Source organism: Pseudomonas sp. LBUM1649, from assembly GCF_059716155.1.
The window spans coordinates 2,106,082-2,159,369 of record NZ_CP166807.1 but is presented as its reverse complement, the minus strand read 5'-3'; the positions used below and the strand labels follow the sequence as shown (position 1 = coordinate 2,159,369).

General features: G+C 58.2%; 69 protein-coding genes and 4 pseudogenes (2 of these 73 only partly in view). 34 read left to right on the top strand and 39 right to left on the bottom strand.

The window, feature by feature from the left end; genetic code table 11:
* The 29 genes from ACA058_RS10035 to ACA058_RS09895 form a co-directional block, all read right to left on the bottom strand.
* A protein-coding gene (locus tag ACA058_RS10035; RefSeq protein WP_497638935.1) for a phage tail assembly chaperone family protein, TAC crosses the window boundary here: on the bottom strand, positions 1-262 show its 5' portion. It extends 200 nt beyond the left edge of the window; 262 of the gene's 462 nt are visible here — the first part of the coding sequence; its start codon is at positions 260-262; its stop codon lies off the left edge, out of view.
* An 8-nt stretch (positions 263-270) separates the two neighbouring features.
* Positions 271-792 (bottom strand): phage tail tube protein, encoded by a 522-nt coding sequence (locus tag ACA058_RS10030; protein ID WP_497638934.1) that lies wholly within the window; start codon positions 790-792, stop codon positions 271-273.
* 62 nt (positions 793-854) lie between these two features.
* Complete coding sequence (locus ACA058_RS10025) at positions 855-1,223, bottom strand: DUF3168 domain-containing protein (RefSeq protein WP_497638933.1); 369 nt, start codon at positions 1,221-1,223, stop codon at positions 855-857.
* Entirely contained in the window at positions 1,223-1,756 is a 534-nt protein-coding gene (locus ACA058_RS10020) for an HK97-gp10 family putative phage morphogenesis protein (protein ID WP_497638932.1), read from the bottom strand. The genes ACA058_RS10025 and ACA058_RS10020 overlap by 1 nt, the downstream gene beginning before the upstream one ends.
* Entirely contained in the window at positions 1,749-2,087 is a 339-nt protein-coding gene (locus ACA058_RS10015) for a phage head closure protein (protein WP_497638931.1), read from the bottom strand. The genes ACA058_RS10020 and ACA058_RS10015 overlap by 8 nt, the downstream gene beginning before the upstream one ends.
* Positions 2,084-2,416 carry a head-tail connector protein gene (locus ACA058_RS10010; protein WP_497638930.1) on the bottom strand — a complete coding sequence of 111 codons (333 nt, stop codon included), beginning with the start codon at positions 2,414-2,416 and terminating at the stop codon, positions 2,084-2,086. The genes ACA058_RS10015 and ACA058_RS10010 overlap by 4 nt, the downstream gene beginning before the upstream one ends.
* A complete protein-coding gene (locus ACA058_RS10005) occupies positions 2,413-2,682 on the bottom strand; it encodes a hypothetical protein (protein ID WP_497638929.1) in 270 nt (89 codons plus the stop codon). The genes ACA058_RS10010 and ACA058_RS10005 overlap by 4 nt, the downstream gene beginning before the upstream one ends.
* Positions 2,683-2,719: 37 nt before the next feature.
* Positions 2,720-3,886: a phage major capsid protein gene (locus ACA058_RS10000; protein WP_497638927.1), complete on the bottom strand. Its 1,167-nt coding sequence runs from the start codon at positions 3,884-3,886 to the stop codon at positions 2,720-2,722.
* A 2-nt stretch (positions 3,887-3,888) separates the two neighbouring features.
* Positions 3,889-4,551, bottom strand: coding sequence for an HK97 family phage prohead protease (locus ACA058_RS09995; RefSeq protein ID WP_497638925.1), 663 nt, complete (start codon positions 4,549-4,551; stop codon positions 3,889-3,891).
* 18 nt (positions 4,552-4,569) lie between these two features.
* Complete coding sequence (locus ACA058_RS09990; protein ID WP_497638924.1) at positions 4,570-5,841, bottom strand: phage portal protein; 1,272 nt, start codon at positions 5,839-5,841, stop codon at positions 4,570-4,572.
* Complete coding sequence (locus ACA058_RS09985) at positions 5,841-7,562, bottom strand: terminase large subunit (protein ID WP_497638923.1); 1,722 nt, start codon at positions 7,560-7,562, stop codon at positions 5,841-5,843. The genes ACA058_RS09990 and ACA058_RS09985 overlap by 1 nt, the downstream gene beginning before the upstream one ends.
* Complete coding sequence (locus ACA058_RS09980) at positions 7,562-8,047, bottom strand: phage terminase small subunit P27 family (protein WP_497638922.1); 486 nt, start codon at positions 8,045-8,047, stop codon at positions 7,562-7,564. The genes ACA058_RS09985 and ACA058_RS09980 overlap by 1 nt, the downstream gene beginning before the upstream one ends.
* Positions 8,048-8,206: 159 nt before the next feature.
* The gene (locus ACA058_RS09975; RefSeq protein ID WP_497638921.1) at positions 8,207-8,581 is read right to left on the bottom strand and encodes an HNH endonuclease signature motif containing protein; all 375 of its coding nucleotides are present in this window, start codon (positions 8,579-8,581) and stop codon (positions 8,207-8,209) included.
* Positions 8,572-8,739 carry a hypothetical protein gene (locus ACA058_RS09970; protein WP_497638920.1) on the bottom strand — a complete coding sequence of 56 codons (168 nt, stop codon included), beginning with the start codon at positions 8,737-8,739 and terminating at the stop codon, positions 8,572-8,574. The genes ACA058_RS09975 and ACA058_RS09970 overlap by 10 nt, the downstream gene beginning before the upstream one ends.
* Positions 8,740-8,822: 83 nt before the next feature.
* Entirely contained in the window at positions 8,823-9,017 is a 195-nt protein-coding gene (locus ACA058_RS09965; protein ID WP_497638919.1) for a DUF7940 domain-containing protein, read from the bottom strand.
* Between the two features lie 9 nt (positions 9,018-9,026).
* Positions 9,027-9,449: a hypothetical protein gene (locus ACA058_RS09960; RefSeq protein WP_497638918.1), complete on the bottom strand. Its 423-nt coding sequence runs from the start codon at positions 9,447-9,449 to the stop codon at positions 9,027-9,029.
* A gap of 222 nt (positions 9,450-9,671) precedes the next feature.
* Positions 9,672-10,235, bottom strand: a complete 564-nt coding sequence (locus ACA058_RS09955) for a hypothetical protein (protein ID WP_497638917.1) — start codon at positions 10,233-10,235, stop codon at positions 9,672-9,674.
* 3 nt (positions 10,236-10,238) lie between these two features.
* Positions 10,239-10,559, bottom strand: a complete 321-nt coding sequence (locus ACA058_RS09950; RefSeq protein WP_497638916.1) for a hypothetical protein — start codon at positions 10,557-10,559, stop codon at positions 10,239-10,241.
* A complete protein-coding gene (locus ACA058_RS09945; protein ID WP_497639900.1) occupies positions 10,556-10,792 on the bottom strand; it encodes a phiTE_015 family protein in 237 nt (78 codons plus the stop codon). Before ACA058_RS09945 ends, ACA058_RS09950 begins: the two co-directional genes overlap by 4 nt.
* A 62-nt stretch (positions 10,793-10,854) precedes the next feature.
* Positions 10,855-12,135 (bottom strand): tyrosine-type recombinase/integrase, encoded by a 1,281-nt coding sequence (locus tag ACA058_RS09940; protein WP_497638915.1) that lies wholly within the window; start codon positions 12,133-12,135, stop codon positions 10,855-10,857.
* Entirely contained in the window at positions 12,132-12,563 is a 432-nt protein-coding gene (locus ACA058_RS09935) for a VRR-NUC domain-containing protein (RefSeq protein ID WP_497638914.1), read from the bottom strand. The genes ACA058_RS09940 and ACA058_RS09935 overlap by 4 nt, the downstream gene beginning before the upstream one ends.
* Positions 12,564-12,675: 112 nt before the next feature.
* Entirely contained in the window at positions 12,676-12,879 is a 204-nt protein-coding gene (locus ACA058_RS09930; RefSeq protein WP_497638913.1) for a hypothetical protein, read from the bottom strand.
* Complete coding sequence (locus ACA058_RS09925; RefSeq protein ID WP_497638912.1) at positions 12,872-13,555, bottom strand: replication protein P; 684 nt, start codon at positions 13,553-13,555, stop codon at positions 12,872-12,874. The genes ACA058_RS09930 and ACA058_RS09925 overlap by 8 nt, the downstream gene beginning before the upstream one ends.
* Positions 13,552-14,301: a DnaT-like ssDNA-binding domain-containing protein gene (locus ACA058_RS09920; protein WP_497638911.1), complete on the bottom strand. Its 750-nt coding sequence runs from the start codon at positions 14,299-14,301 to the stop codon at positions 13,552-13,554. Before ACA058_RS09920 ends, ACA058_RS09925 begins: the two co-directional genes overlap by 4 nt.
* Positions 14,301-15,005 carry a phage antirepressor KilAC domain-containing protein gene (locus ACA058_RS09915; RefSeq protein WP_497638910.1) on the bottom strand — a complete coding sequence of 235 codons (705 nt, stop codon included), beginning with the start codon at positions 15,003-15,005 and terminating at the stop codon, positions 14,301-14,303. Before ACA058_RS09915 ends, ACA058_RS09920 begins: the two co-directional genes overlap by 1 nt.
* Before the next feature lie 70 nt (positions 15,006-15,075).
* Complete coding sequence (locus ACA058_RS09910) at positions 15,076-15,498, bottom strand: phage regulatory CII family protein (protein ID WP_497638909.1); 423 nt, start codon at positions 15,496-15,498, stop codon at positions 15,076-15,078.
* A 171-nt stretch (positions 15,499-15,669) separates the two neighbouring features.
* Positions 15,670-15,921 (bottom strand): hypothetical protein, encoded by a 252-nt coding sequence (locus ACA058_RS09905; RefSeq protein WP_497638908.1) that lies wholly within the window; start codon positions 15,919-15,921, stop codon positions 15,670-15,672.
* Positions 15,922-15,943: 22 nt separating this feature from the next.
* Positions 15,944-16,288, bottom strand: a complete 345-nt coding sequence (locus ACA058_RS09900) for a hypothetical protein (protein ID WP_497638907.1) — start codon at positions 16,286-16,288, stop codon at positions 15,944-15,946.
* Positions 16,289-16,322: 34 nt separating this feature from the next.
* Positions 16,323-16,538 carry a transcriptional regulator gene (locus ACA058_RS09895; RefSeq protein ID WP_497638906.1) on the bottom strand — a complete coding sequence of 72 codons (216 nt, stop codon included), beginning with the start codon at positions 16,536-16,538 and terminating at the stop codon, positions 16,323-16,325.
* An 88-nt stretch (positions 16,539-16,626) separates the two neighbouring features.
* Between ACA058_RS09895 and ACA058_RS09890 the strand changes: the two genes are divergently transcribed.
* From ACA058_RS09890 to ACA058_RS09850, 9 genes are all read left to right on the top strand, one after another.
* Positions 16,627-17,283: a LexA family protein gene (locus ACA058_RS09890; protein WP_497639899.1), complete on the top strand. Its 657-nt coding sequence runs from the start codon at positions 16,627-16,629 to the stop codon at positions 17,281-17,283.
* Between the two features lie 99 nt (positions 17,284-17,382).
* Positions 17,383-18,507, top strand: coding sequence for a hypothetical protein (locus ACA058_RS09885; protein ID WP_497638905.1), 1,125 nt, complete (start codon positions 17,383-17,385; stop codon positions 18,505-18,507).
* A gap of 164 nt (positions 18,508-18,671) precedes the next feature.
* Complete coding sequence (locus ACA058_RS09880) at positions 18,672-18,923, top strand: DUF1654 domain-containing protein (protein ID WP_497638904.1); 252 nt, start codon at positions 18,672-18,674, stop codon at positions 18,921-18,923.
* A 405-nt stretch (positions 18,924-19,328) separates the two neighbouring features.
* On the top strand, positions 19,329-19,796 hold the full coding sequence (locus ACA058_RS09875) for a hypothetical protein (RefSeq protein WP_497638903.1): 468 nt from the start codon (positions 19,329-19,331) through the stop codon (positions 19,794-19,796).
* A 295-nt stretch (positions 19,797-20,091) separates the two neighbouring features.
* The gene (locus ACA058_RS09870) at positions 20,092-20,529 is read left to right on the top strand and encodes a tellurite resistance TerB family protein (protein WP_497638902.1); all 438 of its coding nucleotides are present in this window, start codon (positions 20,092-20,094) and stop codon (positions 20,527-20,529) included.
* 2 nt (positions 20,530-20,531) lie between these two features.
* Complete coding sequence (locus ACA058_RS09865; protein WP_497638901.1) at positions 20,532-20,702, top strand: DUF3927 family protein; 171 nt, start codon at positions 20,532-20,534, stop codon at positions 20,700-20,702.
* Between the two features lie 338 nt (positions 20,703-21,040).
* Positions 21,041-21,322, top strand: a complete 282-nt coding sequence (locus ACA058_RS09860; protein WP_497638900.1) for a hypothetical protein — start codon at positions 21,041-21,043, stop codon at positions 21,320-21,322.
* Positions 21,319-21,633, top strand: a complete 315-nt coding sequence (locus ACA058_RS09855) for a hypothetical protein (protein ID WP_497638899.1) — start codon at positions 21,319-21,321, stop codon at positions 21,631-21,633. The genes ACA058_RS09860 and ACA058_RS09855 overlap by 4 nt, the downstream gene beginning before the upstream one ends.
* 81 nt (positions 21,634-21,714) lie before the next feature.
* Complete coding sequence (locus tag ACA058_RS09850; protein WP_497638898.1) at positions 21,715-22,038, top strand: hypothetical protein; 324 nt, start codon at positions 21,715-21,717, stop codon at positions 22,036-22,038.
* Positions 22,039-22,043: 5 nt separating this feature from the next.
* Here ACA058_RS09850 and ACA058_RS09845 read toward each other — a convergent pair whose 3' ends face one another.
* The gene (locus tag ACA058_RS09845; protein WP_497638897.1) at positions 22,044-22,196 is read right to left on the bottom strand and encodes a hypothetical protein; all 153 of its coding nucleotides are present in this window, start codon (positions 22,194-22,196) and stop codon (positions 22,044-22,046) included.
* 85 nt (positions 22,197-22,281) lie between these two features.
* On the opposite strand from ACA058_RS09845, the gene ACA058_RS09840 reads away from it, so the two are divergent.
* The 10 genes from ACA058_RS09840 to ACA058_RS09795 all read left to right on the top strand — a co-directional run bounded on the left by ACA058_RS09840 (position 22,282) and on the right by ACA058_RS09795 (position 28,399).
* Positions 22,282-23,205: a DNA cytosine methyltransferase gene (locus ACA058_RS09840; protein WP_497638896.1), complete on the top strand. Its 924-nt coding sequence runs from the start codon at positions 22,282-22,284 to the stop codon at positions 23,203-23,205.
* Positions 23,202-23,516 (top strand): DUF4406 domain-containing protein, encoded by a 315-nt coding sequence (locus ACA058_RS09835; RefSeq protein ID WP_497638895.1) that lies wholly within the window; start codon positions 23,202-23,204, stop codon positions 23,514-23,516. The genes ACA058_RS09840 and ACA058_RS09835 overlap by 4 nt, the downstream gene beginning before the upstream one ends.
* Positions 23,513-23,857: a hypothetical protein gene (locus ACA058_RS09830; RefSeq protein WP_497638894.1), complete on the top strand. Its 345-nt coding sequence runs from the start codon at positions 23,513-23,515 to the stop codon at positions 23,855-23,857. The genes ACA058_RS09835 and ACA058_RS09830 overlap by 4 nt, the downstream gene beginning before the upstream one ends.
* Before the next feature lie 328 nt (positions 23,858-24,185).
* Positions 24,186-24,509 carry a hypothetical protein gene (locus tag ACA058_RS09825; protein WP_497638893.1) on the top strand — a complete coding sequence of 108 codons (324 nt, stop codon included), beginning with the start codon at positions 24,186-24,188 and terminating at the stop codon, positions 24,507-24,509.
* Entirely contained in the window at positions 24,506-24,700 is a 195-nt protein-coding gene (locus ACA058_RS09820) for a hypothetical protein (RefSeq protein ID WP_497638892.1), read from the top strand. Before ACA058_RS09825 ends, ACA058_RS09820 begins: the two co-directional genes overlap by 4 nt.
* Positions 24,701-25,273: 573 nt before the next feature.
* Complete coding sequence (locus tag ACA058_RS09815; RefSeq protein WP_497638891.1) at positions 25,274-25,921, top strand: DUF1281 family ferredoxin-like fold protein; 648 nt, start codon at positions 25,274-25,276, stop codon at positions 25,919-25,921.
* 44 nt (positions 25,922-25,965) lie between these two features.
* Positions 25,966-26,307, top strand: coding sequence for a hypothetical protein (locus ACA058_RS09810; protein WP_497638890.1), 342 nt, complete (start codon positions 25,966-25,968; stop codon positions 26,305-26,307).
* On the top strand, positions 26,211-27,356 hold the full coding sequence (locus ACA058_RS09805) for a tyrosine-type recombinase/integrase (protein WP_497639898.1): 1,146 nt from the start codon (positions 26,211-26,213) through the stop codon (positions 27,354-27,356). Before ACA058_RS09810 ends, ACA058_RS09805 begins: the two co-directional genes overlap by 97 nt.
* A gap of 22 nt (positions 27,357-27,378) precedes the next feature.
* Positions 27,379-27,924 (top strand): GTP cyclohydrolase I FolE, encoded by a 546-nt coding sequence (gene folE, locus ACA058_RS09800; RefSeq protein ID WP_497638889.1) that lies wholly within the window; start codon positions 27,379-27,381, stop codon positions 27,922-27,924.
* Between the two features lie 103 nt (positions 27,925-28,027).
* Positions 28,028-28,399, top strand: a complete 372-nt coding sequence (locus tag ACA058_RS09795) for a glutathione S-transferase N-terminal domain-containing protein (RefSeq protein WP_497638888.1) — start codon at positions 28,028-28,030, stop codon at positions 28,397-28,399.
* A 175-nt stretch (positions 28,400-28,574) separates the two neighbouring features.
* Here ACA058_RS09795 and ACA058_RS09790 read toward each other — a convergent pair.
* Positions 28,575-29,416 (bottom strand): annotated as a pseudogene (locus ACA058_RS09790) (aminotransferase-like domain-containing protein); the annotation flags it as partial.
* Between ACA058_RS09790 and ACA058_RS09785 the strand changes: the two are divergent.
* From ACA058_RS09785 to ACA058_RS09760, 6 genes and pseudogenes are all read left to right on the top strand, one after another.
* Positions 29,417-29,599: pseudogene (locus ACA058_RS09785) on the top strand (MarR family transcriptional regulator); the annotation flags it as partial.
* 208 nt (positions 29,600-29,807) lie between these two features.
* On the top strand, positions 29,808-31,157 hold the full coding sequence (locus tag ACA058_RS09780; RefSeq protein WP_497638887.1) for an NCS2 family permease: 1,350 nt from the start codon (positions 29,808-29,810) through the stop codon (positions 31,155-31,157).
* Between the two features lie 71 nt (positions 31,158-31,228).
* Positions 31,229-31,858, top strand: a complete 630-nt coding sequence (locus ACA058_RS09775; RefSeq protein ID WP_497638886.1) for a LysE family translocator — start codon at positions 31,229-31,231, stop codon at positions 31,856-31,858.
* A gap of 64 nt (positions 31,859-31,922) precedes the next feature.
* Positions 31,923-32,915: an AraC family transcriptional regulator gene (locus ACA058_RS09770; RefSeq protein ID WP_497638885.1), complete on the top strand. Its 993-nt coding sequence runs from the start codon at positions 31,923-31,925 to the stop codon at positions 32,913-32,915.
* Between the two features lie 864 nt (positions 32,916-33,779).
* Positions 33,780-34,808, top strand: a complete 1,029-nt coding sequence (locus tag ACA058_RS09765; protein ID WP_497638884.1) for a histone deacetylase family protein — start codon at positions 33,780-33,782, stop codon at positions 34,806-34,808.
* 17 nt (positions 34,809-34,825) lie between these two features.
* Entirely contained in the window at positions 34,826-35,926 is a 1,101-nt protein-coding gene (locus ACA058_RS09760; RefSeq protein ID WP_497638883.1) for a polyamine ABC transporter substrate-binding protein, read from the top strand.
* Between the two features lie 126 nt (positions 35,927-36,052).
* Here the strand turns inward: ACA058_RS09760 and pdxR are convergent, their stop codons facing one another.
* Positions 36,053-37,579, bottom strand: coding sequence for a MocR-like pyridoxine biosynthesis transcription factor PdxR (gene pdxR / locus ACA058_RS09755; RefSeq protein WP_497638882.1), 1,527 nt, complete (start codon positions 37,577-37,579; stop codon positions 36,053-36,055).
* Positions 37,580-37,669: 90 nt separating this feature from the next.
* On the opposite strand from pdxR, the gene ACA058_RS09750 reads away from it, so the two are divergent.
* From ACA058_RS09750 to alr, 4 genes are all read left to right on the top strand, one after another.
* Positions 37,670-38,293: an FMN-binding negative transcriptional regulator gene (locus tag ACA058_RS09750; protein ID WP_497638881.1), complete on the top strand. Its 624-nt coding sequence runs from the start codon at positions 37,670-37,672 to the stop codon at positions 38,291-38,293.
* Positions 38,294-38,302: 9 nt separating this feature from the next.
* Positions 38,303-38,749: a GNAT family N-acetyltransferase gene (locus ACA058_RS09745; RefSeq protein WP_497638880.1), complete on the top strand. Its 447-nt coding sequence runs from the start codon at positions 38,303-38,305 to the stop codon at positions 38,747-38,749.
* Positions 38,750-38,766: 17 nt separating this feature from the next.
* Complete coding sequence (locus tag ACA058_RS09740) at positions 38,767-39,438, top strand: GNAT family N-acetyltransferase (protein WP_497638879.1); 672 nt, start codon at positions 38,767-38,769, stop codon at positions 39,436-39,438.
* Between the two features lie 189 nt (positions 39,439-39,627).
* The gene (alr, locus tag ACA058_RS09735) at positions 39,628-40,857 is read left to right on the top strand and encodes an alanine racemase (RefSeq protein ID WP_497638878.1); all 1,230 of its coding nucleotides are present in this window, start codon (positions 39,628-39,630) and stop codon (positions 40,855-40,857) included.
* 178 nt (positions 40,858-41,035) lie between these two features.
* Here the strand turns inward: alr and ACA058_RS09730 are convergent.
* Positions 41,036-41,821 (bottom strand): annotated as a pseudogene (locus ACA058_RS09730) (3-hydroxyacyl-CoA dehydrogenase NAD-binding domain-containing protein); the annotation flags it as partial.
* A gap of 211 nt (positions 41,822-42,032) precedes the next feature.
* On the opposite strand from ACA058_RS09730, the gene ACA058_RS09725 reads away from it, so the two are divergent.
* From ACA058_RS09725 to ACA058_RS09715, 3 genes are all read left to right on the top strand, one after another.
* Positions 42,033-43,826 (top strand): alpha/beta fold hydrolase, encoded by a 1,794-nt coding sequence (locus tag ACA058_RS09725; protein ID WP_497638877.1) that lies wholly within the window; start codon positions 42,033-42,035, stop codon positions 43,824-43,826.
* A 477-nt stretch (positions 43,827-44,303) separates the two neighbouring features.
* Entirely contained in the window at positions 44,304-44,822 is a 519-nt protein-coding gene (locus ACA058_RS09720; protein WP_497638876.1) for an arsenate reductase (azurin) small subunit, read from the top strand.
* A gap of 13 nt (positions 44,823-44,835) precedes the next feature.
* Positions 44,836-47,331 (top strand): arsenate reductase (azurin) large subunit, encoded by a 2,496-nt coding sequence (locus ACA058_RS09715; RefSeq protein ID WP_497638875.1) that lies wholly within the window; start codon positions 44,836-44,838, stop codon positions 47,329-47,331.
* Positions 47,332-47,462: 131 nt separating this feature from the next.
* On the opposite strand, the gene arsJ is transcribed toward ACA058_RS09715, so the two are convergent.
* From arsJ to ACA058_RS09685, 6 genes and pseudogenes are all read right to left on the bottom strand, one after another.
* On the bottom strand, positions 47,463-48,683 hold the full coding sequence (gene arsJ / locus ACA058_RS09710) for an organoarsenical effux MFS transporter ArsJ (protein ID WP_497638874.1): 1,221 nt from the start codon (positions 48,681-48,683) through the stop codon (positions 47,463-47,465).
* A 9-nt stretch (positions 48,684-48,692) separates the two neighbouring features.
* Entirely contained in the window at positions 48,693-49,697 is a 1,005-nt protein-coding gene (locus tag ACA058_RS09705; RefSeq protein ID WP_497638873.1) for an ArsJ-associated glyceraldehyde-3-phosphate dehydrogenase, read from the bottom strand.
* Between the two features lie 11 nt (positions 49,698-49,708).
* The gene (arsH, locus tag ACA058_RS09700; RefSeq protein WP_497638872.1) at positions 49,709-50,425 is read right to left on the bottom strand and encodes an arsenical resistance protein ArsH; all 717 of its coding nucleotides are present in this window, start codon (positions 50,423-50,425) and stop codon (positions 49,709-49,711) included.
* Entirely contained in the window at positions 50,418-51,491 is a 1,074-nt protein-coding gene (gene arsB / locus ACA058_RS09695) for an ACR3 family arsenite efflux transporter (RefSeq protein WP_497638871.1), read from the bottom strand. The genes arsH and arsB overlap by 8 nt, the downstream gene beginning before the upstream one ends.
* Before the next feature lie 139 nt (positions 51,492-51,630).
* Positions 51,631-52,002, bottom strand: a complete 372-nt coding sequence (locus ACA058_RS09690; protein ID WP_497638870.1) for a metalloregulator ArsR/SmtB family transcription factor — start codon at positions 52,000-52,002, stop codon at positions 51,631-51,633.
* A gap of 9 nt (positions 52,003-52,011) precedes the next feature.
* Positions 52,012-52,089: pseudogene (locus ACA058_RS09685) on the bottom strand (arsenate reductase ArsC); the annotation flags it as partial.
* Positions 52,090-52,588: 499 nt separating this feature from the next.
* Here ACA058_RS09685 and ACA058_RS09680 point away from each other — a divergent pair.
* Together ACA058_RS09680 and ACA058_RS09675 are read left to right on the top strand one after the other, a co-directional pair.
* On the top strand, positions 52,589-53,002 hold the full coding sequence (locus tag ACA058_RS09680; protein ID WP_497638869.1) for a hypothetical protein: 414 nt from the start codon (positions 52,589-52,591) through the stop codon (positions 53,000-53,002).
* Between the two features lie 165 nt (positions 53,003-53,167).
* On the top strand, positions 53,168-53,288 hold the 5' portion of the coding sequence (locus ACA058_RS09675; RefSeq protein WP_497638868.1) for a hypothetical protein. The gene runs 461 nt beyond the window's last position; 121 of the gene's 582 nt are visible here — the first part of the coding sequence; its start codon is at positions 53,168-53,170; the stop codon falls past the right edge of the window.

Below are 53,288 nucleotides of genomic sequence, written 5' to 3'. Positions count from 1 at the left end.
CTAGCGGGCCGTCAGTGATATCGAGCACAGTGAAGACCGGCTTGCCCTGCTCGTCACAGATACTCGCGGCGATTCGACCGGCGTAGTTATCGTGCCGGCCGGTGGCCGATAACACGTCGTTTACCGCTGTTTGGTAACCGAGCGGCCGGACGAAGACAGTGGCGACCAACTCCGTCTCGCCCTGCTTCCACTTAATTTCCCGCTCAACTGGCCGGCCGGTGAAGGCACCCGCCTGAGTAAGTGCTTCTAAATTCAGTTTCATAGCTGCCCTTAAGCGGAGGTGGTTTTACGAATCCAGGCGGAACCGCCCGAACGCTGAATCGACGCGGCGGTACTCACCACGGCATTTGCTGCGAAGTCGAACGGAAAGTCAGAGACGTAACCCTCGAAGACGTACCAAGTACGAGTTGCTGGCAGTTCGAAGTCGTCGCCCTCGGTGTTGAGAGTCGGCAGAGCAGTCGGTTTACCGGAAGAGTCTTTGGGACCATCCGACCAACCCACAGCCCACTTGATGGTGGTCTCGCCATCGGCTTCGGATAGCTGGTGAAGCCGGATATGGCTCGGGTTCGCGGGGTCAGCATTGACCGTTAGCGATGCTTGGCCAGGAGTGCGCAGCCCCTTTTTATAGGTTCTTTCGGCAGCGCTCAGGCAAGTATCCTCAATCGGATCCGCAGGGTTTCCGCCCGGGTTGAACGCAGTCGCGCACTCAACCTCCATCACGGTCAACGGGCCAGTACCGGTTAAAGGCGGCACCAGAGCAAAAATTTGAGTTCCTTGAGTAAGGATCGACATGGCGTTCTCCAAATGTCGGCCATAAAAAAACCCGCACATGGCGGGCCGGTATTGAGGTTCTGCTATCTGGGTACAAGCCAGTCGATGTCGAAGCTCGACCGGTAAAGATTTGTCTCTGTATCCTTGGTCTCCCCACCCCACCGGACCACATTGGCCTTCAGCTCGATGGCTCGGGTAATCGCGTCGGTGACCGCCCTGGCTGAAGTGCCGGTGCCCGCGTACACGTCAACCTGCAGCGTGAACCCATCCAAGTCTGGGCGGCCGGCCAGGTAGTTCTCCGGGCTGCCGGTGATCAACTGCCACACGGCATATGGTTTAACCACGCCCTCCGGCGCCTCGCCGAAGGGATACAGCCGATGAGGTGTTTCGCCGAGAAGTGCGCGAACACCGGCGTCAGCCGCGCATACTGCGAAAATTGGTGCTGCTGGCATCAGCTACTCCCGGACGATTTTGCCGCGCGCTTTATCGCGCGGTCGATGGCTTTTTCGTATTCGGTTATGAAGATATCGGTAGCCTCGGTAATGCTCTGCGCCAAAGCCGGTCGCATGAAGGGTCGAGCCGCAACATGGGCGGTCCCAAACTCAACAAAGCGCCAATAAAAGGTATCCCCGCCGGGGTTGTCATGGCTGCCACCAACCTCGTAAGTGCCGCGCCTTCCACCCTTTCGTGTATGCATGTTGTTGTACTGCTTAGCGCCACCCAGGACGCCTACCCGAAAGCCCAAATCGCCGCTGCTTTTAAATAACTTCCCGTTCCACCGGACGGTGATGTTCTTGGAAATATCTTCGGAAGTATCCGGATCGTTGATCCGCCGAGCGCTTTCCTTGACCTTCTCGGAAATGAAAGCGGCTGCCTTCCTCAGAGCCGCCCGCCCACCTTTACGCTTTAAGTCGTAGCTGACTGCCCCAAGCTTCGACACCAGAGAGTCAATACCTTGCAGCTGGAACTCCACGGTGTCAGCCATCGTTCACTCCCTTCGCCACCAAGATCGTCAAGTACTCAAGACCAGACACAGGGTCGGGCATTGGCTCGCCCTGAATGTCATAGACGTCGCCCCGGTGCAGGATGCGCATCGTTGGCAACACGCCGGGGCGGTAGCGGATCACCATGCGCCCCGATGCTTCGGACTGGCCCGCCTGCGCCGCGATCAGGTCGCGAGCGCTGAGCGGCTCTACCGAGGCCGGGACGCTCTCCCACACCGGAACCCAACCTGGCAGCATCTCACCGTTTACCGGGTCTTGAACCATCCCTTGTGCTTGGAAGGTGATCCGGTGTCGCAACGCACCGGCTCTCACGGTGCCACCACTGGATCAGGCGGACCAGACCAGTTTCGAGAAGACCAGAGCAAAGATTCAACCGCCATCGGCACTTCGGCTGTGATCGTGCCGACCACCACCGCTTCCCGATTCGCATAGGAATGCCCAATCAGCAGCAGTAGCGCGGCCTTGAAGCTGGCCGGAAAGTCATCGATCTCAAGAAGCTTGGGGTTGTCACAAAACCAGAGTGCCCAGGCTAGCGCTGACTCTGCGTACAGAGCGATGAGGTCATCTTCATCCTCATAGTCCAGACGCAAGTGCTTGCGAATCAGCTCGATGGGGAGCAGATCAGCAGCGGCGACGGTCATTTTTTGGCAGCCTTTTCCTGCGCCTTGGCGTCTGCTTCGGCTTTCACCTTGGCTTCTGCTTCAGCCTTTTCCTTTTCGAGAGCTTCGGCCTTGGCCTCTTCAGCCTCAGCCAGAGCCTTGGCTTCGGCTTCATCGTCGACGTAGATGGCCAGCCCCATGCCTACCAGTGCTTCTGCGATGTCATCAGTCACGGAACGAGTTTCATGCTGATCGAAGGTGCCGGCGTTGAAATGCGAAAATTGTTGCAGCGCGCGAATCTTCTTCATGCTCAACCCGGGGCAGTTTCCTGCCCCGGTCCTATGGTTATGGCGTTGGTACGGTGAAGGTGCCTTTGATGATCGCGGTCGGACGGTAGTGCGTTACCGCCAGGCGCTCTTCACAGAGGATGGTCAGCATGTTCTTCACGAAGTTGTCGCGGTCCTGATTGCTGATTTCAATGGTCGCATCCATGCGATCCCAGATCTGCGAGGCCAGGTCGAAACCACCGACGGTGAAGGTACCTTGGGCCTGGGCCTTGGTGGCCACCACTGGCAAGCCCCACATTACCTTGGCGGCGAATGCTGCAGGACCGCCGAAGATGTAGCGCCCTTCCGCATCCTTCAAAAGAGCGATGGCGTGCCAATCGCGCGGGTTGAGGATCAGGCCAGAGGCCTCAAACTCGGACTCGCTGGTTTGAAAGATCGCGTGAGCAACCTGATCGGCACGGGTGTCGCCGGTAGCGTTGAGCCCAGTGTCATAGGCGGTGGCAACCTTGTTGAGGCCGATCAGGTTGTCGCCGGTACCGTCGCCATTAAGCAACTGACCTTCTTCCACCAGGTCCAGGCCAAACAGCAGGCGACCATTAACGTACGACTCCAGCATCGGAGCGTCGTCCATGATCTGGCGAGACGCCTGAATCCAGTGAGCGATGGTTCTGACGTTGGCTGTTTCCTTGGTGAAGGTCAGTTGCGACTCAGGTTTGAGCGCTCCTTCAGCCACTGGCGCAGCGCTGTTGGTAAACACGTTCTCGCGTACGTATTCAATGGCGTTCGATGTAGTCCGACCTTGGGCAAGCAGGTCGCGGATGGTCAAACGACGCAGGCCGGGCATCAGGATGCCAGGGTTCTGTTGAGGCTGAACCAGGGCTCCAGCAGAAGCGGCACCAGATCCCAGGGCCTTGCTGAAACTTTTCACATCAACCTTGCCGGTACTGGAGCCGTTCCAACCTTTCTTCAGGTCTTCGGCGGCGCGCTCGGCAAAGGATTTTTTGGTTTCTGGGTTGTCGAGACCTCCGGTGGCAAGTTTCGATTCCAGGTCAAACAGTCGGGTGCCGGCTGTCTTCAGTTCTTCCTGGACGGTCTGCAGATCAGACTGCAGCTTTTTGCTGATCTCACCGGTGCTGGTGATTTCTTTCTTCTGCGCATCGAACAGATCGGTCATGTTCTTTTGCGCGTCTTCGATCGCCTTTTGGATCTGGGCCAATTCGGACATGGTTATTTTCCTACAGATGGGAAGGACTTGATGCGCTCCAGGAGCGCGGTGATTTCGCCACCTTCGGAATCACTCCGAACTGCGGACTTGAACCGGGCAATAAAGCCCAGTGCTTGCGACTTCGATAGACCAGCCGAATCCCTCAGCCAGTGCTCTACATCGCGAATGGTGGTAATCGCCTCCATGCTTTTCATGGATTCGATGGTCGCCTGCTCGTTGGCAGGGAAGGTACAAATGCTGATCTCGCGCAGTGCGGCGATATTTTTGAAGGCACGACCGGTGGCGATTAAGTCAAAGTCGTCCTTCATCACTGTGAAGCCGACCGACATGCCCTCAACCGTTTTGTGCTCCATGGCTGCACGCAGGTCATTTGAGACTGAGAGCCCGGGTGTCAACTCGCCGCGGACTATCAGACCCTTGCTGTCCTCCTCAAGTGACTGCCACTTTCCGACCGGGATTTCCCAGGTCTGGTGGTTGAAGAACATGCCGACCTGTCGACTTTGCGTTGCCAGAGTTTTCTTGTAGGCACCCGGAAGGATGATGTCGCCGTCCGAGTCGATGACGTCAAAGACACTGGCGTACCCCTCGAAAACCCCTGCCTTTCCGTCCGAAGAAAATTTGATTTCGGACTCGGTGAAGGCCAGCGTCTTTTGAATATTTGACATTGGATAGCTCCAGAAAAACTAAACCCCGCTCGGAGCGGGGTTTGGTTTGCCAAGTTGATCAAGCGGCACGTTCTGTGACTGTCGCGTCGCGACATCGCCACCAGGAAGTTTTGGCCGGTTGTTGACTCGGCGGCCTTCGTTCGGTGTCAGCAGGCCTGTATCGATCAGAGTTTTCAGGTAGTTCGCCCGGGCAGTTGAATCGCCACTCAATAGGCCGTCGCGATTGTGCTCTGCATGGATTCGGCCCAGGTCTGCGGGCTTCACAAGCCAGCGCAGGATGCACCCCTCCCAAATCTCTAAGTACGGATCAAGAGCGTACTGAAGAAACCCCAGGTTTTGCTGCTCGATGCCGGAACCCCAACTCGTGGACTTCTCAACGTCTCCTACAAGGTGCGGCGGTACACCAAAAAAACGGGCCAACTCACTGACCTGAAACTTTCGGGCCGCCATCGTTTCTGCGTCCTGCGGACTCACGCCGATGGCTTGGGTGGTGAAGCCACCCTCAAGTATCCATAAGCGCTTCTTCACCGGGCCGCCGGAGATTTCCTTGAAGTTCTCCTCCACCTGGGCGCGCTGATCCTTGTTAAGGACCTTGCCCTCACCAGTCATAAGTAACTGGGGAGACTTGGCACCGTTGGCATAGAAGTCGCGCTGCTGGTCTTCCATGGCTACAGCAACGCTCGCTGTTTTAGCAGCGAAGGCGATCGGGGAAAGCCCGACAAGCCCGTTGAAGCCGAAGCCTTTGAGATGGAATATTTCGCTTTGCTTAAAATCTGCGTACTCGGTGTCTCGGCGATATCGGTAGATTATTCGCTTCCCTTCGAGGCGAACGTCCATGTTCACCGACATCAGTGGAACAAGACTGATGACATCGCCGGCGCCGTTGCGCTCGATGAGGGCGTATGCGTTTCCGTAGTAACAAAGCTGCATCGTCATCGCGACGCGGAAGTCAAAAGCTGTCATGAAGTCGTTTGGCCGATACTTCAAGAGCCGGGCCAGCGGATTGTCCAGTCCAACCTTTGAACGGTCCTCACCCTTTGTTTCGAACACGTCCAGGGGCATGCAGGCCGTTACGCTCGATATAAGCCGCACGCAAGCAAACACCGTGGAGATTTGCAATGAGCGCTCGTCTGTTACAACGGAGTCGCCAACCTGGCCGGTGGCGGATACCGGCCCCGTCTGCGACCCCTTGTTAGGCGTCGCCAAGCGTCCGCCGACAAAGAAGCTCGCCATGCGCGCCCAGAAAGGGCTGCGGGTGCGCAGGTCAATGCTGTAGTCGGTGTCTGCCATTACATGCTCATCGGTCTGGAGAGGAAGTCGTCGACAGAGCCTTGGACATCCGCATTCGCGAGTATCCGGCCTATCGTCATGATCAGCGCCACCGCGCCATCTATCTTGTTGTCGTCGCCCTGCTTAATCGGGCGGACAACATCATCGTTGCCGGGCAAGTTCTTTCCGATCACATTGCCAATACACCAGGTCATGATCGGGTTTCCATCATGATGAAACCGGCCGGCGGCGATGGCCGCCTCCAATTCCTTCATGGGGTCCGACATGTTGGTGTAGTTCTGTGTGATGGTGATCGGGTTGAAACCCTCATCGTCGAGGTCATGACTCAGGCCCGTTGCGCCATGGGGGTCAATTGGGGACTCCCGCAGCGGCGCATGGTGATTGGCTTCCTTCGTGTCCTCGAGGATTTCCCGATAATCGATCTCGGCGCCGTCCGTGACCTCCAAATGACCGGAGTTTATCCACGCCTGGAACCGCTCCGACATGCGTTTGTTGTCGCTGTTGTAGACGGTGTCGTACGGAACCCAGAACTTGGGGCCGACGCTGTAGTAGTGGGTCCTGCCGTCGATGACGCGCCAGAACAGACGCGCCCGAGAGTTCATGTCCAGCTTTCGCGCCAAGTCGAAGCCAGCGTTCCACTCCTGACCCTCGAACTGCTCCAAGGTCAGGGTGGTGTCTTCGCAGGATTTCCAGTCTTCCATATTGAAGAAGCCGGCCTTCGCGCTTACCCATAGGTTCAGGTGCTTCGTTTTGAATGTGTTGGTGAACCGCGCCGATCGAATCGCCCGGGCCTGCTGGCTCTCCAGGTACTCCTGGAACACCGAAACACCGTGGTTCGGATTGGCCTTGGCCAGCATTTTCGGATCGGTCCAGTCGTCACCCTCGTCGAGCGTCCAGATCCAGCCGAACAATTCATCGTCCGGCACCGTGCCTTCGAGCATCTCGATGACCTGGCGGCGCTTGTCGTAGCACGGTCCCTCGATATCGGCGCCGGCGGTGGTGATGATGAACATCAGCGGTTGCCGCCGGGCGCCCATGCCAGTGAGCATGGTGTCGTACTGGGCTGAGGTTGGGTGCTCGTGGTATTCGTCGACGATGGCGCAGCTTGGTGAAGCGCCGTCGCCCGGGTTGCCAATCAGCGGCTCGAACCGGCTGAAGTCGGACGGGATATTCATGTTCGAGGCGTTGACCTCGATGCCCGCAGCCTTCATCAGCATCGGCGACTTGCTGACCATTAGCTTCGCTGGGCGGAAGACTTCCCACGCCTGCTTCTCAGTGGTCGCGCCAGAGTAGACCTCGGCGCCGAACTCGCCGTCGGCTACGAACATGCTGATGCCTACGCCGCCGGCCACCACCGACTTACCGTTCTTGCGCGGCACTTCCCAATAGCTTTCGCGGAAACGGCGGTGCCCGCCTTTCTTCTTGACCCAGCCAAACGTGACGGCCAGGCCGAAGAGCTGCCACGGCTCCAGGCTGATCAGCTGTCGCTTGAATGCCCATTCACCCTTGGTGTGCGGCAAGAGCTGGATCAGCTTCAGCTTCTTCTCGGCCTTTGCCGGATCAAACTTGTAGCGATACCCGCGTTTGCGGCTGGCTGCCAAGTCATCGAAGTGACGCTGGACTGCCTGGTGAATGTAACGGCAGGCCGGGACCTTTCCACGGAGCAATGACCGACCCCACGCCATCGCCTTATCGACGTTTGGATGGGCAGATTTGGTCATCAGCTACTCAGTAGTTTGGCGAATTCGTTGGTTTCTTTCTCCTTGTTGCCGCCGATCAAACGCGTGCGGCTGGCCGGATCAAGGCCGAGCATCGACCCGAAGGTCACCATCTGGCGCATCGTTTCGTTGGCAGCGGTCAGCGCAGGATTCTTCATCGGGCCGCCGGTGGCACCGGCGACCACGATGCCGTTATCCCGCACCGACTCTTGAGCCATGCGCCAGTTGTCATAGGCGACGCAGAAGGCTTCGACGTTGTGCAGGTCGGTGATCGCAACCACGTTCTCGCGCAGCAACTCCGGCACGACCATATTCCACATGGTGGCCGCGCGCTCGCTCAGCCACTCGGGTGGATCGATCTCGGTGATCTTGGAAAACTGGGGCTCGGCCTTGTTGAGGGCACGCTTGCCCGGGTTCCCGGCCAACTCTTTCTTGGCCGTCGGCTTGGGTTTGCGACCACGGCCGGCGACCGTGGCGGTGCCTCCCATCGCGCAACTCCTGATTTTTTAATTTCGCGGTCGAGCAAGAAGGGTTGAGGGCGCGGTCTAGAAGCCAAAAGGCCCAGACTTTCGACCCTCCCCCTCCCTCTTAGCGCGAATCGCTCTCATTTGGTCGATTTTCACCGTTTTTTCGGGGTTTTTCTGCTTTCAGCGCCTCGCATTGCCGAATCCGCCGTCTTCGGCGGCCGTCTTGGCCGAGTGGCACGGTCCGCACAGGCTCTGCCAGTTTGTCTTGTCCCAGAACAGGACCATGTCGTTCTTGTGCGGGATGATGTGGTCTACATCGGTGGCCACGACCACCAACCCGCGGGCCGAGCAATGCCGACACAGCGGATACTTGGCAAGGAACCCAGCCCGGGCCTGTTGCCACTTGTAGTTGTAGTGACGCTTGGTGCTGCTCTCCCGAGGCTTGGCCCTGGCCGCGCTCTTGAGTAGGTGAGCATGATCGTCACAGTAGCGAGGGTTGCGAGTGAGCGTGTTGCAGCCCTGAGCGTTGCACGGCTTCTGTGGCCTCAGCGGCATGGCGAACCATCCATGTAGGTTGCGGGCATTGCGTCAGGGTCTTCGTCCTGATCCTCTGCCAGCGACTGGATCAGCACCACCTGGTTGTGAGCTATCTGCCTGAGCAGTTCGGTCTGCTTCTCCTGCTCGATCAGCATCCGCTCCCACAAAGAGTTCACGGGCTCGCTCATACCCAACTGCACTCCACTTCTTTATCCACTCGCGCCGGGCCGCGCATCCAGTGCACGCCATCACCGGTCACCTACTTGGCCAGCTTCGGTTGGAGCACAACGCGGGCAATCATCACTAGGAGGCCCAGCACGCCATAGGCGATCGGAGGTAACACTGCCTGAAGCGATGGCATCAGCTGCTCAGCCACGCCAAGCGCAGCGATTGCACCGCCAGCTTGAACGCTGGTCATGCTCAGCGCTCGTTTCCAGTTGTCGATCAGTTGCATGGGTCGCTCCTACGGGTTCTGTTGTTGGTGGACTGCGGCGGATACGGTCTTGCGTAGCTCGGCAATATCAGTTGCCAGTTCGGCCAGATCCTTGTCACGGCGCTTCTCGGCCCACTTGAACCAGGCGCGGACCAATACCCAGGCAGGCAGCCCGCACACAAAGATGATTCCGCCAATGGCGATCATTCCCGCGTCGTCGTTCACCCAATGGGCAATGCCTAGCCAGCGCACCACGAACGCCCCGCCGCAGATACTCGACACCGAAGTGCTGATCATGGCGACAGTGAACTCGCGAACGGTCTTCGGCAGCGTCATCGCCATTACGACGACAGCGGCCAGCACGGCCACGCATCCAAAGGCTCCCAGCTTGTACAGCGCGATACCGCCAGCAGCGGTGAGTGGGCCGGGCTCGGACATAGATTGATATCTCATGGCGCCTCAATATCTCGGCGGGTAATTAATCCGGCCTCCGTGCATGGCCCCGCCGTAGCGATTAAGGGATGCAAAGTGCCGAAAACGAGAAAGCCCCGCACGATGGCGAGGCTTTGGGGTAGATAGCAAAAAGCCCAGCGGGCGGCTGGGCTTTGTGTGTCGTCTCTCATAACGCGCAAGATCGACATGATGGGGCTAATTTATGATCATTCCGCCACTACGTCAAGCGGCGTCAATGAAGATCTGTTCCCGGTCGAATATTTCGGTTGCGTGGATGACTGCGGCCTCTTCCAGCGACTCCAGCCGCTTGGATATGCCGGTCTTCCAGCGGCGCCGGGTTGACTCCGGTTTACCCTCCGTATCCCAGCTATTCATGTCGTAGAACTCGGTGGGCAGCACGATCATGTCTGTGGAGCGCTTGCCTACCTGAACTCCTTTCAGCTTCGGAATAGCCCAGGCCGTGAGTGCCTTATAGATGAAGAGTTGCGGCGCCGGGGACGTGGTGCGCGCTACTAGGCGGCCAATAGCGGCAACCTTGTTGGCCTTGTGCGTCGAGTACTTAGCTACGAGCACGTCCCACTGTGCCGGCTCAAGCTGACGATGCAGGAGCGCATAGAGGCAGCAGTCGTAATCGAACTTATCGCGCACGGACAAGGAACAGCCAGTGCCGCCCTGGCGCAAGTCCGCGTCGATCAGCTTTTGCCAGGATTGCTTCGTGCTGTTGTCGATGTTGTCGGCGGCCAGTACGCGCACCAGGGTGCCCATCACGTCTTTATAGATGCCCATCGCTCAATCCCCTGTGAAGTTTGATCCGCCGGCACCGCGGCGGTTGTTCTGTTCGTACTGCGCGGCAGGGCCATTCATCAGCACCGGGCGCTTCAACTGTTCGATCTGGTGGTCGGCAGCCTGGAGACGGATGCTCAGCTGCGTCACCAGCACCTCCAGCGGAAGCGCCTCGCCGGTTTCGGCAGTGACCCAGCCCGATGCATTGCACTGCACGCAGGCCAGTTCGTGGAATACGCCCTTGATGACCGCATGCCCACGGCATGCCGGACACTTGGCCAGGTCGAGTTGAGCAGCGCGGAAATCAGGGCCGTGCATTTTCATCATCCACCCACCTTCAGGCCTTGATCACGAAGTGACTTCTCCACCACTTCGCGAGCCCACAACGCATCTGGATCGCCAAGGGCCACAGGAAATGGGTTGGTTATGCACAGAGTTTCACGAGAGGCCTGCCAGGCTTCCCATCGGGCGATGTACCGGGCCGCCCGATCTCCAGAGCAGCAAGCGACACACTGCAGGATGTAATCGCCCGCATGGCCAACCTTAGGCTCCCAGCACATTCCGCTCGGAACCGGGAAGCGCTCCTCGAACTGGGCGCGGGTTTTGTCTCTTTTCATCATTTTTAAACCTCGCCTATGGTTGATTCTTGATTGGCCTCGCAGGCCTTATTTTCTGCGGCTTCCAGCGCATTACCGGAATCTCCGAATCTAAAGCCGGTCAATCCGTGAATCAGGTTTAAACCCTTCTGGTCTAGATGGGCATGCCACTGCTCGAGGGCATCACGCTTGCGCCCCATCACGTCCGACTGGATGTACACCTTCACGTTGTGACCCATGGCGTGGTTGATCAGCAGTTCACCGATCAGGTGGTCGATGCCGAGGTCTGCCCAACCGGTACGGGCCACCTTGCGCAGGTCATGGCTGGTCCATTCGCCCTGCCCCAACCGGGAGAACACGGCGCTGGCCTGACCTTCACTCAGGGCCTTGCCGTTGCGTGCCGGGAACAGGAACTGGCCGTCATAGCTTCGGGCGTATTGGCCCTCGCGGTACCGCATCAGCAGCGCGCACACCTGCTCGGTCAATGGCAGGTGATGCTCGACGCCGGTTTTGGTGTGCTCGGCCGGAATGAACCACTCACGTTCGGCCAAGCTGATATGCGACCAGCGTGCTTGCCGGGTTTCGCCGATGCGCGTGCCGTGGCAGAGCATCATCAGGGCGAGCATGGAATCCAGCGGCGCGGGCTCCATGACGGCGGCCAGTTGCTCCAGAAGACCCGACAGCTGGACCCCACGTAGACGCGACGGCTTGATCCCGACCTTGGCCTTGGAGAAGTCGTTGAACTTGATGGTCGCCATCGGGTTGGCCGAGATCAGCCCCAGCTTGAACGCCTGGCGGAAGGCCAGGGCCAGCAGCTGGAACACTGAGCGCACGTAGTCGATGGAAATGCTTTCCTGCAGCGGCCACATGAGCTGGCTGTCGAGTGTCGCCTTGTCGATGCCGGTCAGTGGCAGGTCACCCAGGCGCGGCATCAGGTGACATTTGATGGCAGAGGCGCCGGTCTTCTTGCGCTTGCTGGAGAGGTTGCGGTCGCGGGACATGCGCTCTGCGTACCAGGTCAGCAGCTCGCCGACAGTGGCCCACTTCGACAGGTTCGCGCCGGTCCCGGCTTCCAGCCGCAGGCGGATGGCCGGCAGCGCCGCGACCACCTGCTTGGTGTTGAGGTCCGGGAAGGCGCCTATTCGCTTCCACTCACCCTTCACCACCAGGTACCAGGAGGCCCGTTCGCGAGCACGGGTGAAGCGCAGGTACAGGCCGCGGTTCTCGATGTCGCGCAGATCCCGGACATCGCCGACAGCCTGCCGTTTGATTTCGGCGTCGGACATCTTCACGGCGGCGCTGGTCATGCGGCCACCACTGTAGGAGCGAGCCGAAGGTAGGCGCGGATCTGCTCCATCGTGTCGAAGTGCCCGCGGCACACCACCGCCAGATACCCCTGAGCATTGAGCTTGCGAATCCGTTCATGCTGGCTGGACGAAATCGCGGCGTCGTTCGGGGGCGTGGCCTTGAACTCGATGTACAGGCCGAAGAATCCGCCGCGAGCCATTGGTAGGACCAGATCGGGGATGCCGGCCTTTACGCCCTGGGCCTTCAACTTCGCGGCTACGGCCTTGACGCGATGGCCGCCGTTCGGGACGTGATAGATAAGGTCAGCGACCTCTGGCATGCGGGCACGAAGCTCAGCCATCAACGCCGCCTGCTCCAGACCCTCACGGTCGACTGGCTTGGCGCGCGTCGGCTTCTGCTTGAACTGCTTCATGGCGACCGGCTTCATTCGCGATTACCCCGCGCGATTCGGGCACGGCGTTCGAGACGGCGGATGCCCAACCAAAGGCCAACGGCGGCGACCGTCATGAAAGCGGTGTACAGATGAAGCAGGGTGTCGTTCATGCCCTCTCTCCTGTGGTGATGTCGATTACTTCGAAGGTGCTCGGCCACATCAGGCTGCCGAACTTCTCGGCGGCCGAGCGATGTTCGAATAGCGCTACAGCGCGATCTGGTTTATCGGTGAGGTCCCACTTGTAGGCGCAGCAATGCACGGCGTAGCGGTAATCCGCTGGGTCTGTCGCAACGAGATGCGGATTAACCACGGGCACCTCCCAGCGTGGCGCGCAGCTGTGCAAGGGCGCCCAGGCCAACTTCAGGTGTCGCCTTGACCACGGTGCGCGCGGGCAGCGCCTTCGGCATCGGCTGAAGCGGCAGGCCGGCCAACAACCGGCGAATGGTGATGGTGTAATTGCGCTCAAACAGCTTAAGACTGAGCACGGTGTCGAGTTTGTTCAGGCTTTCGAATCCGCATTCCTTGGCGGTGTGCCAAACCGCGTCATGCGACCACTTGCCCTGCCCGGCCATGCCCGGGTGAGCATTGCGACAGGCCTCGCGGTGCGCCGCAGCGAGCGGTGGCAGACCAAGCATTTCGGGGGTTGGCTTGCACCATTCGATGAACTGGCCAGGGCTTGGAATGAAGTCACCGGGCTGTTTGCGAACCTGCGTCATGCCGAAGTCGATCTGACCCTGAGTGCAGATACCTTCCTCGAGAAATGCCTGAAACCATTGGCGCTTCGAAGCCTGGTAGGTCTCCTTGTCGGGCCATGCCTGACGCCACGCCGAGCGTATCGAACGCAACTCTTTGAACAGCTCGTTGATGGCCGTGACCAGTGTACTGTTGGTTTCAGTGGCTACTGGCGAAGCGTCTTCGGCGGCAATGAACTCACCGGACTGGGCTTTGGTCCACAGGCCTTGGGCAATCACAGAGACGGCTTTCATGACTTCACCCCGTTCTGCCATTCAGTGTCGTCATCGTCAAAGTCAGAAGCCGGGGCCTGCCTCGGCTTGAGCGGGGTCACATTCGAAGCGGCGGCCCGAGCTTTGTCATTGGCGACCCACTTGACCAGCATGCCCACCCATTCCGCCTGGGTGTTGCACTGATGCTGCGGCTCGTAGTGTCCGGTGAACGCGACGCGAACTTGCTCGGTGAACAGGTCAAGCGACAACCCGCGGTGCAAGGCGTAGGTTTTTAGCAGTGTGTGGTCCGGTACCCAGTCGAGGGTCATTTCGCTAGGCATGCGAGGATCGACGGCCCCCTGCGCAGAGAGAGGTTCTTTATTCTTCTCTTTCTCTTCTTTAGGTAACGCACCGCTAACGTTCGCAGCGTTACTTTTACCGTTACCGGCCTTATGGTTTGCCACGCGCTTTGCTGTGAGAAGCCTGTTTTTAGCGGTTTTCCCGTTGTGCCGCTCGAAATGAGGAAGGCTGATCACCCCCTCGGCTTCGATCATCCAGGCGACCGATTTCATGTGCTCGCAGAAACCGATAACGCCGACGAGACGATCAAGTAACTTTTTACTAACGCTGGGAGCGTTACCGTTTTCGGTTTGTTGGTCGAACCATCCCCATACACGCATCAGCTTGCCGACGACCGCGTCAGGGTCGATATCGGCCAAGTCCGCAATCTGGCAAACCTCAGGCTTGTCCAGGGTGGTGAGTTCGAATTTTATCCAGTCGCCGGCCATTACGCGGCCTCCTGCAGAAGTTCAGCGAGGCGGGTTAGGCCTTTCGGGGTGACCATAGGGTCGAAGGCAGCCCGCTCGATTCCGGTTTCAGGATCCGGCTTTAGGGCTGTGACTTTGTGGGTCATGTGACCCGAGGTGATGCGTGGCTGATAGGCAACCCATCGCTTGCACCCGTGACGCCGGAAGATCCATCGGTGCTGTTCCAGCCAGGCGAATAGGCGCGCCGGGGCCATACCGAGCTGCTTGGCTGCGTCAGTGATGCAGATCGCGCCACCAGCTGCAGCGAGCCTATTGATGGCGGCGACCTTCGGGGCTTGCTTTGATATGACAAGTTGAAGCTCGCCATTCTTGTCTGCGAGATCTGCGGCAAGTCGGAGGGCTTCTGGGAGAGATTGCGGGATCGTGACAATCTGTCGTGACACGTTTTCGAGTTCGGCCAAACGTGTCACGACACGATGACGAAGCGCGATGCTGTAGCCGGTCAACAAGGTTTCAGTCAGGACGCGGTCAAGATGGAATTCGGCGGTGTAACCCCGTCCGTCTTTGACCTCCTGGAGATGGCGCAGATCTGCTCCATCGTCTGCTAATGCTTTTCGCATCACACGGATGTCACGAATGACGTCCTTATGCTGCTTTCCAGTGAGCTCAGCAACCTCCCGGCTCGACATGGTGACCGTATTGCTTGGAGCGACGATCGTGTTCATAATGGCCCCACTGTGTTTTACATGTTGTTGAAAGAGCCGGGTTGCAGCCCGGCTTTTTTGTGCCTGCGATTCAGGCGACCTTCACCGACTGTTCCATCACGTTCAGCTCGTGCCGCACGTGATCGATTTCTTTCCGAATAGCCTGCTTCTCGATCTGAGTTACGCGACCGTCATCCAGCGCGACGTGCACAGCCAAGGTCAGGTCAGCAACTTCCTTACCTACGTGCATCATCGAAGCCGTGAGCGCCTGCGGTGCCGGGGCTTCTTTTCTTACCAGGTCGAAACCAAACTGATCAGCCAGGGCAGCGAGCGGCCGCATGTCGCCGGTGTGCAACAAGATTCCGAACAGATGTTCGATAGTCAGGTGGTGAGCGTCGTTATCCGGATTCGAGCGCTGGAGCAGGCTCACATGCGGAACACCCATCTTGGCGCTCAGCGACTTAGCTTCGTTGTCCTTGACCGCGTCGTGGCAGGCCCGCAAGAACTTGTCCATTCGTAAAACCTCGTTTCTGTTTCCGTGGTGGCGTAATGCCAACAAGGCGATCATTCGTTCATCAACTGATCAGGGATGAACCCGTGACCTTCTTTTCTTCTTGGCCCCTTATTAGGTGCCAGCCCCGCTTGGCTCAATCCCTGTTGTGGCCCCTTATTAGGGGCCGGACCGTTACCTGCCAGGGAAAATCGAAACTACGTTTTCTGCCTGCGCCCCTTGTGCGCAGTGAGCAGCGAGGTGGCTTCGCAAGGCTGCTTTATCTGCTGCCAGGCGAGCAGCACTGCGGCGCTCGACCGCACGCTCTGTCATCTGCAAGATTCGGTCGGCCAACTGATCCATGCCGATACCGACCTCTTCAGCCCACCGCTCAAGCTCGTCTTTCTCGTCCTGCGTGTACTGCCCTACTTCCGGTATTGCAGGCATTGGTGCCTCCTCCATGGCCTAATCAGGCGCTGAGTTTCTTGTCGTTGACCTGGGGAATAGCGTCCTGCTCTCGTTTGGCTTTTAAGGCCGCACGAATGAGGTCGCGAACTAATGCGTTTGGCTGAATTTTCATTTCGCGGGCCAGTTCGCCCAGCGCCGGAAAACCGTCCAGCTCGTTGTCATCGATCAATGGGAAGTAGCCGTAGTCCTCTTTGAATCGCAAAGCCGCCAACGTGAGATCGCGAACCAAGGCGCCCGGCTGAATCTCACGCGCCTCCGCTTCCACCTTGATAGCGGCGTAGGCGTCGTCATTCAGGCGCGACTTCAACTGGTGGGTGTTGCGATGCTTCTTGTTGTCGTAGGCCATTGGTTCACTTCCGGGTTCGGTGTGAGGGATTGGGTTAGGCGGCGGATTTGCGAGTCGGCTGTTGGCGAGAGCAGAGTTCGCGAGCAGTGATCATTCCGTCGGTAATCTCCTCGGCCTTGAATGCCTTCTCTGCGCTCATGGAGTGAATTCCAGACACCCAGTACGAAACCGCAGCCTGAGATACGCCGAGGGCCAGAGCTGTTTTGGTTTGCCCGCCGAAGTAGTCGACGAGCCTTTCGATAGGGGTCATTCGAGATCCCTCATAATAAGCCTGCTTATATCCTAAGTAGAAGGACACTTATTTGCAAGTCCATAAGGGAACTTATAAATTCGAGCGGATGAGCACACTCGCAGAACGAATCAAAACCGCCCGAATTCACGCCAAGCTGACGCAGAAGGCTCTCGCCCTGAAGGCAGGAGTCGAGCAGCCAGTGATATCGCAGCTGGAGACAGGTAAAAATCTACAAAGCGCGCACCTGCCGAAAATTGCGCATGCCTGTGGCGTGAGCGCTATTTGGCTTTCAGAAAATATTGGGCCGATGATCAGTGCGGCCGTCAGCGGCTCGAATGTTGGTGAGGCTCGACAGCAAGTTGAGTCCTACCGTTACCCGGTAATAAGCTGGGTAGCCGCTGGCGCTTGGGCCGAGGCTGTAGAGCCGTATCCAGCCGGCTTTTCAGATCGCTATGAATTTTCCGAATACGATTCAAAAGGCCCAGCGTTCTGGCTCGAGGTAAAAGGCGACTCGATGACCTCACCCGCTGGGCAAAGCATTACCGAAGGCACGTTGATCCTGGTGGATACGGAAGCGGAAGCTGCCCCGGGCAAGCTCGTCGTTGCCAAACTGCCGGATGGCAACGAGGCGACGTTCAAGAAACTGGTCAATGATGGCGGTAAGCTTTTTTTAAAACCCTTGAATCCGGCCTGGCGCATTGAGCCGTTCACTGAAGACTGTCGTATCGTTGGCGTCGTAGTAAGGGCGCTTCAGAAATTTTGAGTCCAACAGCAAGCTGGCCCCTCCGCAATTCTCACGAGCATCAACCTTTTACTGCGCCGTGAATGGTAGAGTTATCCTTCAATTACGGAGGGTAAAGCTGTGCGGAAACATGGATTTTTTATACTGTTGATAGTGGCGCTTCAAGGATGTGGAGAAAGGGATCTTTCTCCAGAGCAAAAGGCAAATCTAACCAGGCTCAATTCTGAATTGGCAGCAACAAAGCTAGAAATCAACTCAGCCAACCAAGCTGCAGCTGAGTATAACGGCGGCCTCATCAAAGCGATTGCAACAGCCCGCGTTGAAATTTTGAAAACCAACGAAGCTCTCATCGAGCAACGCATCTTATCGATTGAATCTGGCGCACCAGTAAAAACTGAAACCATCGTGACAACCCCAGACGAAGCTCTGGCAAACTCTCTTCTTGCAGAAATGGAGTCTGCCAAGGCAGCAATTTCCGCAGCAAATGCTGAAGCAAGCCAATACAATGGCGGCCTGTTGAAAGTACTGAAGTTATCTGCAGCAGCAACCAGCGAACAGACACTTGCAATGCTTCAGCAGCGATATCTGATAGCAAAGTACGGCCTCAGCCCGGTATCCCTAGGTCTCGCAAGTCCGGTGCAACCGCCTGTTGCCCTACCCTCAGCGAGACAACCAAAAGCAGATCTCTTACCGCCCGCTGATGGACCTCTCGGATTGGCAGCAGGACTTAGCAAAGAGCAAATTGAAGGTATGACTGGTGAGACTTTAGTGATCTCGAATGAGTCCCAGAGCCTTTACACGCTAACTCGTCCGCCGCGCGCGAATGACTCATTCGAACGATATGCCTTAGTGATTTCTCCAACCGTGGGGCTTTGCCAGATAAGAGCGATCGGTAAACAAATTAATACCAACCGATTTGGGCATCAACTAAAGGCAAGCTTCGACGAAATGAAGAGCTCGCTATCCAATATCTATGGAAAATCCAAAGATATGGACTTTTTGATGCCAGGCAGCATCTGGAAAGATAGTGATGACTGGCTGATGGGGCTCTACAAAAAGGATCGCTCTCTCTATTCAGAATGGACAGGCTCGCCTACGACACCATTGAAAAGCGACCTCCTGAGCATCGGATTGGAAGCTCGCTCCACAAATGGCGACAGCGGCTACTATCTGCTCCAGTATTCATTTTCCAACGAACCCGCATGCGATTCCGAGCAGCTCGCGAGAAAAGAAAAATCACTCTGAGCTAAGCATGCCCTGACCTGAGAGCCCGCACAGAGCGGGCCTTTTTTTGCCCACGGAAATCTTCGATTTGATTTCATTCTCCAAAGGTTAGGCGCCTCCCCTCTTGTCAAAATATTACAGGATCAATACTGTATTGATATACAGTAAAGGCATGGAGCTTCCCAATGCACAACATCGCGTTACCCTCTTCATACCCCCAAGACTCCTACGAGTTGGTCGGCCGGCGCATACAGCGCCTTATTGCCGCGCCGGGCGTTCAAAAGGTCCAGTTCATCACCGTTGCCCGTAACGACAATGAAAGCCCAGAAGCTTGGCAGCAGGTAATTCAAGAAATCGAAGAAACGAATGGAGTGTGCATTGAGCACCTAGACGGAGATGCCGTCAGGATTGGGTGGCGAGAGTATTGCGAAGCCTGAAATGAGCCCGCCGTCGAGCGGGCTTTTTATCGACATCTAAAAATAATATAAGCCAGCTTATTGACGACAAAAATAAGCTGGCTTATATTCCATCACATCGCAACCGGCACCCAATCAGGGGCCAGCCGCGAAGGGTCGAGAGGTCCGCTGCTCTTTAACAGCTCGACGTGACCCAGTGACGTACCGGCCAACCCGGTGGTGAAAAAGCTAAACCGTCGCCCATGCCAGCTCTGGAACTGGCCGTGTTCCCCAATGAGAGCACGCGAAGCTGCATAGCCACCCGATGCGACGCCAGTTGCGGCAGCGGGCAGAGAGAGGACTCCGGCGGACGTGCAGCGAGAAGACAATCATCACTGAAGCACCTTCTTGCGAGGGTGCTTTGGGATGACCAAGAGGAAAAGGCACATGAACAAAGATTCAGTGGCAGCAATCGACCCGGCAACTAGGCGATGCGTCCTCATCGGCGCAGGCGAGACCGACTACTTGAAAGAGCTGTTTGAAATGGGGCTCATCCTGGTGCCTGTGACGGCAGCCGAAGCCGTAAAAGCGCTGCACGAGCAGCACCAGGACATATTCAAACTGAACAGTGAAAGAAGCGCTCACTCATACCCGGCGATAAGCCCGCCCGATTTCAACACTCGCATCGAAGCGGCGTTTGTCTCGGTAGCGTTTCAAGGCCAGATCGGTCTGAGCACAAGACTCGCGCTGATGCACCCGAGCACTGAACTGGACAGGGACAGCTGCGCCAAATACGCAACGATCGTGCTCAGTCGTCTGACCGCTGCCTTCCTAGAATATTTGCCTCCTGAGCGTTCTGCCCAGATTCAGCAAGAACTAGCTGAGTACCTGTCTTCAAACTTCGAATGTCCATGACGAAGTGCCACATGCCGTTATCCAGTTCGATTACTTCCCCGATCTCTACTTGGCGCGGCGATTCATAGCTCTTCGGCTTCATATCACCCTCAACCGCGACGAACTTCAATTTATAGCTGTGCATTGTGCAGCGCCCTCCTTTGCAGGCTGTGTTGTGTGAGAGCGCTCAGCCTAGCGCAAAGCCCGTCACCTGGGCAGTGGTGAGCTGGCCGCCGGCCACCCTATTGGCAACGCATCACTTCTGCACCTTGGCGACAGGGTGCAGCGGGATGTCACCCAACCCAGAGGAAACACCATGTTCGGCAAAATGTTTGGCAAGAAATCCGGCGAAGCTCGTCAGGCCCTGGCCGTGATGACCAACCGCGATCTGATGCAGGCTTCGGTCTACGGTGTGTTCTACGTTGCTTCCGCTGATGGCGACATCGAAAAGGAAGAGCTCGAAAAGATCGAAAAGCTGATCAACAACTCAGCAGCCCTGAAAGGCTTCGGCGCCGAGCTGAGCAACACCATCGACCGCGCCAAGGCTGACTACAACGACGGTGGTCCCCGCATCATCCGCCAGAACGCCGAGAAGGAATTGAAGGACCTGGCCCATAGCGTCGACGACGCAGCAACCGTGCTGAACTTCATGCTTACCGTGGCCGAAGCTGACGGCGATATCGAGCCAGCCGAAATGGCAGTGCTGGAGAAAGCCGCCAAGATCATGAACCTCAACCTTAAAGACTACCTGTAGTCATGTTCGGCAGGCTCAGCAACAACGCGCGCTCGCTGGCCGCCTATGGGCTCGCCGGCGGGATCGTCTTCGTCGACTCGGCAAGTCGCATCATTTCAATGGCCGGCGACCTGGTATTGGTCGCGCTGCTCTTGGTGGTGCTAATGATCGGCAAGGCGAAAGACAAACCGTAGGCATCACTTCTGCCCATTCACTGAGTGGGCAGCGGGATGCGGACGAAACCGCGGCCTATAACCGCCCACCTGCATCAAACCTAAAGCCCGGTGGCCACTGCCAACCCAGTGAGCGAACAGACGGAGGATTTGCAGCTATGTAACCGATCAATTGAAGCCCGCCCAATGGCGGCACCTGCGATCACGTAGGGAGGTCTTCGTGACGCCAACAAAAGCCCGGGTGATCTCGGGCTTTTTTACGCCGGCCTTTATCCGTCAGCACTCTCCCCTGCGCCCAACGGCACACACCAGGCGGCCCGAGTGCTGACGAATACACGCAACCCCATCGAGGAATCGCCATGCATCCATCAATTCAACAGCGAGTCGACGGGGTTGCGGCCCTGCACATTCGCTCCAGCATCGCCACCGCCGCGTTCTACGCCCTGATCGGCAAGGAGCAGTCCGTGCCAGAGATTCGCTACCAGGTCAAAACCAAGGGCAATGCCTACCACATCGTCGAGCGTTCCACTGGAAAGGTGAAGGGTTTTCGCTGGACTTGGAAGGAGGCAGTGAACTTCGCCCAGGCACTGGAAGCGCGCGCCGACGGCATCAAGGTCACTCTATCTGGTGGCCGGCCATGATCGGCGTGCCAATGCCTGACCCGCGCGACAGCCTGATCGCCAACCTGAACCAGCAACTGGATCAGTTCTTCGGCTCGGGCAAGACCGTGCAGGAGGTTGCTCCAGGCGTCAGCGGCGAGACCAGCCTCTCCGGTGCGAGCGGCCACAGCGAACGCCTGCGCACCGAGCGAGACAAGCTTGCGCCCATGCTAAAGGCCTTGGCCGCAACAGGCATCACCTCAAGCGCAGCAGCAACGCAAACCCGGATCCGGCAAAAACGCATCGAACTGATCGCCAAAGAGAACAACTTCAAGTTCGCCTCGCCCAAATGAAGCGCATCAACAATCAGGTGCGCCAGCGCCGACGACAGACATGGCTGGATCTACCGGCCCACGGAATTGGAGAGACAGGCCATGGCCAAGAGCAACGCGGATATTCAGAGGGACAAGCGCGCCAAGGAGAAAGCCTTGCTGGACCGGATCGGCGCCGAGAAGCGATCGCTGATTGTATCGAAGGCATTGGATGATGCCCTTCATATTCTAGGCGATCGCCACGGCTTCGAGGAATGGCAGGAGACAGTGTCGACCTTCCTCCTGAACCTCGCTGCAGCGCCCACCGAAGAGTCCGCCCGCTTCGCCACCATGTCGCGACAAAAAATCGCGATAAGCGAAAAGGTGTCGCGGGAGTTGGACCTAGCCTATCGGCGTGAAAAGTTGCGAATCTGCAACGACGAATAGATGTTTTACTTCGCCAGAGAGGCAAATAGTCCGATCAAGAATATGACCACCACAACTGTCGTGATGATCTGCATGGCTGGCTTATCAGCTTCATCCTGAGCTGCTTTCTTGCGTGCGTAAGCCATCTTTCCCGCGGCGACACGTCTGGGATTTTTCATCTTCTTACTCCTTGATCCGGCGCCATGCCGGGCCATTAACCAATAGCCCAGTTCAACGAATCACGCCAGCCGGCGAGGATCCACAATGCCTACAGCAATCGATTTGTTCGCCGGTCTCGGCGGATGGTCAACCGGTGCCCGCAATGCCGGTATCGACGTAATCTGGGCCGCCAATCATTGGCCTGTCGCCGTCGAGTGGCACAGTGCAAACCACCCTGACGCAATTCACATCTGCCAGGACCTGCACCAGGCGGATTGGTCGAAGGTTCCGGCCCACGACATCATGCTTGCCTCGCCTTGTTGCCAGGGGCATTCGAAGGCGCGAGGCAAGAAGTCCGGCAACGCTCAGCACGATGCATCGCGCTCTACAGCGTGGGCAGTTGTGTCGGCTGCCGAGTTTCACCGGCCGGAAGTGGTGTTGGTCGAGAATGTCGAAGAGTTCACGGACTGGGCTTTGTACCCCGCCTGGTCTCAGGCAATGGCAGCGCTCGGCTACAAGATCGCGCCCCATGTAGTTGATTGCGCCGACCTCGGCGTGCCACAGCACCGCGTCCGTCTGTTTCTGGTATGCACTCGAAGCAAGGCGCCGCTCAACCTGCAGCTACACCAGCGCAAGCATGTTCCAGCCTCATCGTTCATCGACTTCGACGCTGGCAAGTGGAGTCAGGTTGTAAAGCCCGGTCGCGCGGAGTCGACGCTGCTTCGCGTGAAGAATGGCCGCGAGCGCTTCGGTGATCGATTCATCATGCCCTATTACGGATCAGGCTCTGGCCTTACTGGCCGCAGCTTGGCGCGTCCGATCGGGACCATCACCACGCTTGACCGGTGGGCTCTGGTGCGCGGCGATGAGATGCGCATGCTCTCTGCCAACGAAGCGCTCGCGGCCATGTCGTTCCCGTCTGACACGAAACGCCCAGACAATCATCGACAAACCATGCACATGGCTGGCAATGCGGTACCGCCGCTGGCTGGACAACGAATTATCGAAGCAATGATGGAGGCTGCATGAAACGGATATATCTCAGTGGACCAATGACCGGCTTCCCAGACCTAAACTTCCCCGCCTTCAACAACATGGCCGCCAAGCTTCGCGCCGTCGGTCATCAAGTCATCAACCCCGCCGAGATCGACCACGTCAGTGATGAATGGGTTGACTGCTTGCGGCTCGACATCATTCACCTGATGGAATGCGGCAGCGTTGCTCTGCTACCTGGCTGGGAAAGCTCGAAAGGCGCCCTACTTGAAGTACACATAGCCCGGGCACTGGGCATGACGGTTGTGAATGCCCATGATCTGGTATCGATGGAGATTGCAGGATGAACAACGAAACGAAAGCACCGCGCCCGGGCATGGAGTTTTGGGACAAGCTGAACGCTTTACCGCGTTTCGCCTTCTTCCTTTCGCCATCGGGCAACTCGGTACAGAGGTTCGAGGACAAAGCTCTCGGTAACTGGATTGATGTGCACGACGCGCAGAAGGTAATTGACCAAGCCCAAGAGGAGATCAACCAGTTCCGCGCCGAGCGTGACGCCCTGCAGCTGCGCCTGAACGCAGCGGATCAGCGGATTGATGAGTTGACCACACCGCAACACGGACCCAGCGGTAACGCCTATGTACCCCACGGATTTAGTGGGGGTGAACATCATCGGGAAAATTTATAAAGTTGTCCCAGCGTTCATAGGCATCATGTTGCCTCTTCGTCGCGGTTTCCCACTCGGGGCCTGAAACGCATCTGGCGGAGACGAGCATCATCATCCCCATGGTGGCTGCGTCCAGTTCCAATAAGAGCTGGTGTGACTCAAATCTGAAGTCGTCGATAGATGCCATGGTTACTGCCTTAGGCGGTACTTACCGCCATCAAAAAAGAGTGCCTCTCAGGTTGATGACTGTGGTCACTTCTAAATGATTCACCCTATCTTCTGACCGGTACGATTTACCCCCTCCCCCTTCAAAGTCAGCCGCTATAGCGGCAAAGGACAGGTATTGCCCATGGAAACGATAAAGCTGATTCAGCCAACCCCCGTCGTGCGCGACGAAAACGGCATGTTCCAACACCCAGATATGCCCGACTTCGACGAGGGCGACGAAGAAAAGTGCAAGCAGTGGATCGCCGAGCAGGGCCTGTCCGTGGGAATGGTCAGCCTTGAGTACGCTGATGAGGCGATTGCCGAGCGCTACTACGAAGCCGGCGACCCTGATTGCAGCTACTGGGAGCCGGATCGCCCAGATGGCGAAGGCTGGTTCTGCCTGGCAATTCACGACACCGATGACGGGCCTGTCTGCTGGTGGGCTCGCCGAGAGGTGACGCCATGAGCCAGCAACGTGAACCGCTGCGGCGGTCAGAGACAGACGAAGACCGTATGAACCTGCCGGAAGGCAAGACCTGCGGTGACTGCGTGCATGCCCGGCGTTGCACGATGATGTTCGGTCACATCCCGGAAGATGAGGCTTGCGACTGGGCACCTTCCCGGTTCCGCGAGGCGGCTCAGCAGGTGACGCCATGATCATCCCAGTCTCTGCCCTCGCCTACATGGCCTGGCTCATCTATTCGAGGCCGCGGCGATGATATAGCGCATCTCAAGCATGGCGATAAATGCTCAATCTCGACGCTGATGACAGCGGTACTAATTTGCTGGAAGTTAAAGTCACTGCCCGAGCTGTGCCCCATTCCAGCGCTTGAGTCATGGTTTCGCCAGGACGATCTTTGTAGTACTCCTCGAACATCATCTCGCCGGAGCTTGAGTACGCCCCAACGAATAGCTGCACAGCCCCTGTACACGACGTTCGGACCTGTACGTCGAGTTGACCTCCGTCACCAAGGAGGCCGTCGTGACACCGATTATGCAAGGTACAGTCTGCCCATTCCCAGAACACGTGTTGCCGCTGTTTTAGGTGCATTTTCTCAACGTCCGTCGACGATCTATCACCCACTTTTACTCGCTATTCAGTGCCTGCGGTAAGAAACGGCAGAAACACTTTGAACTTTTAACTCCATTGCCTGTACCGCTTCGATCTAAGCGCCCTTTACTTTCACCTACCAGCCTGCCGGTGAACGGCGGGCGAGGAATTCTATTGCCATGCCAAACCATGTGACCAACAAAGTAAGTGCACCAACACACGTCCTGAAATCGCTGATCAACGAGAGCGGCAAGATCGATTTCAACACCATCCTCCCATTTCGCGGGCAGTTTGCTTGGGACGGCATCGACTGCGCCGCCGAGGAGGCAGCGGCAGTCATAACAGCGCAGCCACTGGATGATCACCCGCTGATAGCATCCCTGCAGCAATCTAATCGCAGCCGGGTGGACGCGCTCAAATTGAGCGACGAAGGCTTCGAACAATTCGTGCAGATGCTGCGCAACAAGCGATCGTGCGGCCACTTCAACACCTTGGACTTCGCCCGTGACGTTTGGGGGACGAAGTGGAACGCCTACGACCAGGTAATCGACCTTGATGCCGGCGAGCTCTCTTTCGACACCGCCTGGTCGTGCCCCATTCCAGTTCTGACAGAACTGTCGAAGCTCCACCCAGGGGAAGAGATAACGGTCCGGTATGCCGACGAAGACACCGGCAGCAATTGCGGCACGGTCAAGCTCAAGGATGGCGAAGTCGTTTCTTCCGATGTTGCCGGGCGCTGGAACGAAATGAGTGAGCCGGATCAGCAAAAGTGGGAGGCCTTCGCGCGCGACCTCAAGGGCTGGACAGAAGCTGACGAAGACGAATAACCCATCCCCACCTTCTGCCGCCACGCGCGGCATGGAGCATCATCATGGCGGCAGCAGAACAGATACCGGTTGACTACCTGTCCGACAAAGTCGCGGAGAAGAACTTCGCGGAGATGGTCGGCACCACCCGGCGCGCGCTCCAGGGCAAGCGCCAGCGCAACATCATCCCGAAAGGGGTGTGGAACGAAATCGACGGGCAGATTTATTACAGCATCAGGAGATATGAGGCATGGCTAGAAAGCCTTTGGGATTGCCCGCCGGAGTTGAATTCGCAGGTCAATCAGTCCGCATTCGCTTCACATGGCAGTTCCGGCGCTGCGAGACCCTCGCCTATTCCCAAACGCCAAAAGGCATTAAAGCGGCCGCAGATCTACGCGCTACAGTAATCAGCCTCATCAAGCACGGCGTGATGGACGATCAGCGTTACGCCGAGTTGTTCCCGAACTCTACCTACTCAACCTATTCCGCGACGCCGCTGTTTGGCGGCTACGCGCAAACCTGGCTGGACAGCCGGGAAGTCGTCGGGGGAACCCGGAAAAACTACCGGATATCCCTCAACATTTATTGGATGCCGCACTTGGCCCTGCTTCCGATCGACCAGATCACATCGGCCATGATTCGGAAAGTCGTCAGCGAAACGCAGTGGAAATCGTCGACGGTAAAGCGCTCGGCGATCCAGCGCCTGCACACGATGTTCGAGTGCGCAGTGAACGATGAGGTGATCACGCGAAACCCGGTCGGCTCGATTGAGTTGCCAGTGAAAGCGAAGAAACCGGTGGATCCGTTTACTGTGGCGGAAGCTGACTTGATTGTGGCGCACCTTTATCAGGTGCTGGCCGGTTCGATGCGGGTGTACGCCGCCTATTTCGAATTCGCGTTTTACACCGGCATGCGGCCCGGAGAGATAGCGGCGCTGCGCTGGGATGAGGTGGATACAGAGGGGCGTGTCGCCAACGTGTGCAGAATCGTGGCTGACTACAAGATCGAGGAGCGCACGAAGACACGCGAGGCGCGGCGAGTCATGCTGAACAGCCGGGCATTAAATGCCATTGAGGTGGCCAAGGAAGTGGCCGATTTGAGGGCAAAGCAGAGCCGGCGCCAGCACAAGCAGTCACCGTACGTGTTCCCGCCGACGAAGAACTTCGAGTTCATCCAGCAGGCCAGCGTGACTGACAAACACTTCAAGGCGGCGCTGGTCGCGCTGAAGATCAGGGCCAGACGGCAATACAACTGCCGGCACACATACGCTACCATGTGCCTCATGGCAGGCATGAACCTCGGGTTCATTGCGAATCAGCTCGGCCACAGCGTGCAAATGCTACTGTCGACCTACGCCCGGTGGATCAACTCCAGTGAAGACTGGAGCGAAGTCGGGAAGCTGGAGCAAAGCCTGATTGGTACAAAATTGGTACAGACAGAAACCGTACCCCTCTAGAACCCATACGGAATAAAGCTCTGTGACACTGGAACAGAATTACACCGCGATCCTTGGCCAACTGGGCGAGGATCCCTCCCGCGAGGGCCTGCTCGACACGCCAAAACGTGCCGCCAAAGCCATGCAGTACCTCTGCCGCGGTTATGAACAGACGCTGGAAGAAGTCACCAACGGTGCCTTGTTCAGCTCCGACAACAGCGAAATGGTGCTGGTCAAGGACATCGAGTTGTACTCGTTGTGCGAACACCACCTGCTGCCGTTCATCGGCAAGGCCCACGTGGCCTACATCCCGAGCGGCAAGGTGCTGGGCTTGTCGAAAGTCGCGCGGATCGTCGATATGTACGCCCGCCGCCTGCAGATCCAGGAAAACCTCAGCCGCCAGATTGCCGATGCAGTCCTGCAGGTCACCGGCGCCCTTGGCGTTGCCGTGGTGATCGAGGCCAAGCACATGTGCATGATGATGCGCGGTGTGGAAAAGCAGAATTCGTCGATGATCACCTCGGTGATGCTGGGCGAATTCCGTGAGAACGCCGCGACTCGCAGCGAGTTTCTCAGCTTGATCAAGTAATTCGCCGCACGAAGAGAACCGGCATTCATCGCCGGTTTTTTTTCGTCCGGGAAAAATCAGGTAAGCTGCGCGCCTTTCTCATTAGCACCGTGAGGCTTTCAACGTGTTCGTAAAAGCGCTTCGTGTCGGCCTTGGCCAACTGATCATCTTCATCGACTTCATCACCCGTCCAGGCAAGAAGCAGCGCCCTGCCGCCGCTCAGGCCCAGGTCGAAGCTGCCGCCAGGGACCTGACCCTGTATCAGTTCCATGCCTGCCCGTTCTGCGTGAAGACCCGCCGCACCCTGCGCCGCCTTAACGTACCGGTGGCCCTGCGCGACGCGAAAAACAACGAACAGGATCGCCAGGCCCTGCTCGAGCAAGGTGGCAAGATCAAAGTGCCTTGCCTGCGCATCGTAGAGAATGGCCAGACCACGTGGATGTATGAGTCCAAGGTGATCATTGATTATCTGGATAAGCGTTTCGCGGCAGCCTGATTTTTTGCGGTGTTCTGACTGACGCTTTCGCGAGCAGGCTCGCTCCCACAGGGAACTGGTTGCACAGATCCAATGTGGGAGCGAGCCTGCTCGCGAAGAGGCCGGCACAAACACTGCAAATTCCAGACAAAACTAAACCGGCCGATTGGCCGGTTTATTCATTTCTGCCCTTCCCTCAGGCCGCTTCCGCCGCCTGGGCCTGCCGCACCACCGCCGCCAAGCGCTTGAGCCCTTCCTCCAGCCGTGCTGGATCAATGTGGCTGAAATTCAGCCGCAAATGCCCGTGATGATTATCCGGTTCAGGGAAGAACGGCTCACCCGGCATGAACGCCACGTCATTGGCCAACGCCGCATTCAGCAACGTACGGGTGTCCATCGGATGCTTGAGCGTCAGCCAGAAAAACAGCCCGCCCTGTGGCATATTCCAATCCGCCAGATCGGTAAAATGCGTTAACAGCGCCGCCTGGAATGCGTCACGGCGCACCCGGTAAAAGCCACGCAATTCACTCAGGTGCTGCTGGTAGGGTTCGCTGCCGATCCATTGCAGCGCTTGCCACTGGCCGACCCGATTGGTATGCAAGTCCGCCGATTGCTTGAATTTCAACAAGTGCGGGAACAGGTCCGCACTGGCGATCAGATAACCCACGCGCAGACCCGGCAGCAAGGTTTTCGATACCGTGCCGGTATAGATCCAGCTGGCTTTTTTCAGGCGTCCGGCAATCGGTTTGGCGCTGCCACCATCGAAGGTCAATTCACGGTAGGGCTCGTCTTCAATTAGGGTCACGCCAAACTCATCCAGCAATGCCGCGACCGCCTCGCGCTTGGCTTCGCTGTAACGCACGGCCGACGGATTCTGGAACGTCGGGATCAGGTAGATGAACGCCGGGCCATGTGCTTCCAGGCGCGCGCGCAGTTGCGAAAGGTCCGGCCATCGGCTTGCAGCGGCACGGTCAGGCAATTGGCACCGAACAGCTGGAAGATCTGCAGGGCCGCCAGGTAGGTCGGTGCTTCGAGCAGTCCGAGACCGACAAGCGAAAGCGACTGTTGGAATTGACCGCCGAAGGCACGCGGTTTGAACAGTCACTGCGCCTTGAGCTGGTGAAATTGCTCGAGCGAGTGTTTGCCGAGGCTGGGGAGACGGCGGTGAATGGCTGGTTGGCGGTGAATCTGGCGCTGGGGGAAAACCAGCAGAAGATGTAAGCGTCCTGGCGATATATCCCTATTGCCAAACTTTCCGTCTACAAAATCAAAAACATTATTTGCTTTATTTGTATACAAAAGCATAATCCACTTCGTGCGAGTTCTTGACCTAATGGTCAACAAATTCGCAAGTGCCTCAAAGGGCCGCTGCCACCCTCATGGGTCCGGCCCTGGAAATAACAATAAAACTCTTGAGGAGTACCTCGCTGTGGAAAGCCGCAAATCCGAAGCATCGACGCTGGATCTCTCGCCGCCTTTACGCAATGGCTGGCTGGAGCGCATCTTTAAACTCAGCTTGCATGGCACCACGGTGAAGACCGAGTTGATTGCCGGTCTGACAACCTTCATCACCATGGCCTACATCATCTTCGTCAACCCCAACATCATGGCGGACGCCGGGATCGACCATGGCGCGGCGTTCGTCGCCACCTGCATTGCCGCCGCCCTGGGCTGCCTGTTGATGGGCCTGTACGCCAACTGGCCGGTCGGCCTGGCACCGGGCATGGGCCTGAACGCTTTCTTCACCTACACCGTGGTCGGCACCATGGGTTACAACTGGGAAACCGCGCTGGGTGCGGTCTTCGTGTCCGGCGTGCTGTTCATGATCCTGACCTTCTCGCGAATCCGCGAATGGCTGCTCAACAGCATCCCCGTCAGCTTGCGCTACGCCATGGGCGCTGGCGTAGGCCTGTTCCTCGGGTTGATCGGCTTGAAAACCGCGGGCATCGTCGTCGATAGCCCGGCCACGTTGATCAAGCTCGGTTCACTGCGCGAGCCTGGCCCGCTGCTCGCCGCCGTGTGCTTCCTGATGATCGCCATCCTCAGCTACCACAAGGTGTTCGGCGCGATCCTCATCAGCATCATCACCGTGACCCTGGCCGGTTGGGGCCTGGGTCTGGTGCACTACGAGGGCATCATGTCGGCCCCGCCGAGCCTGGCCCCGACCTGGATGGCCATGAACGTTGCCGGCGTGTTCAACATCAGCATGATCAGCGTGGTGCTGGCCTTCCTCTTCGTGCACATGTTCGACACCGCCGGTACCTTGATGGGTGTGGCCCAGCGCGCCAACCTGGTGGGCGCTGACGGTCGGATCGAAAACCTCTCGCGCGCCATGAAAGCCGACAGTGCTTCCAGTGTTTTTGGTGCGGTAGTCGGCGTTCCACCCGTCACCAGCTACGTGGAAAGTGCCGCGGGCGTGGCAGCAGGTGGTCGGACTGGTCTTACCGCAGTGACCGTAGGTGTGTTATTTATTGCGGCCATGTTCTTCGCTCCGCTGGCCGGGATGATCCCCGCCTATGCAACGGCCGGTGCGCTGATCTATGTGGCCATGTTGATGATGGGCGGCATGGCCCACATCGAATGGGACGAGGCGACCGACAGTATTCCGGCGATCGTCACGGCAATCATGATGCCCCTGACCTTCTCGGTCGCCGACGGCATCGCGCTGGGCTTCATCACCTATGTGGCGCTGAAGGCCGGCACCGGCAAGTACAAGGAAATTTCCGTCAGCCTGTGGGTGCTCTGCGCAATTTTCATTGCCAAGTTCATCTTCCTGTAACTCTCGGCGGTACGCGCTTCAAACCAGCCTCACCCCGTCGGGTGAGGCTTTTGTGCAAATGGAGGAAAGTGATGAGTCTGGAAACCTGGCTGCTGTTCAGCGGCGCTGCGCTGGTGGTAATCCTGATCCCGGGACCACTGTCGCTGTTGATGATCAGCAACAGCCTGAACTTCGGCCTGCGCCGTTCCTATCCGGCGTTTCTCGGCGGCGTGAGCGCCTCGATCTGCCTGCTCAGTGCCTCGGCGCTGGGTCTGGGGGCTTTGTTGCTGGCGTCCGAACAGTTGTTCAGCGCACTGAAAATCGTCGGTGCGCTGTACCTGTTCTACCTCGCCTGGCAAAGCTGGCAGCAGTCGCGCCAACCGTCCCACGGGGCCGAAGTGCCTCAGGCCGCAGCGGCGCCGCGCTTTCGCGCTCTGTTCGGGCGCGCCTTCATGCTGGGCGCGAGCAATCCGAAGGACATCCTGTTCTTCGCCGCGTTTCTGCCGCAATTTTTGAGCGCCGAACAACCGTTCCTGCCGCAACTACTGGTGATGATCGCCACCTGGACCGTACTGGACCTGCTGTGCAAACTTGCCTACGGCCTCGGCGCCCATGGCGCGGCGCGGTATCTGCGCAGTGGCAAGGGCCAGAACTGGTTCAACCGGGTCAGTGCCGGACTGTTCGGCGGTGCCGGAGCAGCTTCATTGCTCAGTGGTCATTAAGGCCCCCTGAGGCAAATCGGCACACAAGTTGCTCGGTTCTGGCACCCCCACGCCGGAATCGAGCATGCTCCACTCCCACCTCACCACCCTCAACGCCGTTTCCCTGGTGCTCGACACCTTCAAGGCCGAAGGCCTGCCCAGCGACACCTTGCTCGCCGGCAGCGGCATCAGCACCGCGGATTTGTGCCGTGCGGACACGCGCATCACCACCAATCAAGAGATGCAGGTCTGCGCCAACGCCGTCGCGCTCAAGCGCGATATCGGCCTGGAACTGGGTCGACGCATGCACGTTTCGTCCTACGGCATGCTCGGCTACGCCCTGCTCACCAGTGCCACCTTCGGTGACGCATTGCGCCTGGCGATGCGTTATCCGGCGCTGTTGGGAACACTTTTCGAACTGAGCCTGGAAGAGGACGACGAGCGCGTCTGGTTTGTCGCCGCCGATTACCGGGAGAATCCGGCGCTGGCAGTGTTCAACGCCGAGTTCTGCCTGGTGTCGTTGAAAGTCATCGGCGATGACCTGCTCGGGCATGCCCTGCCGCTGCTGGCCGCGCGCTTCGAACATGCCGCGCCCGACTACGAGGCAACCTACGCCGAACACTTCAACTGCCCGCTGCACTTCGGGGCACGCAACAATGCCTTCGCCTTCGACCCGCGCTGGCTGGACCAACCCTTGCCACTGGCCGATGTCATCACCCACCAGGCCATGGCCGAGCGTTGCCGCAAGCAGAATACCGAGTTTACCGGGCGCCAGGCCTGGCTGGGGCGGATCCGTCAGTTGCTCGGTGCACAATTGCATGCGGCACCGGGGCTCGAAGGATTGGCCGAGCAGATGAATTGTTCGGCACGCACGTTGCGCCGGCATCTCAAGGATCTGGGCTGCAGCTATCAGGAATTGCTCGATGAGCTCAGATTCGAGCAGGCCAAGCTGTTGCTCTGTGAAGACCAGATGCCGATCTACCGTATCGCCGAAGCATTGGGTTTCAGCGAGACCGCGAGTTTCCGCCATGCGTTTGTGCGCTGGAGTGGTGTGGCGCCGAGCCAGTTCAGGCCCTGAAGAGCAAAAGGCCAGTATATAACAACTGGATTGGGGGATATCCATTGCTGCGGTAACGGCCACTTATGGTTTCGCCCTTACGGCGAGTCCCTTTTTCAAACGAGCCAAAAAGGAACCAAAAGGCTTTGCCCCACCACTCGGTGCCTCGCTAGAGCTCGGCATGCCCTCTCTCCGGCCATCGTGGTTTAACGGGGCGCCCAAATCTAAAGCCAAAGCGAGGCGGCCTGACAGCCGACCTGATTTCAAGTGAACACTTTCCCTGTAGGAGCGAGCATGCTCGCGATGGACGTCAACGATAACGCGCCCTGTCTGGATGAACACGTTGTCTGGACGTTTTTCGCGAGCATGCTCGCTCCTACAAGGGGATCGCGGACAGACCTGGAATCAGGTCGGCTGTCAGGCCGCCTCGCGTTGTTTTTGCTTTTGATTTTCTTGCCATATCGAGAGGCTTCGTTCCGGTTCTGCGCAGTGGGCAAACCGGCATGGATGGCCGATGGCGGCGGGCCCTGTAGGAGCGAGTATGCTCCGGGCGGCGTTCCGACGAAAAACCTGAGAGCACCACGGGGAGTCAGGCTCCCCGCGTCATCGTTGACCTCCATCGCGAGCAAGCTCGCTCCTACAGGCTCTTCCAAGTGACCCGCTGTAAGAGCGGAACCATAAGTTGCCGTTACCGCAGCAATGGATATACACCCAATCCAAATATGCCCCCCAACCTAAAGTGAACAGTATTCGCATCATCCAGGGGCGAATTTCGGTCAAATATTTTGGCCACATCAATCCCCTTTTGGCCTTTCCTGCCGTTCTCCGAAATCGTCCACGCCGCAAGACTGTGTGCAACCGAACCCGCCTGCGGAGAACAACAAAATGCTGACGATCTACTCGGACGATCACCACCTGCACCACGGCCGTTGCGAACTCATCGACGGGCAACTCAAGCCCTGCTTTGAAATGCCTTCGCGTGCGGATCATGTGCTGTCACGTGTGCAAAAGCAGAATTTGGGCCCCGTAGAAGCGCCGAAGGATTTTGGCCTGGGGCCAATTGAGCGCATCCACAGCCGCGACTATCTCGACTTTTTCAAAGGCGCCTGGGCACGCTGGACCGAATTCAACACCGACGGTGACTTGCTGCCTTACACTTGGCCGGCCCGTACCTTGCGCCGCGTCAAGCCCACCAGCCTGCACGGCGAACTGGGCTACTACAGCTTCGACGGCGGCGCGCCGATCACCGCCGGCACCTGGCAAGCAGCGTACAGCGCGGCGCAAGTCGCACTCACCGCACAGGCAGAAATCCAGCGCGGCGCCCGCAGTGCCTTCGCCCTGTGCCGTCCTCCGGGGCACCACGCCGCCAGCGACTTGATGGGTGGCTATTGCTACCTCAACAACGCTGCCATCGCCGCCCAGGCTTTTCTCGATCAGGGCCACAAGAAAGTCGCGATTCTCGATGTCGACTACCACCACGGCAACGGCACTCAGTCGATTTTCTATCAGCGCAGCGACGTGCTGTTCACCTCGATCCATGGCCACCCGGAAGCCGAGTTCCCGTTCTTCCTCGGCTATGAAGACGAACCCGGCGAAGGTCCCGGCGAAGGCTTCAACTTCAACTACCCGCTGCCCGCGGGCAGCGGCTGGGATACCTGGAGCGCTGCGCTGGAGCAAGCCTGCAAAGAGATCGAACGCTACGGCGCCGATATTGTTGTCGTGTCCCTGGGTGTCGACACCTTCAAGGACGATCCGATCTCCCAATTCAAGCTCGACAGCCCCGATTACCTGGCCATGGGCACACGCATCGCCAAGCTCGGCGTGCCGACGCTGTTCGTGATGGAAGGCGGTTACGCGGTAGAAGAGATCGGCATCAACGCCGTCAACGTTCTTGAAGGCTTTGAAAACGCTTAACGAGGAATCGCCAAACAATGAAAAATCTCAAGCGGTTTATCGTTCCTGCCCTGTGCGCCACGGTGCTCGGTAGCGGCGCTCACGCAGAAGAACGAACGTTGCGCGTCTACAACTGGTTCGACTACATCACCCCCAAGGCCCTGGAAGATTTCAAGACCCAGAACATCCAGACCAAACTGGTCTATGACATCTTCGACACCAACGAAGCGCTGGAAGCCAAGCTGTTGACCGGCAACTCCGGCTACGACGTGGTGGTGCCGTCCAACGTGTTCCTGGCCAAGCAGATCGAAGCCGGCGTGTTCCAGCCACTGGATCGCAGCAAACTGCCGAACTGGAACCACCTCGATCCCAAGCTGATGAAGCTGATCGAGGCCAACGACCCGGGCAACCAGTTCGCCGTCCCGTACATGTACGGCACCATCCTGATCGGCTTCAACCCGGACAAGGTCAAGGCCGTGCTCGGTGACAATGCGCCGGTGGACAGCTGGGACCTGATCTTCAAGGAAGAGAACATCAGCAAGCTCAAGCAGTGCGGCGTCGCCCTGCTCGACTCGCCTTCGGAGATCCTGCCCTTGGCCCTGCAACACCTTGGCCTGGACCCCAACAGCAAAAAGCCTGCGGACTACGACAAGGCTGAAGCGCTGCTGATGAAGATCCGTCCGCACATCACCTACTTTCACTCGTCCAAGTACATGGCCGACATCGCCAACGGTGACATCTGCGTCGCCGTCGGTTACTCCGGCAGTTTCTCCCAGGCCGCCAACCGCGCCAAGGAAGCCAAGAACGGTGTGGTCGTGGACATGCGCCTGCCCAAGGAAGGCGCACCGATCTGGTTCGACATGCTCGCCATTCCCAAAGGCGCGAAGAACCCGCAAGACGCCTACACCTTCATCAACTACCTGCTGCAACCCCAGGTGATCGCACCGGTCAGTGACTTCGTGGGTTATCCGAACCCGAACAAGGACGCAACGGAACTCGTCGACCCGGCGATTCGCAACAACCCGAACCTGTACCCGACCGAAACGGCAATGGGCACGCTCTACACCCTGCAACCGCTGCCCCGCGATGCCGAACGCGCACGTACCCGGGCCTGGACCAAGATCAAGTCGGGGACTTGAAACGACGCTGAATGGTGGGGTGAAGACTTGCCCGAACAACCAACCTGCTTTGGGTTCCGCAGATACGACCTGTGCCCGCCAGGACTCGCGTTTTCAGCGAGTTCTGGTTGTACAGCAGCCCCGGCCTCATTCACGCCAAACCTTTTTCAATCGTTCGAGTGCCGCGCTGATCGCCTCCTCCGGCACCGCGGCAAACCCCAACACCAGCCCGGCGCGTTGATCCGGCGTGTTTTTCGAATCCGGTAGCCAGTAGCTGCTCAGGCCATTGATCTCGACATCGACGCTGGCCGCGGCATCTATCAGTTCCTGTTCGCGGGCTTGAGTGTCGACCGCCACCGTCATGTGCAACCCGGCGGCCACGCTTGGCAGGTGACCGACACCCGCAATATCCGCGGGCCAATTGGCCAATAGGGTGTTGCGGCGGCTCAACGCGGCACGACGCATGCGCCGCACGTGGCGCTGAAAATGTCCGGCGGCCATGAACTCGGCCATTATTGCCTGGGTGCTCACCTCGGAATGCCGGACATCCACCGCCCGCCGCTGGGCAAACGCCTCGACCAATGCCGGCGGCAGCACCAGATAGCCCAGGCGCAGGGCGGGAAAGGCCACTTTGCCGAACGTACCGACATAGAGCACCCGCCCGTGACGATCGAGCGCGGCCAACGGTGCCAGTGGTGCGCCGCTGTAACGGTACTCGCCGTCATAATCGTCCTCGACGATCCAGCCTTGGCTGCGCTCGGCCCAGGCCAGCAATTCCAGGCGTCGCGCCAGACTCATCACCACACCCATGGGGTATTGATGCGAGGGCGTCACGTAAGCCAGACGACAATTGCCCAGGCGCGCCAGTTCGCCGCAGTCAATGCCCTCGCTGTCCACCGAGACACCGTGCAATCGCCCACCGGCCACCGCAAACGCATGACCGGCCGCCCGATACCCGGGGTTTTCAACCGCCACCCCATCCCCCGGTTCCACCAGCAACTGCGCACACAGGCTGATCCCTTGCTGCGCGCCGCTGGTCACGACGATTTGCTCCGCCGTGCACTGCATGCCGCGAGAACTGCGCAAATACGCCGCGATCATCCCGCGCAATCGCGCATCACCTTGCGGCGCGCCATAACACAGCTGCTGCAGATCCGGTTTGCGCCAGAACGCCGCATTCAGCTTGGCCCACACCTCGAACGGAAACAGATCGAATGCCGGCACGCCGACCCGAAAGGCCCGCGGCGGACCGCTCGGAGGTGTCGGCAAATGGTTGTTTTCCAACCGTACCAATGCACCGCTGCGGACGACTTTATCGGCCGCCACCACAGGCACTTCCAGGCCCTTGGCAGAGGAGCCCGGCGGCACTTTCGGCGCGGTTTTCCTGCCCGGCAACGGTGCCTTGGGCAATTGCGCGACATAGGTCCCGTCACCCACCCGACCTTCGATAAACCCTTCGGCGTAGAGCTGATCGTAGGCCCGCACCACGCTGTTACGGGAAATCGCCAAGGCCGCCGCAAGATCCCGACTCGCCGGTAATCGCGTACCGCTGGCCAGTCGCCCGTCGAGCACTCGTACCCGCAAGGCCTGATAGAGCTGGCGACTCAAGCCCTGGCGGCGGTCGAGTTCGATACCCGCCGGGTTGAAGGACAAGGACAGCGGCGCATCCGTCATGACAATGGACCTATGAAATTTTTCGTTAATGGCTCTTACAACAGACCAATAGCCTGCCTAGGATGCAGGCATCTGCCAAGGAATATTTCCATGTATACGCCCCGCGCTTTTGCCTTCAATGATTTGAATGAGTTGCAGCAACAGATCCTCGGCACCCGCCTCGCCCTGCTGGTTACCCATGGCGAACAAGGCCTGCAAGCCAGTCATCTGCCCTTGCTGCTGAACGCCGACGAGGGTCCGAACGGTACCCTGTATGGCCATTTTGCCAAGGCCAATCCCCAGTGGAAGGAACTGCAGGACGGCGCCGAAGCACTGGTCATTTTTGCCGGCGCCGACGCCTATGTGAGCCCCGGGTTTTACCCGAGCAAAGCCGAGGACGGCAAAGTCGTGCCGACCTGGAACTACGTGGCCGTACATGCCTATGGCAGCGCCGAAGTGTTCACCGATGCCGATCGCCTGCGCTCACTGGTCAGCGCCTTGACCGATCGTCATGAAGCCGGTCGCGCGCAACCGTGGAAAGTCGCCGATGCCCCCGCCGATTACATCGACGGCATGCTCAAGGCCATTGTCGGTTTCGCTCTGCCGATCCAGCGACTGGAAGGCAAACGCAAGCTCAGCCAGAACCGCAACGCCGCCGACATCGCCGGCGTGCGCGAAGGGCTGGCTGCCAGCCCGGACGCACACGACCAAGGCCTCGCCCAATTGATGCCTTAAGGAATGAACATGAGTCAGATCGACATCCGCCAAGTCAGCGCCAACGACCACGCCGCGTGGCTGCCGCTGTGGCAGGCCTACCTGCGCTTCTACAACACCGAACTGCCAGAGACCGTCAGCCAAACCACCTGGCAGCGCATGCTCGACCCGAACGAACCGACCCATGCCGCCCTCGCCTGGGCCGACGGCAAAGCGGTGGGCATGGTGCATTTCATCTACCATCGTTCCAACTGGAGCATTGAAAACGCCTGCTACCTGCAGGATTTGCTGGTAGCACCTGAAACCCGTGGTACCGGCGTTGGCCGCCAGTTGATCGAATTCGTCTACGCCACGGCCAAGGCCGACGGTTGCAGCAAGGTGCATTGGCTGACCCACGAAACCAACGCCACCGCGATCCAGCTCTACGAGCGCATCGCCGAGCGTCCGGGTCTCATCCAGTTTCGCAAAGCCATTTAAGTTTCAAGGAGAACAGCATGTCGACTTCACTCGCCGATTGGAAAGGCGTCCCGGCCCCTACGGTCCAACTGATCGAAGGGCGTTTCATCCGCCTGGAAAAACTCGACCCGGCGCGCCACGGCGACGACTTGTTCAACGCCCTGCAAGGCCCAGGCAGAGATCCGAAACTGTGGGATTACCTGCCTTACGGTCCTTTCCCGCAACGCAGCGCATTCAACGACTGGCTGAACAACCACGCCGCCAGTAGCGATCCCTACTTCTTCAGCGTGATCGACCGCGCCAGCGGCGAGGTGCAAGGCATCCTCAGCCTGATGTCGATCGTCCCGGCCCAGGGCCGCATCGAAATTGGCCACGTGACCTTCGGCGCGCCGATGCAACGCTCACCCAAAAGCACCGAGGCCGTCTATCTGCTGGCCAAAGAATCGTTCGCCCTCGGCTACCGGCGTCTTGAGTGGAAATGCAACAACGGCAATGCCCGCTCCAAGTACGCGGCCGAGCGCCTGGGGTTCAGTTTCGAAGGCGTCTTCCGCCAGCATATGGTGGTCAAAGGGCAGAACCGCGATACCGCCTGGTATTCGATCATCGATTCGGAATGGCCGGCGATTGGCACGGGGTTCGAACGCTGGTTGAGTGATGAAAACCAGACGGATTCGGGGCAGGTCAAAGGCTTGGCGGAGTGTCGGGGGTAAACTGACGTGGCCGTCGAGGCTCTCGGCACGCAAGGTGCCTTGGCCTCGGTGTTCACCTTGGATAAAGCGCGCGAACAAACTCCTTACCTCCTCTTACATCTTCGAACCCCGCGTACAAAGAAAACTTACATTGCCTCCCTATAATCGGCACTTGAACAACAAAAAGACCGATTACACGGAGAGTTTCAAATGCCCTTTACACGGACTGTTCTAGCGTTGTCCCTCGGCCTGATTTTTTCGCAAAGTCAGGCCCAGGCGGCGCCGCCGCTGTCGCTCACCAACGGCAACTCCGAGCTGACTGCGCAAATTAGCAATGCCTGGATTGAAATCAACAAGACCGCGTTAGTGCACAATATCCGTACCTTGCAAGCGGAGCTGGCCGGCAAGTCGAAACTCTGTGCGGTACTGAAGGCCGACGCTTATGGTCATGGTATCGGGCTGGTGGTGCCTTCGGTGATCGCGCTGGGGGTACCCTGTGTGGCAATCGCCAGTAACGAAGAGGCACGAGTGGTTCGCCAAAGCGGCTTCAAGGGCCAGTTGATCCGTGTTCGCAACGCCACCCTGGGTGAGCTGGAAAATGCTCTGCAGTACAACGTCGAAGAACTGGTTGGCAACCTCGATTTCGCCCGCCAGGCGGCCGACCTTGCACATAAACACGATCGCAAACTGCAGGTGCACCTCAGCCTCAACTCAAGCGGCATGAGCCGTAACGGCGTGGAAATGGCTACCGAACAGGGCAAGAAGGACGCCGTGGCAATCACAAAGGTACCGAATCTGGAAGTGGTCGCGATCATGACCCACTTCGCAGTGGAGGATAAGGACGACGTGCGCAAGGGCCTGGCAACCTTCAACGAACAAGCGGCCTGGCTGATGGATGTGGCTCAGCTCGATCGCAAGAAAATTACCCTGCACGCGGCCAATTCCTTCGCCACTCTGGAAGTACCCGAATCGCACTTGGACATGGTGCGCACGGGCGGCGCTTTGTTTGGCGATACCGTCATCTCGCGCACTGAATATCGGCGCGTGATGCAGTTCAAGTCGCGTGTGGCCTCGGTCAATAGCTATCCCGCTGGAAACACAGTGGGTTACGACCGCACCTTCACCCTGACACGTGATTCGAAACTTGCCAACATCACGGTCGGTTACTCCGACGGCTATCGCCGCGTGTTCACCAACAAAGGCGTGGTATTGATCAATGGTCATCGCGTGCCGGTAGTGGGCAAGGTTTCGATGAACACCCTGATGGTCGATGTCTCGGATGCACCCGACGTCAAGTCGGGAGACGAAGTGATGCTGTTTGGCAAGCAAGGCGCAAGCGAAGTCAGCCAGGCTGAAATCGAAGAGATCAACGGCGCGCTTCTGGCCGACCTTTACACCGTCTGGGGCAGTGCTAACCCGAAAATTCTGGTTGAGAAGTAGACGGAGTCGGGGCAGGTCAAAGGCCTGGCGGAGTGTCGTAGTTGAGGATTTTGTAGGAGCGAGCATGCTCGCGATGGACTCAAGAGCGCTGCGTTTAGCCAGTAAACACGCGTTATCGTTGACGACCATCGCGAGCATGCTCGCTCCTACAGTGGCGGTTGGCATTCGACTGTCATTTTCAGCCCTGCCGCAAGGCGCCATTGAACGCTGGCGTCAACCCCGACGACGCAAGCTTGCGCACAAAGGCGCCGATACGCTGCTGCTTGTAGGCGTCCACATCCAGGTCACGGTAATCGTAGAAACCCTGGCCATCGCGCAAGCCGTTGCGGCCGTTTTGCATGTTGTCGGCAATCACCTGTGGCGACTCGAAACGCGGTGCCAGCGCGCCACTCAGGTAACGCGAGGCGTAGTAGAGAGTGTCGCCTCCACCCCAGTCGATGAACTCGAGCAGGCCCAGCACCGAGAAGCGCAAACCGAAGCCGACGCGTACCGCGGTGTCGATATCTTCTGCGCTGGCCACGCCCTCTTCCACCATCCGTGCGGCTTCGTTCATCGCCAGTGCCTGAATGCGCGGCACGATATAGCCAGCCACCGGATTGCACACCACGGGCACCTTGCCGATCCGCTTGAGCAGTTGCAGCAGCCGCTCGACCACCTGTGGGCAGGTCGCTGCGCTGCGGCTGACTTCCACCAGTGGCATCAGGTGCGCGGGATTGAGCCAGTGCGCGTTGACGAAGCGCGCAGGCGTGCTGACCATTTCGCTCAACTCGGTGACCAGAAAGGTCGAGGTGGTCGACGCGATGATGGTCGACGCCGGGACATGCTCGCTGACCCAGGCGAAGGTCTGCTGCTTGACCTCGATGACTTCCGGCACGGCTTCGAACACCAGCTCGCACAGGCGCAATGCCTCGACGGCCCCGGATCTGGATTGCAGCGTCAACCGCGATAGCGCGATGTCCGCCTCAGCATCCGAAGGGGGGAAATCTCCAGTGCGGCTAATGGTTTTCCTCAGTCAACTGTCCCGCAGGCCACCCGCTCAGCTCGTCGATCCACGATTCCCCTTGTCATGAAATGAAAATTCGCTGTCGTGCAATGCGAGGTGGCCGCCCTCTACTACACCTAGAGTCGGAGCAAAACAACAACCGGGCCCAGCACCCGGAAACACGAGAGCCGACATGAGCAGATCCACCCGAACGAGCGAGACCGCCACCCCCACCCAGCGCCCCCCAGCAACCGGCCGAAAGCGCCGCGCTCGCAAGGATGGCGATCTCCCGGACAACACCCAGCAAAAAGCGCTGATTGGCACGGCTGCCAACCAGACCCTGGCAGCCAACCCGCTAGTCAGCGTGCGCGCGGCGGACCTGGCCAACTCGGCCGGTTGCCTGCTCAAGGCCGTGGGTAAGTCGCCGCTCAAGGCTGGCGCTCATCTGGGTGGCTACCTGAAGGCGCTGCGCGGCATCGTCGGTGGCAACTCCGGCATCGCGCCGGACCCGAAGGACAAGCGCTTCGCCGATCCGGCCTGGCAATCCAACGCCTTCCTGCGCGCGCTGCTGCAAAGCTACCTGGCCGGCCAAAGTGAGCTGACCCGCTTCATCGAATCCACTGACCTTGCCCCGCTGGAAAAGAGCCGAGCCCGGTTCGTAGCAACACTCCTGGCCGATGCAATGGCACCGAGCAATTCGCCGCTGACCAATCCGGCAGCGCTGCGCAAGCTGGTGGACACCGGTGGCATGAGCCTGGCCAGGGGCATCCGCCAATTCGGCGAGGATATGCTGAACAACCGTGGGCTACCGAGACAGGTCGACAGCACGCCGTTCAAGGTGGGGGAAAATATCGCCACGGCCAAGGGCGAAGTGGTGTTTCGCAACGAGATGTTCGAGCTGCTGCAGTTCGCACCCACCACCGAAAACGTCTATGCCCGGCCCTTGGTGATGTCGCCGCCACAAATCAACAAGTACTACGCCATCGACCTGTCGCCGGAGAAAAGCCTGATCAAGTGGATCCAGGACAGCGGCGTCAACCTCTTCGTCATCAGCTGGCGCAATCCCACCCGCGAGCACCGTGACTGGGGCTTGTCGGATTACGCGCTGTGCCTCGACCAGGCTGTGGACGTGGCGCGCAGGATCACCGGTAGCCCGGATGTGAACATGTGGGGCTCCTGCTCGGGCGGCATCACCCTGGCGGCCTACCTGGGCTGGCTGGCGGCCCGTGGCGATGGCCATAAGGTGGCCAACACCAGCTGGGCCGTGTGCGTGCTCGACATGCCTTCGGCGCTGGACGACACCACCCTGGGGCTGTTCACCACCCCGTCCGCCCTGCGCGCTGCCAAGGCCAGCTCCCGGCGCAAGGGTGTCCTGAGCGGCCAGGGCATGGCCCGCATGTTCGCCTGGATGCGGCCCAACGACCTGATCTGGAACTACTGGGTCAACAACTACTTGCTTGGCAACAAGCCGCCGGCCTTCGACATCCTGGCCTGGAACAACGACACCACGCGACTACCCGCCCAACTGCACGCCGACTACCTCGACCTGGTCCAGCAGAACCCCTACAGCAACCCGGGCGCCCTGGAGATTGCCGGCGAGTCGATCGACATGACCCAGGTGAAAGTGGGAGCCTATGTGGTTGGCGGCACCACCGACCACATCACACCCTGGCAGGGCTGCTACGGCACCGCCCGGCTGTTTGGCGAGGACTCAACCTACGTGCTGTCCAACGCCGGCCACCTGCAGAGCCTGGTGAACCCGCCGGGCAACCCCAAGTCGTTCTACTACGCGGCGCCTGCCGCCGATGAGACCCCGCAAATCTGGCTGCAAAACGCTGGCGAGCGCCAGCAAGGCAGCTGGTGGCCGCATTGGCGCGAATGGATCGGGCAGCGCTCGGGCGACAGCCTGCCGGCGCCGAAGAAGCTTGGCTCGCGCAAATACCCGCCCCTCTGCCCCGCACCTGGCACCTATGTTATGGAGCGTTGAGGCTGCCCTCTCCTCCTCGAGCTGAGCCCACGCCATCCGTGGGTTTCAGCGCTTTGCGCAGGTGAGGATCGGCCGGTCGTGACCGGCAGAGAACGGCCAATAGCAGCCACTTGCAGTAGGCATACCCTGTCTTTCTAGCCCGCCTCTCAGGAGAGCAAATGACCAGGAAACTACCGAACTTAACTTCGTGATCATCGGGGTGGCAAACCTGCATTGCCGGTCGCTTATTTCCTGCGTCGTACCAATCGCTGCTCTTGAAAAAGCCAAACTGACTTGCAGAAACTCCACCGCGCCAACAAGCAGATACCTCTGCAAACCGCCAGTCGGAAATGTCGACGAAACTAAGCGGATAACGCGTGATGCGAGCCATTTGGGCCACAAAAACGGCCTGTCTACTATGCTCAATGGGTTGAAGTAAACGTCGCTAACGACAGAGGTGGGGGCCGACTGCATCGCAAGCGTAATGCGGAGGCGGAGATGGCATCGATATCCAGAAGACTCTTCCTGAAAGTGGGAGGTGGGGTTGCCGCAAGCGTGGCAATTGGGCTGCCCGAACTCACACAAGCAGCAACACCAAAGTCATCGGTAGAGGGGCGAGTCAATCTCCCCTACCAAACGAAAGCGCTCACCAAAGCTCAAAAATTGCAGGTCAACACGCCGGTCCTATTTTCTTATCCCGACGCGGCCTCACCTTGCGCATTAATCAAGATGGGCACCCCCGTTCCAGGTGGTGTCGGCCCAGAGCGCGACATCGTCGCCTACAGCACGCTATGCACGCACATGGGTTGTCCAGTCGCCTATGACTCGGGACAGAAGTTGTTCAAATGCCCCTGTCATTTCAGCATTTTCGACCCTGAGAATATTGGCCAAATGGTGTCCGGCCAAGCCACAGAGAACCTGCCGAGCATAGTGCTTGAGTACAACCCCAATGACGATTCGGTACATGCAGTTGCCGTCGAAGGGTTGATCTACGGACGTCAGTCCAACCTCCTTTGATAAGGAGATTAAAATGGCAACCAACAAAGATCGTATGGCACTGCCTCCGACAGATGCCCAAAAGACCAACCTCACATGCCACTTCTGCATCGTGGGTTGTGGCTATCACGTGTACAAATGGCCAGAAAGTCAGGAAGGTGGACGGGCACCCGATGAGAACGCGCTCGGGCTCGACTTCCGCAAACAGTTACCTCCCATGGCCATCATCATGACGCCGGCAATGCAGAACACGATTACCGACAAGGACGGTAAGCGCTACAACATCATGATCGTGCCGGACAAACAGTGCGAAGTTAATAAAGGACTCTCGTCCACGCGAGGGGGACAACTGGCCAAGGTCATGTACAACCCCGATGGCGTAGGCAAGGAGCGGTTACGCAGCCCACGCGTCTATGTGGCTGATCAGTGGGTGGACACCAGTTGGGATGATGCGTTGGCGCTTTACACCGGGGTGACCAAGAAAATTCTTGATAATGATGGGCCTGCCTCGCTCGCCTTTGACTGCTTCGATCACGGAGGTGCCGGAGGCGGATTCGAGAATACCTGGGGCACCGGCAAGCTGATGTTCACCGCACTGCAAACGCCATTGGTACGTATCCACAATCGCCCCGCCTATAACTCCGAGTGCCACGCTACCCGCGAGATGGGCATTGGCGAACTCAACAACAGCTACGAAGACGCCGAATTGGCTGACGTTATTGTTGCCATCGGTTGCAACTCATACGAAACCCAAACCAACTACTTCCTGGCGCACTGGCTGCCCAATTTACAGGGACAGACACTCGACAAGCGGAAACAGCGCTTTCCTGGGGAAACCGTTGCTCCAGCCAAGTTGATTTTTGTCGACCCCCGCAGGACACCGACCATCGCTATAGCGGAGCAAGCAGCGGGCAAAGACAACGTGCTTCACCTGGATATCGAACCGGGCACGGATATCGCTCTGTTCAATGGTCTACTGACCTACGTGGTTGACCAAAAATGGCATGACGAGGAATTTATCGCGGCCCATACCAAAGCGTTTGACCAGGCACTTCAAGCCAATCGAATGTCGCTTGAAGAAACCAGTCGCGTTACCGGGGTCTCGGTGGACAAGCTCAAGCAAGCAGCCGAATGGGCTTACAAACCCAAGGCCTCTGGCCATCGCCCCCATGCCATGCACGCCTACGAAAAAGGGATCATCTGGGGCAATGACAACTACCTCATCCAGTCTGCCTTGGTCGACTTAGTGCTTGCCACCCACAACGTCGGGCGACGAGGTACGGGGGTGGTGCGCATGGGTGGGCATCAAGAGGGTTATACACGCCCCCCTTATCCTGGGAATTCCAAGATCTATGTGGATCAGGAGATCATCAACGGCAAGGGAATGATGTACACGGCGTGGGGGGCCAACCCGTTCCAGACCACGCTCAATGCTGAGCAGCATCGTGCGGTCATCCTGAAACGCGCCAGTATTGTCAGGGAGGCCATGGCCAACGTTCGCGGCGGTACAACCGCACAGATGGTGGATGCGGTCTACGACGCGGTGAAAAACAAAGGCGGGCTTTTCCTCGCCAATATCAACCTTTACCCCACCAAGCTGGCAGAAGCCGCCCATGTGATGCTGCCCGCAACCCATCCGGGTGAGATGAATCTCACCTCGATGAACGGGGAACGGCGGATGCGTCTTTCACAAAAATTCATGGATCCTCCCGGTTCGGCGAAAGCAGATTGCCTGATCGCAGCGGCTATCGCTAACACCCTTCGGCAGATGTATACGGATGAAGGTAAACAGGACATGGCGGCGCGCTTTGCAGGGTTCGACTGGAATAGCGAGGAAGACGCCTTCAATGACGGCTTCCGCATGGCTGGCCAACCCGGTGCTGGCCCAATTGACAGTCAAGGTGGGACCACAGGCAATCTTGTCACCTACGAGCGGCTGAAAGCCATGGGGAACAATGGCGTACAGTTACCCGCTAAGGAATACCGTGACGGCAAACTGATCGGTACCGAAATGCTTTACACCGATTACAAATTCGACACCCCTGACGGCAAAGCAGAGTTCAAGCCAGCAACATGGTCCGGATTGCCGAAACCGGTGGCAGAACTGAAGGCGAAGCACCAGTTCTGGATCAACAATGGACGCATCAATGAAGTGTGGCAAACGCTCTACCACGACCAATACAACGATTTTGTACAGCGGCGTGTGCCGATGGCTTATCTGGAAATCAACCCCGACGATGCCCAAGCGTTGGCTATTCAGTCCGGAGACGTGGTCGAGGTGTTCAACGATTACGGTTCGTCCTACGCACTAGCCTACCTGGAGTCTGACATCAAACGGAATCAAACCTTTATGCAGTTCGGGCACTTCAACGGTGTGATGGGAGATTTGACTACGCCATGGACCGACCGCAACGTGGTGCCCTATTACAAAGGGACATGGGCAAGTATCCGGCGCATTGGTCAGGTGGAGGAATTCAAAGAGACGATCAGCTTCAAGTCGCGCCGGTTTAACGTGATCGCGGTTGGTTAACAACAAAATCGTTGAACAGACGCAGCCCCCTTCCCACCTTGTGGGAGGGGGCTAGACCTCTCGTGGTTATTTCACTTTTCACTGGACGCCGACGGGAGCAATCTCCGTCCCAACCAGGCATGTGAAAAGGGTCATTCACTAGACGCATGACGAGGTAATGCAATTGAAATCAAAGCTGCAAGCAGTACGAATGCACTCGATATCCATAAGCACGCGCCCAGCCCATACACCTGATATACCCAGCCGGAGAGCACCGTGCCAATAAGGCGGCCCATGGCGTTGGACATATAATAAAACCCCACATCCAGCGATACACCGTCTTCCTTGGCGTAGGACACGATCAGGTAACTGTGCAACGAAGAGTTCACCGCGAATAGCGCGCCAAAGACCATCAGTCCGCCGAGCAACACCACCTGTTGTGACCATCCGGTGCTCAGCCCAAGAGCAATGGCCGCAGGCAGACCCGCCAGCGCAAGTGCCCACAGAAATGCCGCACGACCATCCGGTACGTGCCCACGTTTCTTGCCGGTGATGTTGGGCGCGAAGGATTGCACAATGCCGTAGCCAATCACCCAGGCCGCAAGGAAGCCGCCAACCTCCCAGAAGTCCCAGCCGAAGACGCTGCTCAGGTACACCGGCAAGGCCACCACAAACCAGACATCGCGGGCGCCGAACAGGAACATTCGGGCGGCTGAGAGGATATTGATCGCCCGGCTCTTGGACAGGATGTCGCGAAATTGGGGCTTGGCTTTGGCCTTGCCCAGGTCCTTCTTCAACAGAATCAAGCTGCTGATCCAGATCAGCGCCAGGACACCCGCCATGGCCAGCAAGGCGCCTTTGAAGCCGATCAAGGCCAGCAAGGCTCCGCCAAGAAAGAAGCCGACGCCCTTGAGTGCGTTCTTCGAGCCGGTGAGGATCGCCACCCACTTGTAGAGCTTGCCCTGTTGCCCATCCGGAACCAGAAGCTTGATGGAGCTTTTGGCGCTCATCTTGTTCAGGTCTTTGGCAATCCCCGACAGCGCCTGAGCGCCCATCACCCATGGGATGGTTAGCCAGGCGACAGGAACCGTCAGCATCAGCAGCGCCGCGACCTGGAGGCCCAGCCCGATGTTCATGGTTCGGTTCAGACCCAGCCGAGCGCCGAGGTAGCCACCCACCAAGTTGGTGATCACCCCAAAGAGTTCGTAGAACAGAAACAATGCCGCGATTTGCAGTGGGCTGTAGCCCAACGCGTGAAAGTGCAACACCACCAACATGCGCAAGGCGCCGTCGGTGAGGGTGAAGGCCCAGTAGTTACCCGTGACGAGCAGATACTGCCGCACTTGCGGAGCGAGGGCTGACAACGCTTTCATGACCGCTCCTTAGACTGCCATACCGACCATTTTGGCCAGTTCCACGGTGCGGTTGGCATAGCCCCATTCGTTGTCATACCAGGCATAGAGTTTGACCTGGGTACCGTTGATGACCATGGTCGACAGTGCATCGATGATCGATGAGCGTGGATCTGTGCGGTAGTCGATGGATACCAGTGGACGTTCCTCGAAGCCGAGGATGTCTTTCAGCTCGTTCTCGGAGGCGTCCTTGAGTAGCTGATTCACCTCCTCGACAGTGGTGGCCCGCTCGACCTCGAAGACACAGTCGGTCAGAGAAGCGTTGGCCAGCGGCACGCGTACCGCGTGACCATTCAGACGCCCACGCAGCTCCGGAAAGATTTCGGCAATGGCGGTGGCCGAGCCCGTACTGGTTGGGATCAGGCTCATGCCGGAGGCACGCGCACGGCGCAGATCCTTGTGCGGCTGATCGAGGATGCTTTGGGTGTTGGTCAGGTCATGGATGGTGGTGATAGAGCCGTGGCGAATGCCCAGCTTTTCGTGGATGACTTTCACCACCGGCGCCAGACAATTGGTGGTGCACGAAGCAGCGGTGACGATGCGATGTTCCGCCGCCTTGAACAGCTGATGATTGACGCCCATGACGACGTTCAGCGCGCCTTTTTCCTTCACCGGAGCGCAGACCACCACACGCTTCACGCCTTGGTCGAGGTAAGCCTGCAACACCGCCACGGTTTTCATCTTGCCGCTGGCCTCGATCACCAGATCGCAACCCGACCAGTCGGTGTCGGCAATCGCTTTGTTCGCGGTCACCTTGATGCGTTTGCCGCCAATCACCACCTGATCGCCTTCTGCGCTGGCTTCGTTGTGCCAACGACCATGCACAGAGTCGAAGTTGATCAGGTGCGCATGGGTTACTGCATCGCCTGCCGGATCGTTGATCTGCACGAATTCAAACTCTGGCCAGCTCCAGGCTGCTCGCAGCGCGAGGCGACCGATCCGACCAAAACCATTGATGCCAACTTTGATAGTCATGTTGTAAATCCTCAGATGGAGCGCTGATTGACACGTTTCATGAGTTCTTGCGCTGACTCTTTGCGCTCGGAATAACGATCAACCAGATAGTCCTGACGGTCGCGAAGCAACAGCGTGAATTTCACCAACTCTTCCATCACATCAACGATACGGTCGTAGAACGGAGAAGGCTTCATCCGTCCGTTGTCGTCGAATTCCATATAGGCCTTCGGCACGGAGGATTGGTTTGGGATGGTGAACATGCGCATCCAACGTCCCAGCACTCGCAGCTGATTAACCACGTTGAACGACTGCGAGCCACCACACACCTGCATGACGGCGAGGGTTTTGCCCTGGGTCGGGCGTACCGCACCCATCGCGAGTGGCACCCAGTCGATCTGCGCTTTGAACACTGCGCTCATGGAACCGTGACGTTCTGGAGAGCACCAGACCTGCCCCTCGGACCACAGCATCAGGTCGCGCAGCTCCTTCACTCGTGGATGATCGTCGGGTGCGTCATCTGGCAACGGCAGACCTGACGGATTGAAAATCCGCGCCTCGGCACCGAAGTGCTCCAGCAGCCGAGCGGCTTCCTCGACCATCAGGCGACTGAAGGAGCGCTCACGGGTCGATCCGTACAGCAGCAAAATGCGCGGCTTATGGATGGAGGTCTTTTCGATACCGAGTTTGTCTGTCGATGGGAGATCAACCAGTTCGGTATCGAGTTGGGGGATATGGTCATCAAACATAGTCTTTGTCCTGCGCAACGGAGCTCTTGGATTCATCGAACCAGCGGCGTTTCAACCAAAGGGCCACACCGACCAGAGAAATCAGTACCGGTACTTCCACCAGCGGACCAATCACCGTGGCAAAGGCGACCGGGGAAGCCAGGCCAAAAGTGGCAATGGCCACGGCAATCGCCAGTTCAAAGTTGTTGCTTGCGGCTGTGAAGGCCAGTGCGGTGGTGCGCGGATAGTCAGCCTTGAGCAGCTTGCCCATCCAGAAGCTGATGAAAAACATCACCACGAAGTAGATCGTCAGAGGGATCGCGATACGCAACACATCCATCGGCAATTGCAGCACCACGTCGCCCTTGAGGCTGAACATGGCCACGATGGTCAACAGCAGTGCTACCAGCGTCAGCGGGCTGATCTTCGGAATGAAACGCTCTTGGAACCAAGCTTCACCTTTACGGGCGATGAGGATCCTGCGGGTCAGGAAGCCCGCCAGGAACGGTACACCCAGGTAGATCAGGACGGACTCGGCAATGCTGACAAAGCTGGTCTCAATCACACTGCCTTCCAGCCCGAATAGTGGCGGCAACAGCCCCAGGGAGACCCAGGCATACAGACTGAAAAACAGGATCTGGAAGATGCTGTTGAACGCCACCAATCCGCAGACGTACTGATTGTTGCCACCTGCGATCTGATTCCAGACCAACACCATCGCGATGCAACGAGCCAAGCCGATCAGGATCAGGCCCGTCATGTATTCCGGCTGGTCCCGCAAGAAGATGATCGCCAGTGCGAACATCAACACCGGGCCGATGACCCAGTTCTGGACCAAAGACAAAATGAGTATGCGCTTGTCCTTGAATACTTCCGGCAGTTCCTCATAACGAACCTTGGCCAGAGGCGGATACATCATCACGATCAACCCGATAGCGATGGGTATGTTGGTTGTGCCCACGGAAAGACTGTTGAGCCACTGCGGCCAGCCTTCGAACAGGCTCCCCAAACCGATGCCCAACGCCATGGCGAGAAAAATCCACAGGGTCAGGTATCGGTCCAGGAAGGAAAGGCGGCTTTTACTCATGATCATTGCTCCTTTGGTTACAGCGTGCCAATCAGGGCCAGCTCTGCCTTGAGCTGTATCGCTGGACTTACTGAACAGTCCAAGCGTCGAAATACCAGCGTTTTCCAACGTCTTGAGACTCAGCGGATGCACTTCGGCATCAGGCGATCTGGCTTTCACAGCAGGCGAGTGCCCGTTCAGGACGGTCGCCCATTTCATCAAGGCGTTTGGCGTGAGGACTCAACCAATGCTTGTTGCTTTCGAGCACAGTGGTCAGTACTTGATGGACCCAATCCGGGAGATTTGGATGCAGTCGGTAATACACCCATTGGCCTTGTCGACGGTCCGACAACAGGCCGCAACTACGCAGCTGCGCGAGGTGTCTGGAGACTTTTGGCTGACTCTCACTCAACGCGCAGGTCAGTTCGCAAACACAAAGCTCTCCTTCACGGGTGATGAGCATCATCGTGCGGACCCGAGTGTCGTCAGCCAGGCATTTGAAAACAGTGGTCGGTGTCAGATGGTCAGCCATATCGTTTTCTCAGTGTTTGTTTTTGACCAAGACGAACATCCTGATGCGCTCATGAATTTCGTAAAGGGTGTGACGGAAGGCACTGGGAGCGCGCAGCGTTGGCGGTACAGACGAACAGGACACGGGCTTTGCTGGTCATTGTGAAATCTCAGCTCACATACGGCTCAACGAATATATGATTTTCCGTATGCGATGTAAAGCGTCAACGGCAGGTCAGTCCTTCAAAGCGATTGGACCCGCAGCCAACCTTCAACTAAAGCCAATGTATCAGGACGTAAGCTAAGTAAATCGCTTACCGAATCTCTTTGAACATCTGCGGTTACGCATATATGGTTTTCGTCATGAGTCTGTCATTCACACAGAAATAGGTCGCTCCTCGACTCAAGGGCTACCTGGACATGCAGAGGAAATAAGAAGGCACCCTGGCGCTCTGGCAGGCGTTGCGCAAATTGCAGCGGCTCCTAGAACTTTTCCCTGTTTGTCGGTCTATTTGGATAGGCACATCCGCTCGGTACGCGCGAACCCACAGAGTTCGCGCAGCCAGATGGCCACACGTCCAATTGTCAATCAGAGGTGGTCTTCGCTCATGAAATTCCATGACCCACGGATGGTGCTCCTCGGCCTGTTCGCGTTCGCGGCAATGGGCTCGGCATCAGCCACTCAGATGAAGACCTCATCCCCTGTTTTCGCAACGCAAGTCACCGCCGTCCAGGCGCCTGTCCAAGCCGCAGGCAGCCCTTGGCCGACCTTGGCCAGCATGGCCGGCAAGCAGCCAGGGCCGTTGCTTGCCCATGACGACCGATACTGGCACGAAGACCGTTGGCACGATCGCAGGGACGATTGGCGCCGAGACGACTGGCGTAGAGACCAGTGGCGTAAAGATCAGTGGCGTAGAGAGCAAGCCCGCCGAGAAGCTGAACGCCATCGTGATTGGGAGCGCCAGCATGATCGGGCCATGCGCCATCGCTACGAGGACGATCGCCGCTACTATCGTCGCTAGCGCCACGCCACGGGATCAATCCGTCCGGCTCGATCCAGCCCCAGGCCCGTGGACACTCCAGTGAACGCTTTGGGTCTTCGTCGCATCCTTGCAGGTCGGTTGCCAGAAAGACAGTTTTCCACTGCTATGCTGATAACAACTGTTTCTATACCAGAGACGAGTAGCATGGCAGCACAAGGCAAGCATTCCCCGTTCATGTTCAAGGCTCTGGCCTACTCGGCTGGAATTTTCCTTGTCGCGGGGGCTGCCATGAAGCTGCTCGACACTTACTTCGACCTGACGTTGT

Excerpts from the sequence above, each read along its gene's own strand:
- ACA058_RS09980 (WP_497638922.1), bottom strand. The coding sequence starts at position 8,047 with ATGGGAGGCACCGCCACGGTCGCCGGCCGTGGTCGCAAACCCAAGCCG.
- ACA058_RS09900 (WP_497638907.1), bottom strand. The coding sequence starts at position 16,288 with ATGGCCTACGACAACAAGAAGCATCGCAACACCCACCAGTTGAAGTCG.
- ACA058_RS09835 (WP_497638895.1), top strand. The coding sequence starts at position 23,202 with ATGAAACGGATATATCTCAGTGGACCAATGACCGGCTTCCCAGACCTA.
- ACA058_RS10025 (WP_497638933.1), bottom strand. The coding sequence starts at position 1,223 with ATGCCAGCAGCACCAATTTTCGCAGTATGCGCGGCTGACGCCGGTGTT.
- ACA058_RS09975 (WP_497638921.1), bottom strand. The coding sequence starts at position 8,581 with ATGCCGCTGAGGCCACAGAAGCCGTGCAACGCTCAGGGCTGCAACACG.
- ACA058_RS10010 (WP_497638930.1), bottom strand. The coding sequence starts at position 2,416 with ATGACCGTCGCCGCTGCTGATCTGCTCCCCATCGAGCTGATTCGCAAG.
- ACA058_RS09895 (WP_497638906.1), bottom strand. The coding sequence starts at position 16,538 with ATGACCCCTATCGAAAGGCTCGTCGACTACTTCGGCGGGCAAACCAAA.
- ACA058_RS09960 (WP_497638918.1), bottom strand. The coding sequence starts at position 9,449 with ATGAGATATCAATCTATGTCCGAGCCCGGCCCACTCACCGCTGCTGGC.
- arsB (WP_497638871.1), bottom strand. The coding sequence starts at position 51,491 with ATGAGTAAAAGCCGCCTTTCCTTCCTGGACCGATACCTGACCCTGTGG.
- ACA058_RS09825 (WP_497638893.1), top strand. The coding sequence starts at position 24,186 with ATGGAAACGATAAAGCTGATTCAGCCAACCCCCGTCGTGCGCGACGAA.
- ACA058_RS09690 (WP_497638870.1), bottom strand. The coding sequence starts at position 52,002 with ATGGCTGACCATCTGACACCGACCACTGTTTTCAAATGCCTGGCTGAC.
- ACA058_RS09680 (WP_497638869.1), top strand. The coding sequence starts at position 52,589 with ATGAAATTCCATGACCCACGGATGGTGCTCCTCGGCCTGTTCGCGTTC.
- ACA058_RS09720 (WP_497638876.1), top strand. The coding sequence starts at position 44,304 with ATGGCATCGATATCCAGAAGACTCTTCCTGAAAGTGGGAGGTGGGGTT.
- ACA058_RS09770 (WP_497638885.1), top strand. The coding sequence starts at position 31,923 with ATGCTCCACTCCCACCTCACCACCCTCAACGCCGTTTCCCTGGTGCTC.
- arsH (WP_497638872.1), bottom strand. The coding sequence starts at position 50,425 with ATGTTTGATGACCATATCCCCCAACTCGATACCGAACTGGTTGATCTC.
- ACA058_RS10020 (WP_497638932.1), bottom strand. The coding sequence starts at position 1,756 with ATGGCTGACACCGTGGAGTTCCAGCTGCAAGGTATTGACTCTCTGGTG.
- ACA058_RS10030 (WP_497638934.1), bottom strand. The coding sequence starts at position 792 with ATGTCGATCCTTACTCAAGGAACTCAAATTTTTGCTCTGGTGCCGCCT.
- ACA058_RS09995 (WP_497638925.1), bottom strand. The coding sequence starts at position 4,551 with ATGTCAAATATTCAAAAGACGCTGGCCTTCACCGAGTCCGAAATCAAA.
- ACA058_RS09920 (WP_497638911.1), bottom strand. The coding sequence starts at position 14,301 with ATGGCCGGCGACTGGATAAAATTCGAACTCACCACCCTGGACAAGCCT.
- ACA058_RS09830 (WP_497638894.1), top strand. The coding sequence starts at position 23,513 with ATGAACAACGAAACGAAAGCACCGCGCCCGGGCATGGAGTTTTGGGAC.
- ACA058_RS09915 (WP_497638910.1), bottom strand. The coding sequence starts at position 15,005 with ATGAACACGATCGTCGCTCCAAGCAATACGGTCACCATGTCGAGCCGG.
- ACA058_RS09850 (WP_497638898.1), top strand. The coding sequence starts at position 21,715 with ATGGCCAAGAGCAACGCGGATATTCAGAGGGACAAGCGCGCCAAGGAG.
- ACA058_RS10005 (WP_497638929.1), bottom strand. The coding sequence starts at position 2,682 with ATGAAGAAGATTCGCGCGCTGCAACAATTTTCGCATTTCAACGCCGGC.
- ACA058_RS09820 (WP_497638892.1), top strand. The coding sequence starts at position 24,506 with ATGAGCCAGCAACGTGAACCGCTGCGGCGGTCAGAGACAGACGAAGAC.
- ACA058_RS09810 (WP_497638890.1), top strand. The coding sequence starts at position 25,966 with ATGGCGGCAGCAGAACAGATACCGGTTGACTACCTGTCCGACAAAGTC.
- ACA058_RS09705 (WP_497638873.1), bottom strand. The coding sequence starts at position 49,697 with ATGACTATCAAAGTTGGCATCAATGGTTTTGGTCGGATCGGTCGCCTC.
- ACA058_RS09765 (WP_497638884.1), top strand. The coding sequence starts at position 33,780 with ATGCTGACGATCTACTCGGACGATCACCACCTGCACCACGGCCGTTGC.
- ACA058_RS09965 (WP_497638919.1), bottom strand. The coding sequence starts at position 9,017 with ATGCAACTGATCGACAACTGGAAACGAGCGCTGAGCATGACCAGCGTT.
- ACA058_RS09950 (WP_497638916.1), bottom strand. The coding sequence starts at position 10,559 with ATGATGAAAATGCACGGCCCTGATTTCCGCGCTGCTCAACTCGACCTG.
- alr (WP_497638878.1), top strand. The coding sequence starts at position 39,628 with ATGCCCTTTACACGGACTGTTCTAGCGTTGTCCCTCGGCCTGATTTTT.
- pdxR (WP_497638882.1), bottom strand. The coding sequence starts at position 37,579 with ATGACGGATGCGCCGCTGTCCTTGTCCTTCAACCCGGCGGGTATCGAA.
- ACA058_RS09715 (WP_497638875.1), top strand. The coding sequence starts at position 44,836 with ATGGCAACCAACAAAGATCGTATGGCACTGCCTCCGACAGATGCCCAA.
- ACA058_RS09855 (WP_497638899.1), top strand. The coding sequence starts at position 21,319 with ATGATCGGCGTGCCAATGCCTGACCCGCGCGACAGCCTGATCGCCAAC.
- ACA058_RS09985 (WP_497638923.1), bottom strand. The coding sequence starts at position 7,562 with ATGACCAAATCTGCCCATCCAAACGTCGATAAGGCGATGGCGTGGGGT.
- ACA058_RS09905 (WP_497638908.1), bottom strand. The coding sequence starts at position 15,921 with ATGCCTGCAATACCGGAAGTAGGGCAGTACACGCAGGACGAGAAAGAC.
- ACA058_RS09955 (WP_497638917.1), bottom strand. The coding sequence starts at position 10,235 with ATGGGCATCTATAAAGACGTGATGGGCACCCTGGTGCGCGTACTGGCC.
- ACA058_RS09945 (WP_497639900.1), bottom strand. The coding sequence starts at position 10,792 with ATGTGCTGGGAGCCTAAGGTTGGCCATGCGGGCGATTACATCCTGCAG.
- ACA058_RS09875 (WP_497638903.1), top strand. The coding sequence starts at position 19,329 with ATGAACAAAGATTCAGTGGCAGCAATCGACCCGGCAACTAGGCGATGC.
- ACA058_RS09925 (WP_497638912.1), bottom strand. The coding sequence starts at position 13,555 with ATGAAAGCCGTCTCTGTGATTGCCCAAGGCCTGTGGACCAAAGCCCAG.
- ACA058_RS09990 (WP_497638924.1), bottom strand. The coding sequence starts at position 5,841 with ATGGCAGACACCGACTACAGCATTGACCTGCGCACCCGCAGCCCTTTC.
- ACA058_RS09865 (WP_497638901.1), top strand. The coding sequence starts at position 20,532 with ATGTTCGGCAGGCTCAGCAACAACGCGCGCTCGCTGGCCGCCTATGGG.
- ACA058_RS09870 (WP_497638902.1), top strand. The coding sequence starts at position 20,092 with ATGTTCGGCAAAATGTTTGGCAAGAAATCCGGCGAAGCTCGTCAGGCC.
- ACA058_RS09880 (WP_497638904.1), top strand. The coding sequence starts at position 18,672 with ATGCACAACATCGCGTTACCCTCTTCATACCCCCAAGACTCCTACGAG.
- ACA058_RS09725 (WP_497638877.1), top strand. The coding sequence starts at position 42,033 with ATGAGCAGATCCACCCGAACGAGCGAGACCGCCACCCCCACCCAGCGC.
- ACA058_RS09760 (WP_497638883.1), top strand. The coding sequence starts at position 34,826 with ATGAAAAATCTCAAGCGGTTTATCGTTCCTGCCCTGTGCGCCACGGTG.
- ACA058_RS09740 (WP_497638879.1), top strand. The coding sequence starts at position 38,767 with ATGTCGACTTCACTCGCCGATTGGAAAGGCGTCCCGGCCCCTACGGTC.
- ACA058_RS09745 (WP_497638880.1), top strand. The coding sequence starts at position 38,303 with ATGAGTCAGATCGACATCCGCCAAGTCAGCGCCAACGACCACGCCGCG.
- arsJ (WP_497638874.1), bottom strand. The coding sequence starts at position 48,683 with ATGAAAGCGTTGTCAGCCCTCGCTCCGCAAGTGCGGCAGTATCTGCTC.
- ACA058_RS09775 (WP_497638886.1), top strand. The coding sequence starts at position 31,229 with ATGAGTCTGGAAACCTGGCTGCTGTTCAGCGGCGCTGCGCTGGTGGTA.
- ACA058_RS09815 (WP_497638891.1), top strand. The coding sequence starts at position 25,274 with ATGCCAAACCATGTGACCAACAAAGTAAGTGCACCAACACACGTCCTG.
- ACA058_RS09860 (WP_497638900.1), top strand. The coding sequence starts at position 21,041 with ATGCATCCATCAATTCAACAGCGAGTCGACGGGGTTGCGGCCCTGCAC.
- ACA058_RS09750 (WP_497638881.1), top strand. The coding sequence starts at position 37,670 with ATGTATACGCCCCGCGCTTTTGCCTTCAATGATTTGAATGAGTTGCAG.
- ACA058_RS09910 (WP_497638909.1), bottom strand. The coding sequence starts at position 15,498 with ATGGACAAGTTCTTGCGGGCCTGCCACGACGCGGTCAAGGACAACGAA.
- ACA058_RS09845 (WP_497638897.1), bottom strand. The coding sequence starts at position 22,196 with ATGAAAAATCCCAGACGTGTCGCCGCGGGAAAGATGGCTTACGCACGC.
- ACA058_RS09935 (WP_497638914.1), bottom strand. The coding sequence starts at position 12,563 with ATGAAGCCGGTCGCCATGAAGCAGTTCAAGCAGAAGCCGACGCGCGCC.
- ACA058_RS09940 (WP_497638915.1), bottom strand. The coding sequence starts at position 12,135 with ATGACCAGCGCCGCCGTGAAGATGTCCGACGCCGAAATCAAACGGCAG.
- ACA058_RS09890 (WP_497639899.1), top strand. The coding sequence starts at position 16,627 with ATGAGCACACTCGCAGAACGAATCAAAACCGCCCGAATTCACGCCAAG.
- ACA058_RS10000 (WP_497638927.1), bottom strand. The coding sequence starts at position 3,886 with ATGTCCGAATTGGCCCAGATCCAAAAGGCGATCGAAGACGCGCAAAAG.
- ACA058_RS09840 (WP_497638896.1), top strand. The coding sequence starts at position 22,282 with ATGCCTACAGCAATCGATTTGTTCGCCGGTCTCGGCGGATGGTCAACC.